We start from the raw sequence: 57,671 nt of genomic DNA on the forward strand, positions 1-57,671 counted from the left end.
CATCCTGCGGGGTCCCCGTGACTCGTGCTGTTCTGAGCAGGAGTCAAAGCATTTTGGCTCCGCTGCTATACAGCTTTTGATTAGTGACCCGGAACATTCGTGTTATCTGCCGCATCATGTGCTTTTGTCCCAAACTCTCTTCACTGGATATAATCATACTTCTGTCTTCTGGAAAAATTGCGGAAGCCATGATTTATGAGCTTCCATCATATCATCCACGATCTGTTTGGCCATCGAATCAGACGGCGTCAGTGGGTTGATGGCAAGAGCGAGAACCGCCTTTTCATAATCGCCGGTCACTGCAGCTTCCGCAGCGACCCGTTCAAACGATTTGATCTGCTGCACAAGGCCATGGACCTGTACCGGGAGCCCGCCGATGTGGAGCGGCTTCGGTCCCTGCTTTGTAATCACGCAGCTCACTTCCACGGCCGATTCTTCCGGGATACCGGCAATGGCACCGTTGTTCACGACGTTGACAGGCTGGATGTCACCACGGTCGGTATGGATCGATGTGATCAGACGCACAGCGGCGTCGGAGTAATAAGCGCCGCCCCGATCCTCAAGCTGCGGTGGTTTCACTGACAGATCCGGATCTTTGTACAGCTCGAACAATTCCGACTCCAGTTTCTGCACAACTTCAGCCCGTGTTCCCTCTTCTTCCGCTTTTTTAATATCCTTGGCAATCATTTCATCCGTTTTATAGTAGTAGTTATGGTACGGGCATGTGAGGACATTCAGAGAACGCAGGAATTCAGGTTCCCAGTTCATGCCGTCGATATTTTTCACGAAACTGCTTTGCCCCGGCTGGCTCAGCAGCTCAATGACACGGTCTTTCACATTTTCTCCGTCCAGAAACACGTCCAGTCCGTATACCATATGGTTAAGTCCGGCAAAGTCGATCCGCACTCTGGAATGATCCACATCGAGCAGCTTCGCGATTCCCATTTCCATCCCGATCGGCACGTTGCAGAGCCCGACCACTTTGGTAATGGAGGAATAACGGAGCACCGCCTCAGTCACCATTCCTGCCGGGTTGGTGAAATTAATGAGCCACGCGTCCGGACACAGTTCTTCCATGTCCCGGCATATGTCGAGAATAACCGGAATGGTCCGGAGTCCTTTAAACAAACCGCCCGCTCCATTTGTTTCCTGACCGAGCACCCCGTATTTCATGGGAATTCTTTCATCTTTGGCCCGTGCATCAAGCATACCGACACGGAGCTGCGTCGTGACAAAGTCCGCACCGCGCAGGGCTTCCGTGCGGTCGAGTGTCAAATGGACGTCAATCGGCAGTCCGGCTTTTTCTATCATACGCTTGGCGAGATTCCCGACAATCTCCAGTTTTTCCTGTCCTTCTTCTACATCAACAAGCCACAATTCCCTTACCGGCAGCTCGTCGTAATGCCTGATAAAACCTTCAACCAGCTCCGGGGTATAACTCGAACCTCCACCGATTGTTGCAATTTTGATTCCTTCGCTCATCGCGCAACACCTCCACCTTTATTAAATCATGGAGGAAAAACGCGGCATAGGTCATTTCTGCATTCTGTGCCGTTTCACACAGGTTGTGATTTGTTTTCCATAAGTAACAATGTGTTTTTTATATTCACTGCGGACTTGGGCAGTTTTCGACAGCGCAGGGGATGGATCGGCAGTGGAATAAAACACTTCATCTCTTACTTTCGTTCCGGAAGCACCATCCCCTGATACATTTTTACCGTCAGCCAGTAGTAAAGGAAATACAACACGACAAATACGAGCAGAGATACCCAGATCCGGTAATACGGCTCCAGTAGAATGAAAGAGAACATGTTCATGCCGATCAAAACGTGGGCCAGTCCGAGAAGAGCCGGAATCAAGAAGATGATAAACAATTCGCCTGCCACAGAACGCTTCAGAAGATCGCGGGAAACCCCGATATTCTGCAGCATCCGGTACCTCGGTACATCACCGGCCGCACCGGACAGTACTTTGAACATCAGACAGCTCGCCATCATCGCCAGAAACGCCACTCCGAGGAAAAATCCCATAAAGACCGTACCGGTGGCCAGAGTCTGATAACTTTCATACATCCCGTATTTACTTTGCGAGTAGTAGTTCTCTCCGTCTGCTGCTTCCATCTTTTGTTCTTTGATCTGGTCAAGCGCTGCAAATTGGTCGTGGTAAGCCATGAAGTCGTCTGATTTTCCGGCAAAAACGACTCCTTCTTCTGCATTGATGTTTTCATACAACGCACGGGAAACGATAAACGGCTGCTTCGTGAAATCGTACGCGATGCTGCTTTGAAGAAACTGTTTCCACTCCGAGCCGGAACCGCCGGCTGCTTTCACCTCGGCCAATGAATCTCTGTCTTCAGGCAGGTTTTTTTCCAGGGTTTTCACCTCATCTGAAGATATCCGCACCTGCGGGAGCTGATTTTTCAAATCTTCTTTCAAGTAAAAACTCTCATTCTCTGTCTGTTTATACCTGTACTGCAGGGTATCGGTGAACGTAATATCATCCAGAATCTCTTTTTCTTCCGGACCTGCATTGTGCACGACGGCATCATAGAAACCGGCCCGTTCCGCAAACACCGGAGCGTTATTTTTAAAAGCCATTCCTCCTGAAATCGCGCCGGCACCAAGGGCGATAAGCATCGCAGCTGTCGCGAGAAATTTCTTCAGGTTCTGCACCCGGAATGTGAGCTGGGACAGGGTGAACGCCCGAATCCCTTTCTCCTTCCACGTCCCTTTTTCCTTCACGGCTTTCAAAAGGACCGGCAGCAGCGAAGAAAACAACAGGTAAGTACCTAATGTGGTAAGAATGGCAGCCAAAAAGATGCCTGTCTCCCTCAGCTGCTCCATAAAAATCAAGGACAGCCACCCGCCGGTCAAACTAATAATACCAGCGCCCATCATCAGGATACGTTGCTTGGGGCGCGCCGGCATCCGGTCGGAGGTTGTGTGTGCGTGAACAAGCTCGAGCACTTGAACCCTCGACAGCTTGATATGATTCCACACCGCTGTCACCACAAACAGCAGCAGGAAAAACAGCAGCGTGACAACAAGAGACGGAAGATAAAACGAATGATACCCTTCGAGGCTTACATCCAGCTGCCCCATGACCGCCCTTGCTGTCACTCCGGAGAGCACGGTTCCGGCGGCTGTACCAATTACGAGCGCCACCACACCAATCAGGAGATTCTCCAGAAACATCAGCCGCTTCAAGTGGGATTTTTTCGCGCCCAGAAGCAGGAACATGCCGTATTCACGCTGCCGGAGCGAAAGCAGAAATGTGTTCGTATATAAGAGGTAGAAGAACGTGATCACAGCCAGCAGAAAAGAACCGACATGAAAAACAAGCTGCATCGAGCGGATCATAGCATTTTCACTGGTGAAATCCTGATTTAGAGCAAGCGTCTGAAACATATAGAATATCGCAATCGACATCACAAGCCCTGTAAGAAGAATAATATAGTCTTTACGTTTAGTCTTGATGCCGTTCCAGGCTAATTTGACAAGCATTGAGCCCTCCCCTTTCTTCTAAAGTTTTTTCTTCCCGGCTTCTGCCTGCTCATCGAGGATTTGTTTAAAAAATTCTTCCCGTGTCCCGGTTCTCTGCATTTCTTTGTACAATCGTCCATCTTCAAGGAATAAAATCCGTTCACAATAGCTCGCACTGAACGCGTCATGAGTAACCATCATCGTTGTGACATCGTAGGTTTCGTTTAAGTGCTGCAATGTCTCGAGAAGCCCTTTGGCATTGCCGGAATCAAGCGCACCGGTCGGCTCGTCGGCGAGGATCATACTGGGATGATGAACAAGGGCTCTTGCCGCTGCGGCGCGCTGTTTCTGTCCTCCTGAAATCGTAGCCGGGTACTTCGACAACGTATCTTCCATTCCCAGCATCCCGGCGGCACGGTGAACACTTTCCTTCACGCTTTCTCCTTTTTGATTTTGAAGAAACAGCGGCAGTGCGATATTTTCATAGACTGTCATATTTTCGAGCAGATTAAAATCCTGAAAAATAAACCCAAGTCTGCGGGCCCGGAAATCAGTAAGCTCTTTTTCTTTCATGTCTGTTATGTTGGTACCGGCAATCGTAATCTGTCCGCTCGATACCCGGTCCAGTGCAGCAATAGCTTGAAGAAGAGTCGTCTTACCAGATCCGGAAGCTCCCATCACACCGACAAACTCTCCTTCCTGTATGGAAAACGAGACATCATCGAGTGCCTGATACGCCGCTTCCGCGCGGCCGCCGTATACTTTGTTCACGTTGTTTACTTCTACAACAGGTAAAGTCATGTTCATCTCTCCTCATTTGTTCTACCTGTATTATTTTATGTGATACAAATGGTGTAGTAAAGCCTTCCTCTGTTTTATTTACGTAACAACATGTTTTTTCACCTGTATTATGATATGATATACGTATAGAAGAGGGAGGATGGCGCATGTTTACGAATGAAGAAATTGCCTCATTCAACGAGCTGGAAACCTCGTTGTATCAATACATTACAAAAAACATGGAAAAAGCAGCCTACATGCGTATCCGGGAATTGGCGGAGGTCACCCATGTTTCCACAACAACCATCCTGCGGTTCTGCCGTAAAAATGGATGTGAAGGCTTCTCGGAATTCAAAGTAAAGCTTAAAATGCATCTTGAGAACTCGGAAACCACTATCATCAAAGATTCCCGGCACGCGGTCAGTGAATTTTTCGAACGAACCCTGTCCGGAAACCTGGATGAACGCATTCAAAAAGCAGTAGACATTATCCATCCCGCCGACCATGTATTATTTATAGGTATTGGCAGTTCCGGTATCCTCGCGGAATACGGGGCGCGTTATTTTTCCAGCCTCGGGACGTTTTCGGTCTACATTAAAGACCCCTACTATCCGATACACACCCGCATGCTGGAACACAGTGTCACCATTGCCTTGTCTGTTTCCGGAGAAAATCGTTATACTACTGCCCACATTCATCAATTAAAAGAAAAAGGCAGCACGGTTATCGCTATTACCAATTCGAAGCATTCCACCATCGCCTCTATGGCGGACCTTACAATCCCATATTATGTCACCGAAGAGATGTACGAGGGAGCCAACATCACGACCCAGATTCCGGTTCTCTATCTACTGGAAACCACGGCCCGGGAAGTATATAAAAAAAAGCAGGCACATGACGTTTGAATGACAACAGCAGGGTAACAATGTGTCAAAATAAACACCCACTTTTGCACCTTGTGCCGGAGTGGGTTATTTTTTTCTGCATGAAGAATAAGATGAAAAGAGGAAAAAGTGTCCGTGAAAGGAGGCACATGTCATGCAGATACACGTTGTCCGCCCCGGAGAATCGTTATGGGGCATCGGCAGAATGTATAATGTGCCGTTTGAAACTATACGGGACGCCAATCAGATTCCGGAAGCATCGCGCCTTGTTGTCGGTCAGACGCTGGTTATTCCTTTTGAAGGGAGGCTGCACTGGGTGATGCCGGGCGAAAGTGTTTGGGAAATCAGCCAGCGGTACGGGGTTCCCTTCGATTACATTCTTCGTCTGAACAATTTGCCGCTGTCTGCCGTACTGCCTGCCGGTTTTCCCCTGTACATCGACCGGCCTGTGCCGATGAAACCCGTTGTGGATGTCGGGGCTTATTTAAACCCGGACATTACAGGGGATAATTCAACAGCTATGGTCAATGAAATCGGAGAATATCTTACCTACCTGCAGTTATTCAGTTATCACATGAACCGGGACGGCACACTGACTTCCATGGAGGACCAGGCCATCATTAATACTGCATATGAAAACAGGATTGTGCCCTTAATGGTAATCACAAATATTGAAGACGGAGCGTTCAGCACAGAACTTGCTTCGGAGGTGCTGCAAGATGAAGAGCGCCGGAACCGGCTGCTCGATGAAGCACTTGCCATTATGCAGGAAAAAGGGTTCCTTGGGATTGACTTTGACCTCGAGTATGTTGGCGCAAAGAATCGGGAAGCGTATAACGAGTTAATGCGCGAAGCCCGCGTCCGCCTGGACGAATACGGCTACCTGCTTTCGAGTGCACTTGCTCCGAAAGTGGAACCCGGGATGACCGGTGATTTGTATGAAGGGCATGATTACGCAGTACACGGAGAACTTGCTGATTTTGTTTTTCTCATGACGTACGAATGGGGATACTCCGGCGGGCCGCCACGCGCTGTCGCCCCGGTGGATCAGGTGCAGCGCGTAATTGAGTATGCCCTCACCCTTATCCCGTCGGATAAAATCATGCTCGGCATGCCGCTTTACGGCTACGACTGGACGCTTCCGTTTGTGCAGGGGGAAACGCAGGCCGAAGCAATCGACCATCAGCAGGCACTGCAGCTCGCGCTTCGGTATAATGCAGCAATCTCCTTTGACGAGACCGCGCAGTCCCCGTATTTCACCTATTATGACGAAACAGGCGCGCAGCATGAAGTCTGGTTTGAAGATGCGCGCACCGTGCAGGCAAAATTCAATATGATCAAAGAATACGGGCTGCGCGGCATGTTTTACTGGGTGCTCAGCTGGGAGTTCCCACAGAACTGGCTGTTGATCGAAGAAAATTTCACGGTGAATAAACGGTTATAGATACACGGCCGAGGAGGCAGTGGGATTATCGACAGTTCCGGACGGAAAGTGTCCGGTATATCCGTTTTGTAGACATTTTTCCTTCCTAATTGTCCGGTAAAATAAAGTTATAGACACTTTCCCCGCTCCGTGCACTGATTTTATCCCAAATCCCGCAGGTTACGGACAGTTTCATTCTGAAATTGTCCATAAAAAGAGCCCCGGTCTGCTGTCATCCAGACAGGCCGGGGCAATACTTACGATTTCTTATTCCGCTTCGGCAAAAACCTGTTCCACTTTCGGAGTCAGGTCATCCCAGTCGGCATCCATCGTCTTATTCACCGTTACAAAATCGTTGACGCCGAAAATATTGTCCACACCGTCAAGCTCCAGTAACGCCTGAGCGAGTTCGTGTTCGGTGTCGTCACCTTTTTTCAGCGACGTGCTTTTTTCAAACAAGTTCCGGTCTGCGGTAAACTTCATCGCATTCGGATTCGGCGTTGGTTCCGCCTGTACGTTAATAGCCATTATAGTCTCCTTTCGATCACACGCTTAACATCATGCTAATCTTTTTCTTATCATAACACTTTTTATAATGAATATTAAATAAGAATTGTCGTTTTCCCCAATATCTATGCTTGAAGCGTGTGCCACAGGCTATTGTCTCGTCCCATCCACAAATTGTACCGATTCCACCAAACTGGTCCCTTCTTCATCCAGTACATCAAATTCAAACTTACTGTCCGGTAGTTTATGCGGTTGATCCATGCCGATTTGCAGTGTGTATGCGCCGGAAGAAGAACCTTCACGGGAAATTTCTGCGCTTGCTGTACCTTTGAGCAAGCTGCCGTTTGCCGCCAAAAGAGAAATGGAAGAGAACAATACAGCAGGTTGAAACTTCCCTTCCGATTCCTTCACTTTCCCCATTCTGAAAGCATGCTCCCGTACTTCGGAGACCATAAGATGCTCTCCTCCCGGTGTTTGCATCCAGGCAGTGCTTTTTCTGATATCATCCTCTTCTACATGGGCTTCTACCGCCTGTTCGGCCGAGTCATAAACCGGGGCACCAGCTTCGAGCTTGGTGCCTTCCGTGAAAAAACCAGCCATAAGAAGAACAATGAATGCATAGGCAGTGATTCCTGCTGCGGCGGCGGTCCATTTTATGATACCTTTGTTTCTTTGTGTCATCTCTCTGTCCCCTCCTCCTTATTGCTCAACCGCAGCAAAAACGGATACACCGCACTGCAAAGAAGAAATGCACCAAGGAGTGCGCTGAACGTAACCGGCAGGGACAAGTCCAGAAAGGCAGGAAGCAGTACAGGAAGCGTGATGAGAAGGAGGAGCATCATCTGCATGTTTCGGCTCTGCCGGTCGGCATACTGCTTCGTTCCGCAATACGGACAGGGCTTCCCGTGCTCATAGAAATAAGACTCCTTCCAGTTCCATGTTTCACCGCAGGTTTGGCATTTCGGCACTTCCACCACCTCTTCCTCACAACTTTTACAATAATGATAAGATCAGCATCACCATTCTTAGAATTCTATGCCGTTATTTCTGTAACCTGCCTGCTCAATGAATATCTTCCTTTGTTTGTCTTTCTACCTTTCCATTGCCATGTCCTTATGAGTTGAAACCACCGTTTGACTACAGTACCGACCCTGCACATATGATAGAATAGGGGCACTTTCATATAAATCAGGTGGTCTTATCATGACTAACACCATAAAAAGACCCTGGCTCCTTGTCGTCACAATCGGCCTGGGCACTCTCTTAAATCCATTAAACTCCTCCATGATTTCGGTTGCGTTAACCCGGCTCCAGGACGAGTTTTCGCTTACTTTTGCGGCGGCTTCCTGGCTCGTCTCCATTTTTTACCTAACAAGCGCCGCCGCCCAGCCGGTCATGGGAAAGCTCGGGGATATGTTCGGAGCAAAGCGGTTATTTTTAAGCGGTCTGGCCGTTTCTGCATTGGCTTCCCTGCTTGCTGTTTTTTCGCCGAATCTGATGTTTCTGCTCATATGGCGGGCTCTTCAGGCTCTGGGTAGTTCCACGCTTTACCCCAGCGCCATGTTGATGATACGGGGGCATGTGACACAAGGCCAGGGGAAAGCACTGGCGGGGTTGTCACTGTTTGCAACGACATCTGCTGCATTCGGTCCTTCCATCGGAGGCTTTCTCATCTCCTGGTGGGACTGGCATGCCATATTTTTGATTAACTTCCCTTTTATCATCGTCTCTTTCAGCTTGTCCCTGTTTATTCTGCCGAACACCGGAAGCGGACGCATCGACCTCCGCCGAATTGATTTTTCAGGGATAGGGCTGTTCGCCGCAGCCATGGTCACCTTGATTCTCGGCCTGCTTTCGCTTGAAAAGGACCCCGACTGGTTTATGTTTGGGATCAGTGCTGTGACGGCGGTTGTGTTTTATTTGTATGAAAAAAGAAAACAGGAGCCTTTTATCGATGTTCTTACCTTAAAGAAAAACTACAACACTACGCTGGTTTATGCTCAGTTTATCTGCATCAGCCTTGTCTATTACACGTACTTCTTCGGGCTTCCTGCCTACCTGCAGCAGGTCCGCGGATTGGACGAACAAAAGACAGGACTTGTTATGCTTTCCCTCGCCGGCATGGGAATCATTATTGCACCGCTCACCGGAAAACTCGTCGACCGCTTTGGTGCCAAGGTTCCGCTCCTTCTGGGCGCGGGCACACTGACCGCAGGTACGGTCTTGATCCTCACGTTCCACAATCACTCTCCGCTTGGATGGCTGATTGCGATCATGATCATACTTGGTATGAGCAGCGGTTTTAACAATATCTCCATGCAGCGGGCACTGTTTGAACAGGTTCGTGCCGAAGACACAGGCTCCGCCTCCGGTCTTTTCCAGACGAGCCGTTACCTCGGTGCTATTCTGTCTTCCAGCGTTCTCGGCATCTTTTTCACCGGAGCTATGACGATCGATCAGCTCCATAAGGTCGCGGTGGTTTCTCTTATCTTTTGCGCTGTTGTCACAGGACTTTCGATAAGAATTCCGGGGAGAAACCAAAGGCCGGCCGTTTCCTCGTAATGTGTTTACAGCGATGCGTATCTTACGTTTTCAAGGACACTGCTTCGGGTATGTCAGCACTATTGTTAAACATACGAAGATCTTACTCTTTCACAAAAGGAGCCCTGCAATGATTTTACGATTTGGTTATGTATCCCATGCGTTATCACTCTGGAACGCCTCTCCTGCCGGAACGATGACATACAAAAACTGGTCTTCCATGAAGGAGCCGGACCGGACGGAGAAACTCCACCGCATCACCCGCAGCAATCTCGAGAATACGATCCGGGCCCTTCATTTCAATATCGCCCATCGTATTCCGCTGTACCGTTTCTCGTCATCTCTTGTGCCGCTGGCGACCCATCCGGAAGTGGAATGGGATTATATCACGCCGTTCCGGGATCTTTATGAAGAAATCGGAAGACTGGTCAAAACCCATCAGCTGCGCACCAGCTTTCATCCCAACCAGTTCACTCTGTTCACAAGCGATAAAGGTCAGGTGACCGACAACGCTGTGACTGACATGAATTATCATTACCGTGTGCTGGAAGCGATGGGCCTTTCGGATGAAGCTTATATCAATCTTCATGTCGGCGGGGCGTACGGACATAAAAAGACCGCAGTCGATCGCTTCCACGAAAACATCAAGAAGGTGCCTGCCGCCGTAAAAGAACAGATGACTCTCGAAAACGATGATAAAACGTATACAGCCTCTGAAGTGCTGAATATATGCGAAACCCAGAACCTCCCCATGATGTTTGATTATCATCACTATGAGGCTAATAAAACGATGGAAGAATCACTCTACGACATTCTCCCCCGTTTTTTCGCCACGTGGGAAAATCGGAATGTACCACCGAAAATCCATCTTTCCTCCCCCAGGTCGGACGAGGAATTCCGAAGCCACGCGGACTTCGTCGATCCCTCATTTGTCCAGCCGTTTCTGCAGGCGCTGAAACGGTGCGGGCGGGACGTGGATGTCATGATTGAAGCCAAGGAGAAAGACCGGGCCATGCTGCAGCTCGTGGAAGACTTAACATTCATACGGGGCGTCAAGCGGATGGATGAGGGAATATTGGAATGGTAATTCCCTCATCCCCCTCTTTTCCATTCTTCCTGCAGCATGCTGTAGACGATAACGTCAAGATGCGTCCCGTTCACCCGCTCCGCTCCCCGGAGCTGTCCTTCCTCCTGAAACCCAAGGAGGGCGGGAACAGCGCGGCTTTTCTCATTGGCTTTTGCGGCTTTGATTTCAACCCGGTGCAGATCCAGCTCATCGAACGCATGCGCCAGTAACGCCCGGCACGATGTCGTGACCAGGCCGCGTTTTTCAAAGGGCGGGGCTATCCAGTAACCAATGCTCGCTGCCCGGTTGACCTCATCGATATAATGAAAACCAATAACCCCGGCCAGGTCACCATGATGTCGGATTCCCGCCTGCCAGCCGTTGCCGTCCGCGAACTGCTGCATCGCCGAACGGATAAAAGCTTTCGTGTCGGCAGACGTTGTCGTATGCTCCACCCAGGGCAGCCATGTCTTCAACTCTTCAGCATATTTCCGGGTTAGAGAAAACAATGCCTCGGTATCGCTCCTATCGAGCATTTTCAACGTAGTGCCTTCATCCACCTGATATAAAAACATCCACCAGTCCCTCCTGCCTTCTTTATTTTCACGATCATACCACAGCGGACTGGTTTCTTACACTTCCTCCGGTACATATGTTACATTTAATAAACACAAGACGTGGAAGGTTGTGACGAACTAGTGAATGATATGGCAAGAGAAACGATTATACGCGAAGTCGTTGGTGAAATATACGATGCGTTTCCGAATCTTTTGGAGGACCTTGAAGAACAGGAAAGTGAACAGGAGCTGGAGAGACTGCAGCAGGAAAATGCGTACCATCTCGATAACCTCGAAGCGACATACGAGATGGACAATATTGAATTCTTCCTGAACTATACCGAATGGCTTGATAATGTCCTCACCAGCCGCAACGTGGACCGCTACATGATTATCGATAATTTTGAACGGCTGCAACGCCTTATTCCAGGCCATGTGGAAGAAGAAGAAGAAGGAGCTTACGTGATGTATCTGGAGTCTGCGATTGATTTACTGAAAGAACGCCAGGATGACGGAGATGACGAGGCTGACGGAGAAGAAGCGTGGTAGAATAAAATACATCGTTAAAAAACGGAGCGGGATGAATGTCCGCTCCGTCTTTTATTTGTTTTATGCCCACTTCTTTTATTGATTTTCCATCCAGTCCAGCGTGTTGGAAATAAAGACAGAGAACTGGGCGCGGGTTGTATCATTTCCCGGGCGGAAGGTATCATCCTGGTAGCCGCTTGCAAGTCCCGCGGAAACAACAGCATGGATACCGTCATGCGCCCAGTAATCGGACGAAATATCCGTGAAAGATGCATCCGACCCTTGAGCTTCAAAACCGAACGCCCGCTCGAGAACAACAGCCATCTGAGCCCGGGTCAGCGTATCATTCGGGTTAAACTCATCACCGTGGCCCATCATGATTCCTTCATCTGCTACAGTGTCGATGTAGGCTTTGCCGTAATACTCCGAGCTGATGTCATCAAAACCGGCATCCGGACGGTTGTCCGTTGAAAGGTCCATCGCTCCTGTGATGATTTTCGCCGCCTGCACCCGTTTGATCGGATCATTCGGGCGGAACGTTCCGTCCATGTAGCCTTTGATAATATTTTCATTTGTCAGATGACTGATTTCATTCACCGCCCAGAAGTCCGCGTTTATATCGGAATACATATCTACGGCACTTGGGTTCATCGGATCCTGAGGTTCTTCCGGTTCTTCTGATCCATCATTTTCTTCTTCCTGAGCAAACATTTCCGGCATCTGCGTCACAATCGCACCGGATAGGGCTGTGCCAATGGTGGACATGCGCTCGCCGCCTTCATCAAAAGAGTTGTACGCCATCTCATAGTCTTCCATCACATACGACTCCACAACATCGATCACGTCCTGCTCATGGGCATTCAGCACCGATTCCGCCGTGTCGGCCGGGAGGTTGCCTTCTGTTGCTGTTTCCAGAAACATCCCCAGTTCCTCCGGAAAGTCCATCAGAAGACTGTCTGTTACTTCTTCCTTCTGCATGTCATCATTATTTTCGATGGCATTGCCAAGACCTGATGTATCTTCGTACTGGCTGGAGAAGATCTCTTCAAACTGAGCCGCTCCTTCTTCCCCGTAAATGGATTCAACAGCTGTCACCATTTCGCCGGCATTGGCTTCAAGCTGTTCACTTGCAGCTTCGGCACCATCGGCATTCTGAGACTCCTGCACGGCCGTCAGCACCTGATAGTCAAAATGAAGGCCGAGCAGCTGGTTGAAGGAAGCTCTGAGGTCAGCGGCCGGTGTCATCGCTTCGGTATGATTAAACATCTCCGGCATCTGCGTTACAATACCGCTGGATAGGGCGCCGCCGATCGTGTACATCTGTTTGTAGCCTTCATCGTAAGCAGCGTAGGCTTCTTCATAATCTCCGTTCACGAAATGCTTTGCTGTATTGATAACGTCCTGCTCATGAGCACGTAGCGCTTGTTCGGCTGTATCGGCTGGAAGATTGCCTTCAGTCGCCGTGCCGAGAAATCCGCCAAGTTCGGACGGGAAGTCATTCAGCAGCTGGTCCTTCACTTCTTCTCTCTCATCCATGTTTCCATTGCGGAGCGCCATGCCGAGTTCCGAACTGTCTTCGTACTGGGAAGCAAAGATATCTGCAAACTGGGAAGCTCCCTCTTCTCCGTAAATGGATTCTATCGCTGTTGTGATTTGCTGCGCGTTATCTTCCAACTTCTCTCTCACCAGCTCTGCGTCGTCCGCCTGCTTGTACACTTTTACCGCAGTCAGCACCTGATATTCAAAGTGCGAAGCCAGCAGCTGACTTAGATTTGCTCTCAAGTCCACGGCCGAGGTGGATACCGTCGGCTCCATCATGTCTTTTGATTCACTGTTGTCCGCTGCCATCGCCGCAGACGGCACCAGCATGGACGCAGCCAGCGATACTGTAAGTATTCGTTTCCCTTTCATCATCAAACACTCCTTTTTGATTTGTTATACAGGGAAACGAAACAGATCAGCATTTGGATCACTATGTGACGAAATTTTTTATAAACATTTTATTATTGTACGACTGATGGTGGTAAGCACCTTCTCTTCTACGAATATTCCGTTCGATACACAATGCTCTTTCTTTTAAATAATCAGTATCTAAAAGGTTAAAAGCAGCAAAAATGTGGAATTCTTTTTAAAGAATATTTAAAAAAGAAGGTGTTGGAATGACGCATAGACAGATACCGGGAGAAAAGGGGCTGGATCACACCCTTGATTTATTAGCGGAAGGATTTCATTTTGTCCCGAACCGGCGTGACCATTTACAGTCTAATATCTTTCAGACCCGGGTGATGGGAAAAAAGGCAATCTGTCTGAGCGGGCAGGAAGCAGCACGCGTTTTTTATGACAATCGTTTTTTTAAACGGAAAGGGGCGGCTCCCAAACGTATTCTGAAGACGTTGTTCGGACAAAACGGCGTGCAGGGCATGGACGGTGAGGACCATAAACACCGGAAACGGATGTTTTTGTCGCTGATGACCCCCGACCGTCTCCAGGAGCTTCAGACCATCACCCAAAGGCTTTGGAGACAGAAAGCTGAAGAATGGGAGAGGGCTGAACGAGTTATCCTTTTCGAAGAAGCAGAGGAGATTATGTGCCGTGCGGCCTGTGAATGGGCTGGCGTGCCGCTTCCCGAAGATGAAGTAAAACAGCGCACGACTGAGTTCAGCCGCATGATTGATGCCTTCGGAGGTACAGGTGCCCGTCACAAAGAAGGAAAAAGAGCCCGGGAACGTTCCGAGAAATGGATCCAGCAGGTCATCAAGCAGGTACGCTCCCGTGAACTGCAGCCGCCACCTTATACAGCGGCTTATCTCATCGCGATGCACACAGAGAGAAACGGACGGAAAATGGATACCGCCACTGCCGCGGTGGAACTGATCAATGTACTGCGGCCGATTGTTGCGATTGGGCGCTTTATTATGTTTGGTGCCCTGGCTCTTCATGAACATCCGGACGTCGAAGAAAAACTGCGCAGGACGCACGGGGAGTACGCCCGCATGTTTGTCCAGGAAGTCCGCCGTTACTACCCATTCGCTCCGTTTACGGGTGCTGTTGTCCGCAAAGACTTTCTCTGGAATGGATATCAATTGAAAAAAGGCACGCTTGTTATCATGGATATTTACGGCACGAACCACCATCCAGATCTCTGGGAAGACCCTGAGATGTTTCGTCCGGAACGGTTCCGGGACTGGAAAGGTCATCCGTTCTCCTTTATCCCGCAAGGTGGCAGCGATCATTATACCGGCCATCGCTGCGCGGGAGAATGGATTACCGTCATGCTCATGAAAACAAGCATGGAGTTTTTAACCGGACAAATAACATATCAGGTGCCGGCGCAGGACTTGCGTTATGATATGGCACGGATGCCGACGCTTCTGAACAGCGGCTTTGTTATCGAAAATGTCAAAGTTATTTAGGGAGTATCTTCTGTGACGACCATAACCGCCATGCCGTCATGCCCTTTTTCGCCGACAGTCTGGAAAGCGGTCGCGCTTACACGAGGATCTTCTGCTGCCAGCTCAAAAAAGCGCCGTATGCCGGTATTGCCGGCACTTTCCCGCTTCGCATCCGCCACTGCGCCGCGGCGGACGACATTATCACAGACAATCACCGTGCCTTTTTGGGATAAGCGGAGCGCCCACTCGAAATACGACGGCGTGTTCTCCTTATCTGCATCGATGAAAATAAAATCAAACGTATCGTTTTCAAGGTCCGGCAGCGTATCCAGTGCCGGCCCCTCCCTCAGTTCAATCAGGTGGTCCAACCCGGCTCGTTGAAAATGGGAACGGGCGGTGGCGGCATGATGAGCATCCGCCTCCAAAGTAACCAGTCTTCCGTCCGCGGGGAGCGCACCAGCCATCCATAATGTGCTGTAGCCGCCCAGCGTGCCGATTTCAAGAATGTTTTCCGCCCCGCACATCTGGGCATAGAGTTGCAGCAGTTTTCCCTGGTTCGGGGCGACTTCAATGGAAGGCAGTCCCTCCTCTGCACTCCGCCGTCGGACGGCTTCCATTTCTACATCTCCAATGTCGAGTGCTTCTGTCAGATAGCGGTCAATGACTTTCCACTCTTCCCGTGATGACATGGTACACATCCACCTTCCTGTTGATAACATAAAAACATCCTATTAACATAAATCGGAAATAATCGGAACAGATCATTCTCATTTGTCTCTAAAAAAGAAGAGAAACAAGTCTTAAGGCATACGCTGCGCTAACCGGCGGTCAAAGACCTTTGTCGTTTCCTGCAGTGCCTGTTCGAGTTCGCTCGGGACATGCTCGAGCGGATGGGCGGCGTTGAATGTATGCGTTCCTCCTTCGATGATGGCAAGGGAATGCTGAGCAGCTGTTTTCTCCATCTTTTCAGCCCCTTCCTGGAGCCACTCCCCATCTGCACCCCCCTGCACGATATGAACCGGCGTTTCCATCCCTTTCAGTGCAGTAGTTATATCCAGTCTTTCTTTGTTTGCCTCTATATCATCCAGCAGGTTTTCCTTCAGCGGCATATCCTGGTTGGTCCGTTTGTTGGCAATATAACCAACGCTCTCCGACCGGATTGTCTGCTTCAGATCTCCGCTGAGAAAATCGACATCTGCGACGCCGTTCCAGGTGACCACCGCTTTGACTTCGGGGTGTTCGGAAGCAAAAATAATGCTCGTTGCACCGCCGCGGCTGTGCCCGACGATACCGACACGCTCCATATCAAACGCATCCGAGTACGGAAGGCGTTGATCAGCTGCTTCCTGCAGCAGTGCCTCCAGATCCTGCAGTTCCCGGGTATACGTGTTCACTGCAAATTTCTCCAGCTCATCAAAGTCTTCCTCATCCACTCCGTTGCAGGAAAAGTTGAAACGAACCGCGTAATAACCGCTTGCTGCCAGTTCATGCGCAGTATGCGGGAAGAAGTTCCAGTCTTTGTGTCCTTTAAATCCGTGGCAGATAATAACGACGGGCCGTTTTGTTTGTTCTGCTGGAGCATGGACGTCTCCGCGGACAAACAGATTATTTCCAAGGTCGATCGTAAACGACTGCTGCTCGGTGGGTGTCATCGTTCATCTCCTCCTTTTCTGTATCGTATCATATATTTTTTTCATCCTCTGCCAGTGCTCAAGGAAAAAAGGAAGATACGACATGAAACTACCAAGAAGAACCCCCGTTTCTGCAAATCCATTCTACAACTTGAGAGCGGAACAATGATAACAGCTGAAACGTTTCTATTTTCTTCTCCCAGTTACGTTCAGCCAGTCCGCATGTACGATAAACGTCGTTATGAAGTGTTCTAAGTTGCGTTTGACTGACGATGCAACAGGGCAAACTGTCTTATGAACCATTCATGCTTGCGTTTACGGTATTTTTGCTCCCCCATTTGGCCGTGGGGGACAAAACCCTTATTATATAAAAAATGCCGAACGATTTTAAGAAATCGTTCGGCATTTTTCGTTCTTAAACGAAACCGCTGCGCCGAAAATCTTCGCTTTCACTCCAGAGCACAAGGGCGACATCGATTCGCTGGGGCTCATAGTATCTTCTTTGCCGCGGGCAGCGCCTGAAGCTTGTTTCCTGAAGGAAGATCGGTTAAGTTCGGCACATCCTGCCGGGCACCGATCTAACTCCCGACACGAGCGCCTCCGTTTGATGGGATCTTCGGCTGCTACTTCGACGAACAGGCTGTTCTAGCATCGGTGTCCGCCACAGGGCGTGACCGCTTTTAGCCGATGTACCTTCAAATGTCGCCGCCTTCCGCTTCTGCCCGGGGTGAGTTTTCTATATTACTGAAAAGGAATTGCATGTTTTGATACAGCCCCGTTCTACCTAAAGGATCTGTTGCTTTGTAAGGCGAAATCCAAAAAAGACGCCTGCATTAGTAATGAAGTAGACGTCTTTTTACACTTTCGTTGTGCTTGTGTTTCATCTTCACTCGAACAGTTCACTACCCCTACGAAACAGAGTGCACTGTGAACCTATGCCTGCTGGTATGCCCCTGTTCGTTTTAAAACTTTTTCAATAGTTTGATTCAAAGCCTCTTTGCTGGGCTTTAAAATTTCCATAGGATTATATAATTCTCTCTCTTCCATGAGTTTATGACGCAATGCGTTGGACCATGCAATATTCAACTCGGTATTATAATTGATTTTGGCGTGGCCGTAAGATATCGTATGTTCCAGTTCATCATTTGAAATACCAGATGCACCGTGAAGCACAAAAGGAATATTAATCGTTTTTCTCAATTCTTTCATTTGGGAAAATCCCAAATTCGGTTCACCCTGGTATTTACCATGTACAGATCCAAGGGCTGGAGCCAGGCTGTCGATATCTGTTTCATCAGCAAGCCGAATACATTCATTCTGATCTGCATAAAGTAGTTCACTCGATATTCCATCTTCACTACCGCCGACACTTCCTACTTCTGCCTCGACGGTTACATCATTTGCATGAGCGTATTCTACTACTTTCTGTGTATACGCTATGTTGTCTTCGATTGGCATCTTTGAACCATCAAACATGACAGAGTCATAACCTGCATCGATTGCCGCATAACACCGCTCTACTGCCTGACCATGGTCCAGATGCAAAACAGCGGGTACTGTTATTCCGAGCTCCTCTTTCATAACATGAAAACTGTGAGCAATCAGACGAAAGCCTCCCAGCTGGTCGACAATTTTATCGGTGGTGCCTACAATAACCGGGGCACGGCATTTTTCTGCAGTTTTCAGTATTGCTTCCATCCATATTAAACCATTCATATTGAATTGTGGGACGGCGTATTTTTTTTCAAACGCTTCATCAAGTATATTATACATTTTATCACCCAATTTCCCGATTAACTTTTACCGGTCTTTGTGTATCCAAAGATTCCTGGCAGGCTTGCGCGATGCGCTGCGCCATGATGCCATCCTTAAATGAAACACTTGCTTCTCTGCCTTCCAGAATACAATTAATGAACTGATTGGTTTCAACAATAAAAGAGTCATTGTATCGTTCCAGAAAAAAATGCAGAGGTAGATCCGCTTCTACGGTTTGATTATGGTAGTATTTCAAGTTTGTCGAAGTTTCATTATCAGCTACCAGAGCTCCGCTGTTACCGAATACCTCTATACGCTGGTCATAACCGTACACAGCTTCTCTGCTGTTATCGATGACTCCCAATGCTCCATTTTCAAAGGTCAGTGTTATTACTGCTGTATCGATGTCACCCTTCTCTCCAATAGCTGGATCCACCAAATTCGCACCGCGGGCAGATACTTCCACTATTTCAGAACCGGATAGATACCTGGCCATATCAAAATCGTGTATGGACATATCCATAAATAATCCGCCGGAAGACTGTATATAGTCTGGATGAGGGGGATTGGGATCTCTTGAAGTAATTTTTAGAATATGCATATCCCCTATTTTCTGGTCCGACACTCTACTTCTCATTTCAGAAAAGTTTTTATCAAAACGCCGGTTGAAGCCTATTTGAAAAATAACTCCCCCTTGTTTCACTCTTTCATAGGCCTCAAGTGTTTCATCCTCACTGAAACTAATTGGCTTTTCACAAAAAATATGCTTTTTCTTATCGGCGGCTTTTTTTATCAAATCTGCATGTGTGCTCGTTGGCGAGCATATAAATATCGTATTGATCTCCTCATCTTCCAAAATGTCTTCATAATTGGTTGTAATTTCTTCCACTCCGCTCGTTTGAAACCATTCGTGAAGATAATCAGCGTACAGATCCGAAACCATTTTCAATCTCACATCAGGATTCCTTTTCAGATTGTTCATATGGAGTTCACCAATGCGGCCGGCCCCAATAACTCCTACTACTGCTTTATCCATCATTCATTTCTCCTTTACTTTGCTAATACAAGTGGTGAGAATACCGTATACATAACAACAACAGTTAGTAAAATCAAAGCACCAATCCATTTAGAATGCTTCCATGGCGTTAAATCGGTTTTGCTGGTATACTTATCAAATTCGAAATCCAGCTTTTCAGGCCTGGCCACACTAAAGATGTAGATAATAGCCAAGTCAACGAAGAACAGCACACTCCAAACGTACAGATAATATATTTCCGGGATGAGTACTTTCGATAACGAATACGTGATAACATGAAACACAAACGCTGCTTTTGCTCCAAAAGCTGAGGTTTTCTTAGAGTAAAACCCTATCAGAATAATCGCAAGAAGCGGCATGCTGTACAAGCCGTTGAATTCCTGAATAACAGCAAACAGTCCTTGCGGGAACAATGAAATAAAAGGAGCGATCGCAGTTACCATAACACCGATTACTATAGTTAAAGTACGTCCCATCCTCGCTGTCTGCCGGTTATCAGCCTGTTTATTTATGATAGGTTTATAGAAATCAAGACTGAACAATGTAACGGTAGCGTTCAGCGATCCTATAAAAGAGCCCATAATCGCTCCAAATACAACAGCTCCAAAAATACCGTAGGTCCAGGAAGGAAGCAATTCATTCACCAACGCCGGATAGGCCAGGTCCATTTCCATACCGCCGCCAAACAAGTTGTATGCAATAATCCCGGGCAGCACTAAAAAAGGCTCCACACACTTTAAAAAATCCAACCAACATTGTGCCTTTCTGTGCTTCCTTTAAATCCTTCGCCGCCAGGGCTTTTTGCACAATCATCTGGTTTGTGCACGAGAAGTATAAGTTATTGAAAAGCATCCCAAAGAAAAGCGTCGGCCATGGAACAATATCTGAATTTATATCTCCCCATGCATTTAATTTATTAGAGGATTGTGTAACAAAGCGGTCAACACCATTGAGAAAGTTATTGTCTCTTATGGTAATAAACCCTAACACCGTAATAGCCAGTCCTCCTACGATAAGCCCTACTCCATAAATAGCATCGCTGTGAGCAATCAATGATAGACCGCCGGCAAACAGGTATATAACACCAATCAAACCGATGCAGGAAGAAATTATAACAGCGGAAGTCATAGAACTTACACCAAGATATTCTTCAATATTAAAAATATTATTAAAGATCAGTGATCCTGAATAAAGTACTACTGGCATGAAACTTACCACGTAAGTAAACATAAACAGTATGGACACAATGCGTTTTGTCGTTGTATCGTGACGAGCTTCAATAAAGTCAAATATGGTGTTCACACCATATTTTAAATATTTAGTGAGGAAAACCCAGGCACATAAGACAATAGCTATCGCTGCCGTCACTTCCCACGCCATAACCTCCATGCCAGCGACATAACTCTGTCCATTCTGCCCAACAAGTTATTCCGTTGACAGATTGGTCATGATAATGGACATACCAACTGTCGTGTCTACGGGAGATCTTCCACCGAGAAAATATCCTTCTGTATCTTTTTTTGTCCACGTTTTTACTTTTAGTGGAAGCATAAAAGTAAAGAGCCAGTAAAATGAGGACAAAGCTTAAGATCGAAAACCAATTCAATTATGCTCCTCCCTTCACTTCCAAACTATCAATATACTTCTTAGCCTTTAATGCATATTCATACGCATTATACTTCGCTGGGTCCTGCTCAGCTTCTACTATCACCCATCCGTAATAATCATGTTCACGCAAGTAATCCATAATCGGGTGAAAATCGATATATCCGTCACCAGGAACCGTGAATACTCCTTTTTTAACAGCTGAGAGAAAGCAGTCTTTCTTCTGGATGATTTCATCTGCTATATCACGTCTGACATCTTTGAAATGAACATGCTTAATCCGTTTAAAATATCGTTTCAATATATACAGCGGGTCTTCTCCAGAAAGCGCCAGATGCCCAGTATCATAAAGTAGACTTACTTTAGATGGATCTGTTTCCTCCATAAGTTGAATGATTTCCTCTGTCGTTTGGATACCAGTCCCCATATGGTGATGATAAACAATGGACATGTTTTTTTCTCCAGCTAACTCCCCTAAACGTTGCAGTCCATCTATTAAGCGCTTCCATTTTTCTATAGAAAAAACTGGCTTCTCTTCAAACAACGGAAGGTCTTCTTTTTGGATACTCTTTCCCTGCTCAGAAACAACAATTACTTTGGCTCCCAGTGCATGGAGGAAATCCCTGTGTTTAATAAATTCTGTTTCGACTTCCTCAAACTGCTTTGTAGTTAGAAACGAGCTGAACCATGCACTTGCCGTCCGAAGATTTCTTAAATCCAGATACTCCTTCAACATATCTGCATTTTCAGGATATTTATTTCCTATTTCTGTCCCTTCATATCCCGCCAGTGCCATTTCACTGATGCATTGTTCAAACGTGTTTTCTTTTCCCAGTTCAGGTATATCATCATTGGTCCATGCTATTGGTGCACATCCCAGCTGAATGGATCCCATCTCAACATCACCTTTCATATTGGATTTCAACGAGTCTCTCTTCTTCCAATGACGTCTGGCAGGCTGCTGCAACCTCTGTACTCCGCAGTCCGTTCCAGGCGTTGACTTCCGGTTTTTTATTTTCCCGGATACATCGAACAAATTCTTCTATCTCTTTCACATACGATTCTCTAAATCGTTCGGCAAAGTTTTGTAAAGTCGGGCGGATCACACCATTATTATCAAAAACTGTCACTTTATTTTTATCCGGCGTAGCAGCAATACGCAGCATCCCCTTTGTCCCTATCACTTCCGTTTCGACATGATATCCATGATTAGCTGTACGACCCGCGGCTACAAAAGCAATAGCTCCATTTTCAAGCTTCATTGTGGCGGTTCCAATATCTACTTCGTTAAGTTCAGATAATGAGGGTGCTGCCTTATTGTTCCCCATCGCCCACACTTGTTTTATTTCAGAACCAGTGTACCAGCGGATAATATCTATATCATGAATGCTCATGTCTGAAAAAATACCCCCGCTGATATTTTTTGCAGCGTACTTCACAAAGGAATCCAGTCCTTCTATGGGATCAAGTCCATATGATCGGATAATAGATATTTCGCCGATTTCTCCTCTATCAATCATATCCTTGGCATACATATAATCAGCATCATATATTCTCATAAACCCCAAGTGAAAAACCTTATTACTTTGCTCTATAACCGGCATCATATTTCTTATTTCATTGATATCCAACCCAATAGGTTTTTCACAGAAAACATGAAGGTTTTCTTTAATCCTTTATAGATATGATCAGGATGAAAACCCGAAGGAGTGACGATGCATACCGCATCCAGTTCTTCGTTTTGAATCATGTCCTCATACGCTGTATAAGTATAAGGAATACTATATTTTTCCTTAGTCTGTTGATTTACGGTCTTATCCAAATTTGAAACAGCCGTTAATTCTACACCCTTCAAACCGGCAATATTGTGAGCATGGATCAGACCGAGCCGGCCTAACCCTGCTACACCTATTTTGATTGTATCCACATGTGACCCCTCTTTAAGTTCTTAATATTGTCTGGCACGACTTCTCATCTCTTTTACCTCTTCGAGTTTTTGCATTACATTTGGATTGTTTGAATGTTCTGCAATACCTACATTCCAAAAATCTTCATACCCGTCGGTCATTGTTTTAGGAAGTACCTTGATTTGGATGAGCGTGGATTTTTCACTGTTTTCCGCCTGTTTCAACGCCTGCTCAAGCTCCGCATTATTTTTGGCTGTGAATGTATTCATTCCATATCCCGCTGCGACTGCAGCATAGTCAATATTCAATACTGCTCCGTCTTCCCCGGTAAATTCCGTGCAGAAACTGTCACTGCCATGTCCCATTTGAAGGTTATTGATGCAACCATACCCTGCATTATCAAATAAGATAATATTTAATTTCATGTTATATTGAAGAGCTGTCACAAGTTCAGAGTGAAGCATTAAAAAGCTTCCATCCCCGACCATGCTGTATACTTCTGTATCAGGGTGTGCTAATTTCACTCCCAGGCCTCCGGCAATTTCATATCCCATAGCAGAGTATCCATACTCGACGTGATACGTGTTCTCAACAGTTGGGTTCCAAATGCGGTGCATATCACCCGGAAGTGAACCAGCAGATGTTACGACGTAGCTTGACGGATCGACAGTTTCGTTTACTTTGATTAACGCGGTTGACTGAGCGTAAGAGGTCTCCAACGTTTCTGCATACTTTTTTAACTGCTCACGACTCAATGAATCAGAGACTTCAGGTTGATAATAATCATCATCCAGATTCACTTGAATGCCAGCTAACCGCTTTCTTTCCGTATCCCATTCGTTTTTGTATTCCATCAATTCACCACTAAAAGCACTCTCATAGTCATCCAGCATATTGTGCAGCTTTTGAATCGATACTTTCGCATCACCAACAAGTTGTGCGGCTTCCATCTTATATGTCTGCATCCGGCTCACATTAATATTAATAAACGACGCTTCCTCAAAGTTAAATGCCGTCTTGGAGGATGTAACAAAGTCGGTATAGCGCGTCCCAACTCCTATAATGACATCTGCCTGCTGTGCCGCTTTATTCGCTGCCAGGGTTCCGGTTACTCCAACCCCGCCCAGATTATATGGATGACTGCTGGACACCGTGGATTTTCCAGCCTGTGTTTCAACAATTCCTATACCACGCTCACGTGAAAAGGCAGCAATCTCCTCGCCTGCCAGTGAATATTTTGCCCCTCCACCAACAACTATTAAAGGTTTGTCAGCCTTTTTCAGAGTCGACGCAGCGCGAAGTACCGCATCGTCAGAGGGGAGAACGCGATCTATATAGTGCACACGTTTGTTGAAAAACGCAGCATCAAACTCAAATGCTTCTCCCTCCACATCCTGCGCGATAGACAATGTCACAGGTCCTGCCGTTTCAGGGTTTGTCAGTACTTCAAATGCTCTAAGAAGAGCGCTCATTAACTGTTCAGGACGCTCAACTCTATCCCAGTAACGGGATACAGGTTTTAAGGCATCGTTCGTTGTGATTTTTTGACTGTGGTGCTGTTCAATCTGCTGAAGCACGGGGTCAGGCTGACGGTTGGCAAATGTATCTGCAGGCAGAAACAGTACAGGTAAATTGTTCGCTAATGCCGTTGCACCTGCTGTTACCAAGTTCGCAGATCCCGGGCCTATGGATGTAGTAACCGCAAAAATCTTTCTACGAAAATTTTCTTTTGCAAATGCTGCCGCTGCCTGCGCCATTCCCTGTTCATTTTTTCCCTGAATGACTTTGAGATCTCCGGCTTCTTCCTGCATGGCCTGACCTATCCCGAGTACATTTCCGTGTCCAAAAATATTGAATATTCCTTCAACAAATGGCGTTTCTTCACCGTCAAAATGAATATATTGGTTCCTTAAAAATTTAACAAGTGCCTGGGAAGTAGTTAACTTTATGGTCTTTGACATACCGCCTCACCCCTCATGCTTTTGAATCAATATTTCAATATCTTCAACCGTTGGCATTGCATCAGACGAACTATGTCTGGATACTACAATGGAGGCAGCAGCGCTTCCATATTTAAGCGCTTCCTGAATACTTTTATTTTTCTTCAAGGCGTAAATGAAGCCTGATGCAAAGGAATCTCCTGCACCAAAAGTTTTTAACACCTTTGTTTTATAAACATCGCCTTCTATGACTTCTCCTTCTTTTGTGAACGCCTTGGACCCTTTCACTCCGTGTTTTACAACAATCAGCTTGGGATCATATTGGAACAAATTTTTAACCGATTCTTCATCAGACTGATTTTCTCTATTCTCCAAAACATCAAATTCATCTCTCGTGCCAATCACTACATCTGCCCGTCTGGCTGCCGTGGTCATATAAATAGACGTTTCTACATCGCTTTTCCATGTATAGGGACGGTAATCCAGTTCAACTATTACTTCTACATTATTCTGTTTGGCGGTTTCTATAGCGTGTAAAGCTGCTTCCCGGGAAGGGGACTGGCTTAACGATGTACCGGAAACAAGCAGAGTTTCCGCTGATTGAATATATTCATCATCAAAATCAGTCACATCCAAGTAAAGATCTGCCACATTGTCACGGTACATCAGGATGCTGCTTTCCTGTGGACTTTTAATTTCTGTGAATGTTAAGCCGATTTTACGGCCTTCTGTATCCCTTGTGATACATCGTGTGTCCACACCGGATTTTTCCATATAATCCAATACAAAGTTTCCATGTTGATCATCCGAAACTTTTGCAATCATACCTACATTTAAACCTAACTTGGCGGTACCAATAGCGACATTGGCCGGGGAACCACCTACATACTTTGAAAATGTCATGGTTTCTTCCATCGTTTGATTATATTCCGTTGCATTAAGGTCTACAGCTGCTCTTCCAAATGTAATCAGATTTTTTTTCATTATTTCTAGTCCCTTTCCAAGATCCATTCATGATCTTTATCATTATGAAACTTCCACTTTCTCTTCGGGCCTGCCATGACATTAAGATAGTAAAGATCATATCCATCCGGTACTCCCACTGGATGGTACCCTTTTGGAACTGCTACGCTGTTTTGGTGCTCGACTGCCATCGTTTCATCCAATGATCGGTCATCCGTATATACACGTTGGAAAACAAAGCCCTGCTGTGGGTTAATCTCATGATAATACGTTTCTTCCAACATCGACTCTTCAGGCAGGTTATCCCGGTCGTGCTTATGAGGTGGATAACTCGAAAAATTACCACTATCTGTGTATACTTCCACTACCAGCAGCTTCTCTGGTATGTTCATATTATCCGGAAGTATATTGTGTACATGACGCTTATTTGAATACTTTCCTCTACGCTCTTTTTCAATCGTATCCGCACTGATCACGGCAGGTTCACCTCCAGCGTTGGAAACAGCATAGCACAGTGCTACTCTAACGTTTTTACCAGCCCGGATTTGATATTCTTTAGAAGATGGTATATAAATACTGTCAGTTGGTTTTTTCTCAAATACAGATTCTCTTGTTCCGAGACTGCTGTAGGTTTCTCCGTCTATAACCACGTCCACATTTCCTGTAAGAATAACTGCGCATAATTCCGTATTACTTAAACTCTCCTGAAAGCTCGAACCTTCTTCCATTTCAATAAGCTTAAATTGTACATACTCCAAGTCAGAGTTAGATGAATTGAGATCCTGAACCAACGTTACACCATCAGTGATGATGCTATTTTGCTTTTTATACAATAACTCTGCCATGTTTATTCCTCCTCGGAAAAAGTAGGTTCAAGGTGTCTGGCTGTAACAACTTTTTTGCGGGTGTAAAATTCCACACCATCTTTTCCATTCGTATGCAGCGACCCAAAGAAAGAAGATTTCCAACCAGAAAATGGGAAAATTGCCATTGGAGCTGGTACACCCAAGTTAATACCCAGCATGCCGGCATCAATATTTTCACGGAAATAACGAATACTAGATGCACTATCCGTAAACAAGCATGCACCATTTGCAAATTCCGACTCATTTGTTGTCTTTATTCCTTCTTTTAAGTCTTTTACTCTTACAATAGATAAAAGAGGTGCAAAGATTTCATCCTTCCAAATCGTCATATTTGTTTTCACATCTTCAAAAATAGTAGGACCGATGAAGTAACCGTCGTCTGACAGATTTTCTCTGCCATCCAACAACAATGTGGCTCCTTCTTCTTCACCTTTTTCAATATAATGAATCGTTTTCTCTTTGTTCTGCTCCCTGATCACCGGACCAAGAAAAACACCTTCATCCAGTCCGTGTCCCATTTTGATATTTTCAGATTCCGTTTTAAGTTTTTGTACAAACTCATCATAAATTCCGTCTTCTACTGCTACAACCGCCGCTGCCATACATCTTTCCCCGGCAGATCCAAACGCAGCCCCTATTACTTCTTTGACAGCTTGATTTACATCCGCATCATTTAGAATAATAGTATGGTTTTTCGCACCGGTCAGCGCCTGCACTCTCTTTAGGTTATCTGTGCCTTTCTTATAAACATGCTCACCAACCGGTTTCGACCCCACAAATGAAACAGCCTTGATATTTTCATTCTCCAGAATACCGTCCACCACATCATGTGCTCCATTCACAACGTTAAACACTCCGTTTGGAAGGCCGGAAGCCTCAAGCAGTTCTACCAACTTTTCCATTAATAAGGGTGTTTTTTCAGAAGGCTTCATCACAAACGTATTTCCTGTCGCCAGTGCCATCGGAAACATCCAGCACGGAACCATCATCGGGAAGTTGAAAGGTGTGATTCCACCAACCACTCCTACCGGGTAACGGTAATTGGTTCCCTCAATGTTTGAAGCAATGGATGAAAGAGAGTCTCCCATCATTAACGACGGCGCGCCGGCAGCGAATTCAACATTTTCTATCCCCCGCTGCACTTCACCCAGTGATTCATTTACACTCTTCCCATTCTCTTTTGTAATAATTTCTGCTAACTCCTGCTTATGTTCCATCAGAAGTTGTTGAAATTTAAACAAAATTCGTGCACGCTTAGGTACAGCTGTATTTTTCCAATCTTCAAAGGCATTCTGTGCTGCCTCAGCTGCTTGATTTAATTCATCTTTCAAAGAAAGTGGACCCTCAGCCATTACTTCTTTTGTGGCTGGGTCATAAACATTTACTGTTTCCTTACTGCTACTTTCCACCCACTCTCCGTTCACATAATTTTTCAACACTTTTATTTTTTCCATTAAACATCCTCCTCTTTAGCAACCGCTTACAATATTATGATTAATTTATGAGTATATACTATAAAAGAAATGATTGAAAGTCAAATAATTATTATATTTTGAGTAACTATTGATTAACTTTTTAAATTAATTATGTATAAGATATCATTCTATGATAAAATACTATATATGAACATTAAGAACGCGTTAGATGAAGGGGATGTTTGTATTAAAGTAAGACGTCTAAATCAAATTGAAGATTATTTGGAAGAAAATCATCAGGCCTCTTTAGAAGAACTAAAAAATCATTTTAATGTTTCGATTAATACGATAAGACGCGACATTAATGAATTGGCAAAATTGGATATTGTAAAAAAAGTTTACGGTGGAGTAGTTTATAGTAATAACGCCTCTGTCACAACTTCATATGAAAAAAGAAATATCAGCCATTACGCGGAGAAAAAGAAAATCGGCCAATATTGTACAGACTTTATCGAAGAATATGATATTATCTACATCGACTCAGGCACCACAACCCATTCCATTCTGGACTCTCTGCCGCAGGAGATTGAATTTACGTTAATCACTAACAGCCTGGAGGTTATTAATAAAGCCATTGCATACCCTAATATCCACTTGATGGTCATAGGAGAAACGTACAAAAGATCGACAAAGTCTTTTACAGGCATAACTGATGATGAAACCATTACGAAATTCAATATCAATAAAGCATTTATGTCCGCCACAGCCTTTTCTGCCCACAATGGTGCCTCCAACTCAGACTTTATGGAAAACCGCATCAAAAAAATCGTTTGTGAACGGGCAAATGAAGTGTATTTATTGATCGATTCGTCTAAATTCGGAAAAAACTCTTTGTTCACTTATTGTTATTTGGAAGATATTTCAGCCATTATTACAGATGCCGGTATTGAACAGGGATTTGCCGATTATTTTGTAAATGCTGACAAAACACTAATCACAGTCTAAAGCATGGTTACATTGATTTTGTAAGGAGCGAGGTGCAAATAAAATGCCATTGTTAAAATTTCACTTGTATGAAGGAAGATCTCCTGAAGATATAAGAAATATTTTAGACGTGACCCACGGTATCATGGTTGATGTCTTCCAGGTACCCGAACGGGACCGCTACCAAATTGTACATGAACACAAAACAAGTCATATGATTATGCAGGATACAGGTTTGGACCTGGATAGAACGGAAGACTTCGTACTGATACACGTTTTCACCAGAAAACGCACTGAACATGAAATCACTTCCTTTTACCGCCATTTGGTTTCAGCTCTTGAAAACCACTGTGCTATTCTGCCAAACGATGTGATGGTCTCTATCACAACCAATGAAGATGAACATTGGAGTTTTGGAGAAGGAAAAGCCCAATTTTTAACGGGGGATTTACATTAGACATTCAGAAAAAATAACTCCATGCCTCTGCGCCCAGAGGCATGGAGTTGTTTTTTCAAATGAATATCTGCCAGTTCCTGAATCAAATCATAGATCATTTGTGCATTAGATACATGATCCATAGCGTGAACAAGATACACATCAACTTCTGTTGCTGTTTCGCGCGCATTTAAACTCAAAATATCTGTCTGATTCTTATGTGCATTAATCAGATGCTGCTGAGCATTTTTCAAATGTTCATGGTATCCGGATTCATCGTCATTTTTGGCACATGTCATCGCTTGGAATGTACAGCTTTTGGATTGGGCAGATTCTGTTATTAAGGGCATAAATAAAGATGTATCCATGATAATTACGATAAAGCTTTCGTCAATTGATTGGAGATACTGTAAACATCCATGTTATTATAGTCCTGGACTGATATTGTGAGAACTTGAGCATTCGTCGCATTTCTGTATTCATCTATTTTGTGATGAACCTACGGACCGAGCAGTACAGCATCTACCTGTTCACTTTTAACATAATTCTGACCTTCTTCTGTGCTTTTTGAGCGGATGCTGATATCTTTTTGATTTTCTTCCACCAGCTCATTAAATTTTTTAGCCATTAAACTTGTTGTGATGCCTACCTCACATACAACAATAATATCCTTCAATCTAACTCTTCCTTGAGTTAGTTTATCACCTTCAAATGTATAGTTTGTTTTGTATCATGTCAATTAAAGCGGCAAAACCAATCAGAAATGCAGTTATTCGCTATTTTTTGCCGGAACACAGACGAAATCTAAAATGGAACGGCTGTGTGTATAACTGATATTTTTCAAGTACATCTGGTCCACAACTTGCGGATCCTAATCCATGCTTTCTATGGTCTATATCAACGATAAAATGGTCCTGTTTTATCAACTCGTACTGATGCCTGGCCTGCTCTATATTTTTCTGGGTATACTCCTGCACAGTAAAGTCAAAGTTTTCCTCTAGCGCCTGAACAGTTAAAAAGCTCATATCAAATTGCATTACCATTTGTCTTACTTGATGACGGTTTCCGTTCTCCTGTGGATACACGTAAGGTGTTGACAGGTCAGAAGGAATCGCAGTCCACGCACCTCTTCGAACAGACTCACGGCTGTCTGGGTAAGCCTCCCCTGGTCCCAGACCAAGCCAGGTTACCTGCTGGAGTGCTTTAGGTAAAATGAATTCAACACCGACTCTCGGAATTGTTTTAGGATAATTCCCCCGTGGTTCAATCGTAATATCTACATCAATAATTCCTATCGCATTGATGTAATATTTCCATATTACATCCAAGGCCCAATCCAATCCCGGGGCAGCGACAGTTTCTTGTACTGTCATTTGTACTGCTGCATCAATCTTGGTAAGCTCTACGCTTTTACAGCGGGTATGCAAATAATTTAACCCTTGTGTTTCCCAATTATTCTGAGCCAAGTAATCATTATCTGTCAGCGCCCTCCATAAGTTTAGTTTAGGACCCCGCTCCATTAACATCTCATCATTTTGTTTCCAGTGAATCATCATTCCTGTCTGTTTACAAAACTTAAAATGCACATCGTGATTACTTATCTCCCATTCTGAGGATGTTTCATTCACTTCAAGCTTCTCATTCCCTGCAGGTGTTACCCCTGTTTCTTCAGGTATAGATGCTTCCTGCAGCACATGCTCGCTCCACGCAACAATATGACCTTCTTCAGCCCATGATGTATCTTCTTTCAGCATGCATTCCACTAACATTACTACCTCTTGTGCTACAGCTGCTTCTTTCGTTTTGAAAGGTACGCTGATCAACTGCGATGAATGGGGAGGAACGTTCACATTTTTTATGTCACCGGATTCGACAATCGTTCCATCAATGTGAACCTGCCATCGAAAAATCAAATGACCCGTACCAAGAAAATCATACTCGTTCACAAACCAAAACTGTTCATTTTTATCCTTCTTAACCCGTACCGGCTCGATATTTTTTTTATATTCCCGAAGGGCTGGTGAAGGCGTACGATCCGGGAGTACCAGGCCATCAATAATAAAGTTTCCGTCATGTGGATACTCCCCGAAATCACCACCATAGGCAAAGTAATCACTACCGTCACCGGCAGCGCTTAAAATACCTTGATCTATCCATTCCCACACAAATCCACCCTGGAGTCTTTCATATTTTTGAATCGTATCCCAATATTCTTTAAGTCCACCTGGTCCATTGCCCATTGCATGAGCATATTCACATAAAATATGAGGTTTGTTGTAATCCTTTTGTGAACCGATTAATTCCAAATCGTCAACATCTGTATACATAGTGGTGAACACATCAGAAACAGTTGGTTCAATGGTTGCTTTTTCCGCAGCGGATGCTTCATCCATCAATTTCCTGATTTCACCTTCGTAATGAAGGAGACGGTCTGGATCACGTCCTTTGGCCCATTCTGCCATGGCCTTATGATTCGAACCAAAACCGGACTCATTTCCAAGCGACCACATGATAATAGATGGGTGGTTCTTGTCCCGTTCAATCATGCGCTCCATCCTGTCAATAAAAGCAGACTTCCATTGGTCATCCTGACTCAACTGACTCCAATTACCAATTATATTAAATCCGTGGCATTCTAAATCCGCTTCGTCTATCACGTAAAGCCCGTAACGGTTACACAAATCATAAAATGCCGGAGAGTTTGGATAATGCGCAGTACGCACGGCATTAATATTATACTGTTTCATCAAACGTACATCTTCTTCCATGCGCCCTTCACTTACTACGCGTCCAGTTTCAGGGTCGTGATCATGACGATTCACCCCTTTCAAAGTGATTGCAGTACCATTAACGAGAAAAAGTCCATTTTTTAATTCTACAGAACGGAAACCAACATCCTGCACAACCCTGTCCATTTCTGTATTATTTCTATTCTTTATGACGATAATCAATTGATACAGATAAGGGATTTCAGCTGACCATTTCCGGGGATTTTTCACTTTAATGTCTGCATCTTCTCCTGTTTGACTGACTCGAAGTTTAGTAAAACCTATTTCGTTATGACCATCATATAAATAGAGTTCTATGTCATGCCCTTGATCTTCGTCATTGGTTTGTACATTTATTTTACAAACAGCATCTTTATATTCTTCATCAAGAATAGTGCGAACAAAGAAATCTTTTATATAAATGGGAGGTTTCACTTGGATATAAACATCACGAAAAATACCACTGAGCCACCACATATCCTGGTCTTCAATATAACTTCCATCTGACCACTGATAAACCTGTACCGCTAAACAATTTTCACTTTCCTTCACGAAAGAAGTAATATCAAATTCACTTGGCATTCTACTGCCCTGGCTGTACCCGACTTCTTCTCCATTCATCCAAATGTGAAAAGCGCTGTCCACGCCTTCAAACGTTAAAAATACATGGTGATCTTCAGGTATACGTTCCACAGTAAACATTCGTCGATAACTCCCAGTTGGGTTATCGGATGGGATATACGGCGGATCAATGGGGAAGGGATACACAATATTTGTGTAATGTGGTGCACCATAACCATGAAGCTGCCAATGTGACGGTACAATAAGTGTATCCCAGTCTATATCGGTGAAATCAGATTGAAAAAACAGTTCCGGTGCCTGCTCGGGAGATGACGCATAATGGAATTTCCACTCTCCATTCAACGACTTGATATTCTTTTTATCACCGGCAATATCTTTGGATACAAACGAAGCACACGACGGTCGACGGTTTCGCTGCAACGTTGTCATGCTTTCCCAATCTCTCAGCATACTCAATCTCCTTCCCTTAACAATATGTTATGCTGCTTGGTTGAGACTAATCTTTTAAACCTGAGGTCGCTTGACTATCCATAATGTAACGTTGAAATACAAAGAATAGAACAACCATTGGCAGGATAGAAATAACAGATGCAGATAATAGCAGCGGCCAGTCAATACTGTTGGCACCGACTATATTTCTCAATGCTATCTGCAGTGTATAATTCTCAGGGCTGCTTATCACTATAAGGGGCCATATATAGTCATTCCAACGCCACTGAAAGGAGAAAATTGCCAATGTAATAATTATCGGTTTTGAAATGGGCAGCATCAACCGGAAAAATGTTTTCCCTTCACTTGCTCCATCTATCCTGGCAGATTCCAGTAAGTCATCCGGTACAGTCAAGAAGAATTGGCGGAACATAAATATTCCCGTGGCTGTACTAATTGACGGAACGATTAATCCTGCTAAGCTGTCATATAAACCTAACGTTTGAATGACAGTAAAAGTGGGATTCATGATCACTTCTGTTGGAAGCATGGTTGTAGCTAATATACATATAAAAAACACACTCAACCATTTGTACTTATATTTTGCCAGCGCAAATCCACAGGAAGCACTTGCTAAAATGGTTAGCACGGTTGTCACTACGGTTACAATGCTGGTATTAACAAAGTAACGAAGAAAATTCATTGTAGTCCAAGCATATTCATAGTTTTCTATAGTAGGCTCTTCCGGCAGAAAACTTAAAGGATAATCAAATAATTCCCCGCCTGGTTTAAAGGAACTTAACAAAAGCCATAGTATTGGAAATATAAACAGAAAGACCATAAAATACATCAAAATGGTAAGAAATATGGAAGATTGGTTTTCTTTAAATTTCAACATTAGTTTTGCCACCTTTTTTCACTTCGAAGTTGCAGTAGAGAAAACACCAATAATAGTACAAATAGAATCATAGAAGCTGCACTGGCGTATCCTACATCCAATTTGTTGAAACCTGTATCATAAATATATTGAACCAACAGTGTTGTATCAGAGCCAGGGCCGCCATTAGTGAGGGATTGAACCAGAGGAAACTCTTTCATTAAATTAAAGACCGAGAGCAAAACCACCATAAATGAAGTGGGTCTTAACGCCGGCAGAGTAATATGCCAAAACTTCTGTATAGTATTTGCACCATCAATTTTTGCAGCATCATAATATGTGCCAGGAATATTAACTAACGCACTCATAAACAAAAGCATATTAAAAGCTGTACCAATCCAAACCGATGCAAAAAACAAAACGGCAAAAGCCATAATTCCATTCGAAAACCATGATACTGAGCTCAAACCCAAATTTTCTAAAATGAAATTCACAAAGCCGAAGCTTTCACCAAATAACCAACGCCATATTACACCTGCAATAATAGGAGAAATTAACCACGGAAAGAAAAAAGCAATTTTAGCCAGCCCTTTTCCTTTTGTTTGATAACTTGTAAGTAACAAGGAAACTCCTAATGATACACAGTAAATCAATGGAACGCCTATACCGGCATAAACTATAGTTCTGAACAATGCACCATAGAAACTTCCATCCTGGAATAATTGAATGTAATTATTCAGTCCTATAAATGATGCACTGATACCTGAATAATCAGTGAAAGAATAATATAACCCTAAAAGGGCAGGACCTAAAAAGAAAATGATAAATAAAATTAAGTTAGTGCCTATAAAGGCTAAGGCCCAAAGGGCTTTTTGATTTTTAATCAACTTTCTCATCCCCTTCACCATCCACGTTTAACTTTTGGTATTCAACATCTTGACTTGAAGAATACTTTTTTAATAGTCCATTTATATAAAGTTCATCTTCTTCACTTAACTTCAAATCACCATGCTGGAAGTCTTTTACAAAAAATTCGCTTGAACTGTGTTTGATTCTACCTCTTTTAAGTTTCTCCATAAAATCTTTGAAAGCCCCTGCTTCTTTATATGACGAGCATTTAATTACATAATACTGCTCTGAACCGTAAGATCGTACTTCACGATAAACAGTAGCTTTTTCCTTTACAGGTACAAATCCAGTCTCTGAATAAATACCAACATAAGCATTTCCTTTACGCACAAATAACCAATTGTCAAATATATTCACTTCATCCATGTCCCATACAGGTAAATAAACGTGTGTAATTTTATAATCATCATATTGAAATTTATATTTCATCAGCATTATATTTTTATGTTGTCTAATGACTGGACAACGGCCGTTACCAGCCCAGAAACTTGGGCGATTCTTCCCACTGAATGCTGTTTCCCCAGGATTATTAATCCACATCGTAGTGTTTTCATTTCCAAGGGAGACGTTCATTACATGCTGCTGATGACCTTTCTCATACGGAGAAATATTCATGGCGCCAGCTAATGAATATTCTTTGGTTTTGTATACATATGAATATATCTGCTTTATACCCTGTGTATATTCAGCAAGCATTGCTTGATTGTCTTCCATTCGGACAATCTCCTGATATTCTGGAGGGGTATACTGTGACAAGCAGAACCAAACCGGTGCACGCAAAGAATGATTGAAATAGCCTTCTCCCCAAAGAATATAGGAAATGTTGGAGATTTCACTGTTTTCCATTGCTTTTAAGTCATGTTCATAGACTCTCCCATAAGTAGACGCCATCGTTTTTCCGTGCATATTAATAGCTATCACTTTAAACGTTTTATCTAAAGCTTTTTTTGCTAATTCCTGAATATCTTTATCAGGGGCAGATTCGTACAAGCTGTAAAAACCAATTAAATCAATTGGAAGATACGTAGTTGAATTCCACTCTGCAAAACCGTATTCAAAAAAGTTATCGAACCAATGCAGCAAGCGTGTTCTTCCAAGCACGTACTGTTCCCATCCCATTCTCTTACTTACTTGAAACACTTCTTCAGCAAATAAGTGTCCAGCTAAGTATTGAGATACGTGAAATAAAAATGCGTGATTTTCGCTGAAATACCACATGACATCATCACCGGGTTCATCTATCCAATATCTGAAATTCAAAGATAAACGCTTGATATCGTCTTGCAGCTGCTTAGGAAAAAAAGAGTTTTTCATTTGAAAAACAGCTAGTAACGGAGCCAATCTGAAATCTGCACAATCTTCTTTCTGCTCAATTTCTTGAAAACAACTGCGTAAAGCTTGTTCTGTACGATTATCCAAATAGTTGGAATACATCAATTTTGCTATTCCAACATTCAAATCATTTTGTTCTAAATTTGCAAAGTATTTAAGAGATTCTCTCTTTCTTGTTTCCAACTTCCAATATGGTTCCATAACCATATCTCTGTCCATAAATAACGATACAGTAAGAGTCCTATACACATATAGATTATCTGAAACTCGAATTCCAAAAGTGAATTCATTCAAACCAGATAAATTATAATCTTGACTTTTCCCCATAGTTATTACTTTGTTATCGTTTAACTTTATGTCAAATTCAGGAGAAGATTGGTTTGTTGTGAACACTGGATTAACCAGTTTGTTTTTATTTATTTCCACTACCATGTTGGGATCCAGAGATCCATCCAAAGAAGAAGGAGATATTAATGTTAATTCTTCGTTTTTATATATGTCCTTTTCAAAATGCAACTGATCCAAATACTCTTCTGCCATTTTTATTTTAATTGGATCTTCATTCACCAATAAGTAATTTTCTAATTCTCTATGATCCTGATATATTAACTCAAAGTAATAATTAATATCGCGCTCTGCTAAATCTTCCAGTAATACAACGATTTCGTTTTCTCCTGCTTGTAGGGATAAGTTTATATTTTCCGTTGAAGGAATGTTTCTAGTAAAAGGAGAGAATGTCACTTGACGCTGCTTATTCACCCATATATCTACACTTCCGCAGGTAATTACTCTAAATGACAGAGTTTGCTCATCATTCGTTTTAATAAATGTTTTAGCGTAAGTTTTTAAAACATGGGGAGTAGTGATAAAAGAGGAAAAATCAAATCTCGAACTTTCAAATGGAAAATAAATGTTTTCAAACACCTCCATTTCAGGGTATTCATTTTCCATTCTCTGTTGAAGATACTGACTTCGCAAAGGATATTCAACTTGTCTATATTCTTCTGTTAGATTTACTGGTTCATAAAAAACGGCAGGGTCAGAATCAAAAGGGATAATGTATGGACCCGAGTACATCCACCTGTTTAATCTATCTCCGTTATTGATATTAAAATTGTAATAATTCAGCATAATAATTCCTCCAAAATAAGTCCACGAACCAACTTCAAACATTTATTATTTTGTTACAGTCGGTTCGTGGAGACTTAGGTCAGTTCAATCTAAATTAATTGTCACCATATGCTTCTGTATAGGCATCGGTCGTATTATTAAGAGCTTCTTCTATTGATTTATCGTTATTTAAGACACCAATTACTTCTTCACGTAACACGTTGTCAACACTTTCTTCAGCTGTTAATTGCTTTGCAACAAATTCTGTCTGCATATACGAGGATACTTCTGCCGATGCATCAATTTCATTTTGATATACTTCAAAGCTCTCCTGCGCAAACTGATAATCCACTTCAGCGTTCTCAACTACAGGTAAATACCCACCAACCTGCGACATTTGTTCATGATTTTCTTTCTTATAAAGCCAGCTGATGAAGTCATTAGTTGCTTCTTCATTTCCTGTACCATCAAAAGCTGCAATATAGTTTCCACCTAAATTAGTCGCTCTGTTATCTTCTTTCGGCATATAGACGGAAGCCCATTCAAAGTTGGTCACATTTTCAGAAAAGTCTTGAAGTTGCCAATTGCCAGACATATACGCTGCTACTCTGCCGCTTTTGAACAATGAAGCTGCATTAGCGCCTGAAGTCCATACGTTTTTAGGCATTACTCCTTCGTTATTAAGCTGTGTGAAATATTCTATTCCTTCTTTAGTTTCCTGATTCACTTGATATTCACCATTATCATTAGGTCTTATGCCCTCACTTCCGAATTGGTACAGCATGGTTAATAAACGATGCTGTGATTGATCCATTACAAATCCGTATTCCGCGTTGGTGTTTTCTGTTACTTTATTAACGGAAGAAGTGAATTCTTCCCAGGTCCAGATATCATCTTCACTTGTTGGATATTCAACTCCAGCTTCTTCAAACAAGTCTTTATTCACAAACATACCGACGGCTGTAAGATCTAATGGTAATGCTTTCACTTTACCTTCTACTTCTATGAAAAGACTTTCATCTACGTTTCTCTCTTTTCCTATGTCAGCTAAATTAAGCAATTGATCCTTCCATAGCGGTGAAAATTTTGTAGTTCTTATTAATTCCGGAGGGTTTCCGTCTCTAACCATATTTGTAACCCTGGTTGCCATATCTTCATATGGCACATCAACTACTTTGACATTAGCATCATTTTCTTCGTTGTATTTCTCCGCCATTGTTGATATAGCATTTCCTTCAACGCTGTCTCCAGAAACTAAAAATTCAATGGAATTATCTGAGCTGCTCCCAGAATTGCCACATGCCGTAAGAAAAACAATCAATAGTAATGCCAAAAACCCAATACCTTTCTTCATTAAACGCTCCTCCTTTTTAGTAAAAGCTTACTGTCATTTTATAATAAACCGCTTTCAAACAATTGTCAACTCATGATAATATGATTAACTTAAAAACCATCAAAAATCAAAAGTTACCCAATTTATGGGCGAATAATACCATTGTTAATGATTTTTAGCTTGTATAATCTTTTAAAAAAAATAATCTACCCTATATTAACAATATGCTATGATTGGTTCTAATGGTTTCAAATTTTATGAAACACTCTACACTTAATAAAGTTTTTTTCTTACTTCGTGCTTCACTAGTTTGCTGTAAAGATAGATGGCCTGTCTTTAATTATTCGACACTATTTCCCGGGAAATAGTTTTTTGATGCCGGCTGCTGAAAGAACTCGAATGACGCACCATTCCCTCTACCCAACCGTATAACCTTAAAAAGAGTCTGGGACAAAAGAAAAATAGGCAGAAGAAGACACGAACGTCTTCTGGCGCTGTTTAGAAGTCGCATAGCAGCGGAGCCAAAATACTTCGACTCCTGCGGGAACAGCACGAGTCTCAAGACCCCGCAGGAAGTGGGTTTCTTCCGAGGAGGCTTGAGCTGCCCGCGGAAAGCGAAGCATTTTGGCGCAGCGATTTATCTTAGGAACGAAAAATACCGAACGATTTTTTCAAATCGTTCGGTATTTTTCTATTGTATATAGGTTTTGTCCCAACCTCTTTTTGTTTATTTAATAAATATTGTATATTCGTCTGCGGTTGTGCTTTGCTTCTTACCGTTCAACACTAAATCTCCGCTTATATGACCCGGGAAATACAGTGTGACGTCGTGGTATGGCAGAATGTAAGAGCCGTTTGTGTTCAGCTGTACTTCGACGTCTCTGCCGCTGGTCCGCATATCCACCTCATTGATCGTATATACATTTTCTTTGTAGTCATTGGACGCGCCGTCGTCTTCATAATGCCGGAACTGAACGGCGCCATCTTCCTGAAGCGGAAAGCAGAGGTAGCCGCGCTGCTCACCCTTCTGCATCTTGTCCTCTTTCGAATCAATCGGGATAACGGAGCCGGCCCGGGCGAACAGCGGCACACGATCCATCGGAGCGGCTGCGGCAATCGTCTGTCCGCCATTGTAATACGCTCCTGTATGCCAGTCGTACCAGCCCTTCTCGTTGACGGGCAGATACACATCAATCGTCTCCACTCCTTTTTCAACAACCGGAGCGACCAGCACATCTTCTCCCAGCATGAACTGATACGATTCTTCAAATGTTTTTTCATCATGACTGAATGAATAAAACATCGGACGGATCATCGGTTTATAGTGGTCGTGCGCCTCTTTCATAAGCTGATACAAGTAAGGAATAATTGTTTCACGAAAGTCCATCAAACGTTTGATTGGTTCCATGTATTCCGGGTACATCCACGGAACGTTTACCGAACCGTCGTCATTCCAGGAGTGAATTGTAAACCTTGGATGGACGATTCCGTTCTGAATCCAGCGGATAAACAGTTCCGGTTCCGGTGCCCCTCCTGCAAATCCTCCGACGTCATGGCCGAAGTTATACACCCCGGACAGACTCAGGCCGACACCGGTTAATACGTTGTATTTCAGGGAAGCCCAGCTCGTGTAATTGTCACCCGACCAGGTTTGGGCGTAGCGCTGCAGACCTGGACCGCCGGATCTTGTGATAGCATACGGACGCGCGGAAGGGTCGAATTCTTTCTGCGCGTCGAGAGACGTTTTTGTCATAAGAAGCGACAGGACCGGACGGGCATCTGTCATCTTCATGCCGTTTCCAAAGCCGTGGAGACGCGCCTCACCGTCCCATATCTCAAATTCATTATTATCATTCCACGTGGAAGCAATCCCGTAGGAGAGCAGCTGTTCTTTCACTTTTTCTTTCCACCACTCCACCGCCTCCGGATTCGTGAAATCGATGTAAGCACCAAGATCATCCCAAAACTGAACCAGTTCTTCCTCATTACCGTCCCGGTTTTTCACAAAGAATTCTTTTTCCTTCAACTCTTCATACAACGGGTGGTCCTGCAGCAGGGCTGGTTTAATATTCGCGCACAGGTTCACGCCGTGTTCTTTATAGTGAGTGGTGAATGCAGCAGGGTCTGGAAACTTAGACGTATTCCAGTTAAACACGTAACGTTTCCCGTCGATTGATGTATAACCTGAGGAAAGCTGGAAGGACTGGCATGGAATCTCGTATGCTTCCGCGTCCCGGATAAACTGATTCATCTGCACCTGTGCATCAGGGGCATCCGTGTAGGTCATGGTTGATCCGGAATAGCCGAGGCTCCATTTCGGGAAAAAAGCGGTCTTACCCGTGAGCCAGGAGTACGTTTCCACTACCTCAGCGGCATCCGTTCCACTGATCATATAATAATCGAGTGGTCCGGATTCGGCATGATAATAACGGTAGAATCCGTGATAGTTGTCCAGTTCTTTTCCCATGTCAAACACACTGTTGGATAAATTATCATAAAACATACCGTACCAGCGGCTGTCTTTTGTTCTTGTCATAAAAAAAGGAATATGTTTATACAACGGATCGGTTAAATAAGGATCATACCCCATCGGGTCCATATTCTGCATGCGGTACCGGTGGCCGTGCCGGTTTAACGGCCCAGCCTTTTCCCCCAGTCCGAAAAACATGTCTTCCGGCGTTCGTTTCATGTAATGGAACTGTCCGCTGCCGAGCGTTCCGTCCAGATTATAGCTCTGTGTATCCCGGTCGCGCGCGATTTCAACCCATTCTTCATTCTGCTTTTCATGCCAGATGAACTGCAGAGGATGCAGCAGAATGTGCAGCTTCAACCTGGACGTAAACACTTCATATTCATCCTCATGCACCTGATTAATGGAATATAACGGCTTTGTAAACGGAGAAACGTCCAGACGTCCGCGTCCTTCATAAGGAACATCTTCCATGCCCGGAGCCACGGTCCACGTCGGCAATGGTTCTTCGTTTAATCCTTTCATGTATACTCGAAAGACATTTTCCTCCAGAATCCAGATCCGGATTTCCGTATCTTCTGCTGCATTAACCAGGCTGAGGGAGGAAGCCTCCTCCCCCATCTGCCAGCGGAAACAATAAGCATTCTTGTCCATGTTTTCTACTCCTTTATAATAAGTTGAACAACTCTGGCAGGAACAGACTAATCTGCGGAATATAGACTACCAGCAGCAGGGCGATAATGAGGGCAATAAAGAACTTCACGAGCGTCGGTATGACTTCCTCTATCGAAACTTTTCCAACACTGCTTCCTATAAACAAGGCACTTCCAACCGGAGGAGTCATAATGCCAATCGCCAGGTTGAAGATGAGAATAATACCAAAATGAACAGGGTCAACCCCCAACTGTGTTGCAATAGGCATGAAAATCGGTGTGAAGATCAGCACCGCCGGCGTGATATCCATAAACGTTCCGATAATTAACAGGATAACCATCATCATAAACAATACTATAATCTTATTCTCTGAAATACTCAGCATGGCATTACTGATTTCCGCCGGTATGCCTGTGATCGTCATTGCCCACGACATCACCGAAGACGCTCCGACAAGAAACAGAACAATACCTGTCATTGAGACTGTTTCCGTCAAAATTTTAGGAATGTCCCTCCAGCTCAGAGAGCGGTACGCAAGGGCCAGAAGAGCAGCGTAGATAACAGCAATCGCGGCCCCTTCTGTAGCAGTAAAAATGCCGCCTACGATTCCTCCGATCACCACTACAATCATGAACAGACTGGGGATAGCGTCCAGAATGACTTTAAATTTTTCCTTTAGAGGAATCGGATCTGCTACCGGGTACTGTTCTTTTTTCGCAATAATATAGGCCACAATCATGATGGACAGTCCCATCAAAATGCCGGGAAGATAGCCGGCAATAAAGAGAGCTGAAATCGATGTCCCTCCGCTCACAAGAGAGAAGATAATCAATGCGCTGCTTGGAGGGATCAAAAAGCCGGTAGGTGAAGAAGCAATATTGACCGCTGCTGAATAACTTCGTTTATACCCTTCCCGGGCCTGAAGCGGAGACATAACACTGCCAATGGCAGCTGCTGCTGCCACCGCCGAACCTGATATGGAACCAAACAGCATATTTCCGACGACGTTCGTGTGGGCCAGAGAACCCGGCAGCCGTCCGGCAATCAGCTTGGCCAAGTTGATCAGACGGATGGCAATGCCCCCGTTGTTCATAATACTCCCGGCTAAAATAAAGAATAAAATGGCCAGAAGGGCAAAACTATTAATGCCGCCGATCAGATTCTGAGCCGCTGTGAACAATAGAATATCAACCGGTACAGCGATTAATGCCGCTGCCAGAGAGGCGATACCGATACTGACCGAGATCGGCACACCGATTCCAAGTAATACAAAAAACGTTGCAAATAGTGCTATCGCAGCTTGAAACGCCATCCTTCTTTCACCTACTCTCTAATGACTTCTCCATCTGATTCACTGCTTTCCTGCTGCTTTTCCATTTCTTTTTTCCGTTCGCTGATGTTAATAAGCTGAAAGAAGATAATAAGAGTTCCGGACAGAGGCAGAATCATATATACCCACCCCATGGGAATATTAAGAATCGGCGTCCGCTGTCCCATGGTGGAAGTGGCTAAATCCCAGCCGCCGATGATAAGAACAGCGGTAGTGAATGCAATAACCAATCCGTCTATCAGCCATTGCAGGCCGAGAGCTTTATTATCTTTCAATTTATTTTTCAAAAACACAATAGCCAGATGCTCATTTTTGCTGAACGCATACGCTGCACCAAGCAGTGCCACCCACATCAACAGAAATTTCAACAGTTCCGTCGTATAGGTGCTTGGATCCCCCAGCACATAGCGGGTGAATACCTGCCAAAATGCGCCGGCTACCATAATCACGGTTAACGCCGCAGCAACAGCCATGACGATACGGGCTACAGCTATCTTTATGTTGGTCAGCATAAACAACCTCCTCCATTCTTCCTGTTCCAGCGCTGTTTTTTTACAGTGAGGCACTTTTCGGTCTTCTTTCCAGTATCCCTTTTTCCTCTTCCCAAACACGTTTCATACTTTCTTTTGTCATGATGTCGGCCCGATTCCTCCAACGTTTTTGATGACAGGGTTTTCGAAATGCGCCCTGACATTGACGAAGAACAGGACAGGAGGGTATTTATGCAGAACTCTTCAAAAATTGCAGGAAGACCGATTTTATCTTGGCTTCAGCCGGGATTGGTTTACGTATCACTTCATTTTTTCTGTAAATGCATGGTGAATTCACTGCCTCCAGGTACAGAGGCAGTGAATTCAACCAACTCCCTATTCACGCAGGGCTTCAAACTCTTCCAGAAGGCTTGCAACGCCTTCATCCTGACTGTATTCTTCAATCATCGGCTGAACCGCTTCACGGAATGGCTCTTTGTCCACTTCATTGAACTCTACGCCCATTTCTTTTGCCTGCGTCTTAGCCTCTTCTACGGTTTCGTTCCAGATTTCCTTCTGGGTTTCCGTCGATTCTTCCGCTGCTGTTTTTACGATATCCTGCTGTTCGGAAGAGAGACCGTTCCACGTGTCTGCACTCATCACTACAATGTCCGGAATCCGTGTGTGTTGATCATAAGAGAATGTTTTCGCCACTTCTCCATGGTTTCCGTTGGTCAAAGCGGTCGGGTTACTTTCCGCTCCATCAATAACTCCCTGCTGCAGGCCGGTATAAATATCTCCGTAAGGCATCGGAGTCGGAGAACCTCCCATTGCTTCCACCATGTCAATCTGGGTTTGACTGTCCATGACACGGATCTTGAGTCCCTGCAGGTCATCCGGATGTTCAATTGGTGTATCTTTTGTATAGAAGCTGCGGGCGCCGGAATCATAATACGTCAGGCCGACAAATCCTTGATCTTCTGTACTCTGATACAATTCCTGAACCGGATCCGATTCCATACTGTTATAGAAGTGCTCCTGGTCTTCGAAAATATACGGAAGACTGAACACCGCGTATTCAGAAGCAAAGTTTTCAAGCGCTCCGGCGGACACTTTCGTCATATCAATACCGCCGTTCTGCACCTGCTCCAGCACTTCGTTTTCAGAACCCAGCGTACCGTTTGGAAAGATTTCAACGCTCATATTATCCGCATTTTCTTCCACGCGTTCTTTAAAATCCACGAGTCCCTGGTGTACCGGATGATCCTCTCCGAGATTGTGGGCCAGACGCAGATTCTGCTCTTCGCCTGAAGATCCGCTTCCTTCTTCAGAACTACCCGAAGTCTCTTCTCCACCGCCGTTTCCACAAGCTGCACCAAACAAAAGCATACTACCCATACTGATTGCTGTAATATATTTCTTCATAATTTACTCTCCCCTTTTTTGAAATCCTTTTCATAACACTGATTTGCTTCGCTTATACTCCCGAATACGCTGAAAATCCACCGTCTACCGGAACGACAATACCATTTACAAAACCGGATGCCCGGTCGTCCACAAGCCACAGCAGTGTGCCGATGAGATCTTCCGGTGTCCCGAACCGTTCCATCGGCGTTTGGGACAGGATTTTACCGGCACGCGCACTTGGACTGCCATCCTGATCAAATAATAAGTCCCGGTTCTGTTCTGTCTTGAAGAACCCCGGCGCCACCGCATTCACCCGTACACCGGCTTGGGAAAAATGAACCGCCAGCCATTGGGTGAAATTGCTGATCGCCGATTTCGCGCCGCTGTAGGCTGGTATTTTTGTCAGCGGCTGAACAGCGTTCATGGATGAAATATTGATAATGGTAGATCCTTTCTCCTGAGCGGGCATGTCGAGTGCAAAGACCTGTGTCGGGATTAATGTGCCAAGATAATTCAGTTGAAACAGTTCATTTACTGCTTGCGGGTCCAGATCGAAAAAGGTCTGGTTGTTTTCATCCTGCAGATCTTCCAGTGCAAACCGTTCACTTGTTGTTGTTGCTTTCGGATGATTACCGCCTGCTCCATTAATTAAGATACTGCACGGGCCGAACGTTTCTTTAACCTCTTCATACACTTTTTCCAGAGCCTGCTTATCCAGTACGTCTACACTGTATCCGAGACACTCACCTCCTTGGTTCCTGATACGGGACGTCACATTGTCCACTTTTTCCTGGTTTCTCGCGAGAACTACTACGTTTGCTCCAGCGGCAGCGAGCGCTTCACTAAATACAGAGCCAAGAACGCCGCTCCCTCCTGTCACTACTGCTGTTTTGTCTGTTAAATCTACGTGAAAAGGTAATTCCATGTGTCATTCTCCTGTCTGTTATTGCAGAGTATCGATGATGCCGTTTAAATACGCGGCTCCGAGTGCCCTGTCGTATAAGCCGTATCCAGGCCTTCCGGTTTCTCCCCATATCATTCTCCCGTGATCCGGGCGGATCGGACCGGAAAATCCGGCTTCATGCAGCTTCTGCAGCAACGCCGTCATGTCAAGGGAACCTTCCTTGATGGAATGGGACGTCTCCTGAAATGACCGGGATCCTGTCCATTTCACATTCCGGGCGTGAACGAAATGAATCCGTCCTTTTGCTGCTTCAATGATGCCGCTTAAGTCATTTTCCGGATCGGCGCCGTAGGAACCGGTGCAGAATGTAATTCCATTGTTCGGGCTGTCAACCCGGCGCAGCATGTACTCCACGTTCTCTTTGTTTGTTACGACCCGGGGAAGACCGAATATGGACCAAGGCGGATCGTCCGGATGAATCGCCAGTAGTACTCCCTCTTCTTCTGCTGTCGGAACAACCTGTTCCAGAAAATAAATCAGGTTTTCCATGAGCTGTTCTTCAGAGATGGACTGGTAGGCATCCATGATTTTTCTCAAATCGTCTGTCTGATAGGATAAGTCCCACCCCGGCAGAGTCAATTCCCCGCTGAGCGGATCCAGATGCTGCACTGTCTCTTCATCGTATTTCAGTGAATTCGACCCGTCCGGGAGCGGTGCACCAAGTTCAGATCGTGTCCAGTCAAATACCGGCATGAAATTGTAGCAGACGGTCCGGATGCCCGCACGGGAGAGGTTGCGAAGTGTTTCCTTGTAGTTCTCAATCCACCCGTCCCGGGAGGGTGCTCCCATTTTTATATCTTCATGAACAGGCACACTTTCTATAACGTTAAGTTTCAAATCATGTGCTTCCACGGTCTGTTTCAGTTTTTCGATTTTTTCCAGAGGCCAGACTTCACCTGCCGGGATGTCATATACTGCGGAAACAATGCCGCGCATATCCGGAATCTGCCGGATTTGTTCAAGGGTGACCGGATCGTCTTCTCCGTACCACCGGAAACTCATCTCCATAGGTTTCTCCCTCCTTCCCGTTTACAGGTTGAAATACCGTTTGGCATTGTAATAGCAGATGTCCTGCACGTACGTTTTCAACAGTTCCATATCTTTCGGGGCCCGGCCCCGGTCCACCCAGCTTCCGATTAGATTACACAGAATCCGGCGGAAATACTCGTGGCGCGAGAAAGACAAGAAGCTTCTTGAGTCTGTCAGCATTCCGATAAAATGGCTGATCAGTCCCGTGTTGGCGAGAATCTTCATTTGGTGTTCCATGCCGTCGATATGGTCATTAAACCACCAGGCAGTGCCGAACTGAACTTTACCGGGGATTTCATCATTTTGATAGTTGCCCGCAGCGGTTGCCAGAATGTAATTGTCCCGGGCATCCAAACTGTACAGTACTGTTTTCGGCAGCGCATCTTTTGCTTCCAATGCATCCAGAAAGAGAGAAAGCGGTCTGGCAAGCAGATCATCGCCGATGGAATCAAAACCGCTGTCGCCTCCAAGTTTTTCAAACATTTTCGAGTTGTTGTTACGCTGGGCACCGATGTGAAGCTGCATCACCCATCCCTTTGCCGCGTACATTTCAGCCAGACTCAGCAGGGTGTATGTCTTATACTGCTCGATTTCTTTCGCATCAATCGCTCTGCCTTCCCGTTTTTTCTGAAACACTGCTTCTGCATCCGTTTTCACCGCAGGTTCAAAAAACATGGCAGTGATGCCGTGGTCTGCGCTGCGGCAGCCGAGAGAATCAAAGTAATCAACCCGGTCTGAGAAGGCCTGAAGCAGATCATCCAATGTCTGAATGGAGAAACCGGCCGCAGCTTCCATCGATGCCAGCCAGTCTTCAAACTCCTCTTTCTCAATTTGAAGTCCTTTATCCGGACGGAATGATGGCGAGACGGTGACGTCAACATTTTCATCATGGAGCTTTTTGTGCGATGCCAGATCATCTGCCGGATCGTCTGTTGTGCCGACGAAAACAACATTATCGCGCTTCAGCAGAGACCGGGTGGAAAATTCGGGCTGCTGCAGCTTTTCGTTGGCTTCATTCCAGATATCCGGAGCTGTCGTTTCATCCAGAAGCTGGTCTATACCGAAATAACGCTTCAACTCCAGATGAGTCCAGTGATAAAGTGGATTCCCGAGAAGTTTCGGTACCGTTGCCGCCCACGCCTGAAACTTTTCATAGTTGCTTTTATCTCCTGTGATATACGCTTCATCGATGCCGTTTGCTCTCATTGCCCGCCATTTGTAATGATCCCCGGCGAGCCAGATTTCAGCAATATCATGGTAATGTTTATCTTCCAGAATATCTTCTGGTACTAAGTGGTTATGATAGTCAATAATCGGCATCTGTTTAGCGTAGTTGTGATACAATTCCTTTGCTGTTTCACCTTCCAGCAGAAAGTCGTCGGAAATAAACGTTTTCATAAATACAGATACCCTCCGTTCGTGAGGCACAAAATTATTTGTTTACTAAACAAATTATTAATTTTATACTATATGTAAGCGTTACATTTTTCAAGTCTTTTTTTAAGATTTTTTTCAAAAGTCTTTTATCCATTTTTTGTTACAATAAAAATGGCAGTGATAGGATGAGGGGGAACCAGTTTGGATACAGGCGATGCAACGTACATCAAACAGCTGAACAGAAGAATTTTAATCGAAGAAATCATTAAAAATATCTCATTGTCGAGAAGTGACTTATCACGGAAGACCGGGCTTAATAAAGCAACGATTTCGGCACAGGTCAGTGAGCTGATCCGTGAACAGATTGTCGTGGAAAAAACGGAAGGCGAGTCGGTGACGCGCGGCCGCAAACCAATTATTCTGGAAATTAACGGAAGTGCCGGCTACAGTGTGGGAGTGGATATTGATGAGCAGAACATCCAACTTGTTTTCTGTAATTTGAAAGGCGAATTGTTTCATAAAGAAAGCATTCATTTGAAAACGATTGAATTTGAAGGAGTCATGCAGCAGCTGCTGGAAGACCTCTCTCCTGCTGTGTCCCGTTTCAATGCAGAGTATGAACCCATCGGCCTGGTAGGCATAGGTGTAGGCATTCACGGCATCGTGAGCAACGATAATGAGATCATCTATACTCCAAAACAGCAGTGGTCTCATCACCATGTCGTAAACTTATTGAAAGAACGTTTTGAGACACCGGTCTATGTGGACAATAACGCGAATTTAAGCGTGTTTGCCGAGCAGGTGTACTATGAGCACATCCCCGACCTTTTCAGCATTACGTTCTATTCAGGAATCGGCCTCGGCATCATGCACAACCATCAAATCTACCGAGGCTATCAGGGCTTTGCCGGAGAAATCGGTCATATGATTGTCAAACCGGGCGGCCTTCCCTGTCCATGCGGGAACCAGGGATGCTGGGAACGATATGCCTCGGAAAAAGCATTAAAAAATCATCTGCAGGAAATATATCCGGACGATCCGCCGCTTGAAACGGTGCAGCATCTTCTTAAAACCAACCCGGATCATGCTATCATCGAGCAGTACCTGGATTATTTTTCGATTGGTCTCAACAATATCATCAACATTTTCAACCCGGAGAAAATCGTATTAAATGGCACCATCATTAATGGGAATACGGCTTTTATTGAAACCCTGGAGCAGAAACTCGTGTCCAAGTTCAATAACTATCTCGAAATCCGTGCCTCCTATCTCGGAGAAGATGCCTGCGCTCTCGGCGGTGCTTCCCTGGCGCTCAAGAACTTTTTCGGGGTAAATATGCTGAATCACGTAAACTATCATTATTTCAAATCCGATATGCTGGAGATTTAGAAACAGGAAAGGCAGATAGTTCAGCGATCAGCCCTCCTGCCCGCCTCCACTAACAGTCGGATGCAAAAGCTTACTGTCCACAGAATGGCCTCTTATGGACACTGCAGCGCTGAACCGGGACCGTAGTGGTCACGGGCTGAGGTTCGAAGCCACCAATCAACTGCTTGAAGATCTTAGTGTCTCCCGCCACAACTCCCGTGGACACTAAAGGCGCGACTCTGCCATGTAGTGTCCTCGCGTCCATCCATTCAAATGAACATGCTTGCGAGGTGTCCGCCTCCCCTTACCACAAAAAAACCGGACGGCATCGACTTCCTTACGTGTAACAGAAGCCTGCCGTCCGGCTTTTATTTAACCTGTATATTTGTTTCTATTCGCTCCATTGCCACTGCTCTTTCAATACTTCTGCACGTCCACCGATTCCTTCTTCCATCTCCACCGGGTATTCACGGTGCCATTCCATAAACGTTCCGTCGTGTTCCAAAATAGTGATCCAGTACGTTCCGCCTTCCTCATTTTCAAACCGAATCCCGTATTCTCCAAAGTCCGGATGATCGTTTTCATTTACGGCCTGCAGGTTCACGTCATCCTGCCGGGCGTAATCGTAGACGTTTTGAATCATGCTTTCCAACGTTCCTTCTTCTCCTTTTCCATAAGAAGGATAAATAAAGCGCCAAACCGGTTCATCAGTTGGTTCTGCCTCTTCGGTGAAAGCAGCTGAGACAAGTACACCATCGGCCGCTCCGGATGATACATTTTCCACATCGAAATATTGTGGTATATAAGTTGTGAACGGCATGCCGGCTTCATCCATCAACTTGAACGTATCTTCTTGCTTCATTCCTTCTATTTCAACAGAGAAATCCCGGACTGCCGGACGGGGTTCGTCCTGTTCTGTCTGAAAAGCATCCCACGGTACGGTATATGAAGGAATACCGGCAGCATAAGGGCCTATCTCATAAGGCTGAAAATAAACAGCAGGGCCCTCTTCCGTGACGTAAAACTGCCTGGTGGACGGATCGACACCTTCAAAATCAACGATAAGTTCAAACGGTTCTCCCGAATCCGGGGCTCCCGACCTTATCTTTTCATTAAAAATGGAGGCGTAGTCGGTGTGTTCGTCAAACAGATGGGGAAACTCCACCTGCTCCCCGGTATCCGGGTCAAACGTATAAGCCGTATCATGGCTTAATCCATGTGCGCCGCCGGTGAATTCATACGACCTGAATACAACGCTGAGGTAGTTCCCGCTGCTGCTTTCCACCCGGTAATTCTGCTGATAGTCGTACGCTTGTGCCAACTCCCCGTCCGGCTCCTGTTCCGAAAGTTCCATCACTTCCTGCCGGCGTTCTGCGGCTGCTTTTGCCTGTTGTTCAAACGTTTGATTAACAGCCTCTTCCGCCTCTTTACTCAGTCCGTGCACCTCCGGGTAATATATACCCCGGGCTTCTTTCTGCGGCAGTACGGCATAAGGCGCGCGGAATGACTCTTTTTCCGCTCTCGCAAGAAATACACCAAACTGGGCGCGTGTCACGGTCTCGGACGGCCGGAACGCGAGGTCCTCATAGCCTGTAGTAAGGCGGTGCACGGCTAGAGCACTAATCTGCTGGTGCGCCCAGTAATCGCGTGGAACATCTTTATAATTCACCTCGTGTGCTTGCTGCAGGTCATAAGATCTCGTCAGAATTGCAGCCATCTGGGCACGCGTGAGCGGTTCATTCGGATGAAACGCTTCTGCCTCTGCAAAAAAACCGGCTTCCACAGCTGCGGCAATGGCCGGATACGCCTTGTCTGATTCATCCACGTCGGTAAACGAAACAGGTTCCGCACCGGCGGGGGCCAGCCCATGAACACGTACCAGTGTCCGGGCGGCCTGGGAACGGGTCATATCATCATTCACTCCGAACGCCCCGTTTTGGTATCCATTCATCACATTTTCGTCTGCCAGCCAGCCTATTTCCTCTTCTGCCCAGAACCCTTCAGATACATCCGAAAAAGAAGCAGCTTCCACGGCTGCAGGAATCGAAAAAACAGCGGCTGTTATAACGGCTGCTCCGAGTATCCTTCTCCTTTTCATGTACGTCCCTTCTTTCTTTTATCTTCCATCATTATTTCAGCAATCAGCCGGAAAGACTGTTTCCGCTCCTCCGGGGATGGGATGGAGGAAAACAGCATAATTTCGTCGGCTCCGAATTGCTGCTGACAGTCTTCCAGCTGGATTTTGACTTCACGCGGGCTTCCTATAATCATTTTGGCCTTCATGGCTTCAAACTGTCTCTCTTCTTCTTTCGTCAGCGGAGCCGTAGAATCCTTCTTCACATTCCACCGGCACGTCTTATCAGCGATACGTTCTGCCTCTTTTGATTCCGGCGCACATACAACCGATACAGCCGTAATCACATTCGGCTTCTCCACCAACTTCCCGGAGGTGAAATGATCCCGGTACTGTTGAATAATTTCTGCCGGTTTCTTATCACTCATAAACGCGGCAAAGGCATACGCTGTGCCCTGTTCCGCTGCAAGCAGCGCACTCTTTGCGCTCGTGCCCAGCATCCACGGAACCGGAGCTTTATCCGGCACCGGAGAAGCAGAAAGCGGGGCGTGGGGGTTCGGCGAAGGATAGTTGTCTTCAAGAAACTGAAGCAGTTCCCGGGTGAGTTCACGCATCTTTCCCGCATTTTGTAAAAAGTTATCGGATAAAGCATTGGCCGCTTCCGCCGAGCCCCCGGGAGCCCGTCCGATGCCGATGTCCACGCGTTCTGGAAACAGCGTCGCCAGCATATTATGTATTTCGGCCGCTTTAAACGGTTTATAGTGCGGCAGCAGGACAGCCCCCGTACCAATACGGATCGTGTTCGTCCGGGATCCAATGAGAGGAAGCAGTACTTCCGGAACGGAACCTGCAATTCCATCGAGATCATGATGCTCTGTTATCCAAAAGCGGGTGCATCCCAGTTCATCGGCCATCCGGGCCAGTTCTATCGTGTCATCAAGCGCCTGTTTTGAAGTTTGTCCGGGAGGAACCGGGGACTGATCAAGAATACTTATCTGCATGATCGGCCTTCTTTCACTGACATGTTTTTTTAATTATACACTAGTAGTTTCCGGGGCGCATCACCAGAGGTATCCGTCTCGAAACAAAGGGCAACAAATGGTATGATACATTTATATAACAAAGAAGAAGGGAGGCATGAGGATTGAAACAACGAAAACCGGAAAAAATTCTTACAATCTGCGGCACCGTGTTATTTGTGATAGGCTCTGGTCTGGTCTTTTTGTTCGGAACAGTCATTACAAACACGGACTTCGAGACGTTTCTCAACCAGTCCATGCAGCAAAGCCCGGCCCAGAACATACCGGAGCAGGAATTTCAAATGTTCTTTGAACAGGCCCAGTCCATTAACTACGGCATGCACACCGGTCTCATGCTGCTTATTGCTGCTGTCGGGGTGATTGCTCTGCTCCGGCGGACAGGTGACATCATGTCCGGCATTTTTCTTCTCGCAGGGACAGGGCTGACCGTGCTTATTTTCTGGTGGCTGCTGCTGCCGTTTCTGCCCGCCCTGCTCTATTTCATCGCAGGCCTGATGTTTCTGCTCCGCAAGCCAAAGACTGTTTAGGCTGCGTTAGCTCGTGTTCAACATAAAACCGCCCAAAAAAAGCATGGTCTTTCATTGACGCAGCGGCGATCCGGCGGACCTGCTGCTGCGTAGTGAAAAGCATATTGACAATAGGTTAACAAGCAGGTATAATTCAATATTGTTCCTCATACTACACTACTAAAACGTAGATTCCCTCATCTACACACCCTCTCCTCATTCATTTCAACATGCTGATAACCCAACGATGAATGAAACGAAAGCAGAAAATATCGTAGTAGAACAATTCACACTGGAGCGGTTTAAGGACCGCAAGGACGAAAGAGCAGGAAGGGCTTTTGTCGTTTTATGCATCACTATCATATTGGACGTTATGCCGGCATATGTGGCGTATGCCGGTTTTTTTGTATGGTAAAAAAAGAGCCGCACCCATAGGGGTACAGCTCCCTGCCGCTTATAGATTTTCAAAAAACAGCCTCAGTACGTCAGCGCCGCCTATCATCGTTCCAATTGTACTTCCGACATTCGCCAGTACGACAATGAGGAGAATCCGGGTTACCTTATTGCTCCAGAACCCTTTCGCGCTGTGCACGTCTTCAGAAAGACGTTCGAAATCCTCCACGTTCGGCCGGCGGATGTACGCCTGCATCAGTCCGGCAAACCATCCGGCGGCGATAAGAGGATTCAGCGACGTGAGCGGTGCTGCAATAAAGGCGGTTACAATCGTAAGAGGATGCCCTAAAGCCGCTGCCGCACCGATAGCGGAAAAAGACCCATTCCAAAGCAGCCAGCTGATCGTCTGCTGCAGACCCGCCGATGGATTGGCATAGAACGTATAGGCGATAACAGCGATAACAAGGAGCGGAATGGCCCAGGCTATGATTTTCGGCGCCTTGCTGACGGGACGGTGCTCCAGCTCCTCAAGATTCTGTTCCTTATAAATTTCTTCTTTTATGCCCGGAACATGGGCAGCCCCCAGTACCGCCACCACCTTTTTCCCCGGGGCTTCCTTGATTTTGTGGGACAAATACTGATCCCTTTCATCAATTAACGGCTTTTTCAGCCTCGGAAAACTGCGCGTAAGTTCATTCAGCATGGATTGCAGCATATCCTGTTGTTTCATTTTCTCCATTTCTTCTTCCGTGATGCTTTCGTTATTGAATATACTGAAGATAATCATCATTAAAAGTTTCGCTTTGCCGAAGAAACCAACTTTCTGCCAGATTCTTGAGAACGTAATCTGGATGTCACGGTCGGCCAGCACCAGTTCCGCCCCTGTATCACGGGCGGATTCGATCCCCTGCTTCATTTCCTGACCAGGCTGGATGCCAAACTGCTTGGCAGCCCGCTTTTGAAAAGAAGAAATAGCCAGATTCATTAGAAGAAGCGACGACCTTTTTTCCTTAATAACTTTAAAGATGTCCATGTTCTTCCATTCATCGCGGTTTGTCATAGACTCATGCCGCTTCTCATCGAGTTCGATACAGACAGAATCGGGCTCTTCCTCTTCTATCACTTCTTTTACCTGCTCGGCGCTCTGTCTCGAGACGTGGGCTGTTCCAATCAATACAATCTCTTTATTATTTATGTGAAGTCTGGTCACATTTTCTCTATCTGCTGTCATAACGTACCTGCCTTCTGCAAAATGGATACTTAAAGTTTATCATATTTTAGAGCCGCTGAGCCTGCCCTATTTTTTTTAGACACCGTTTCCATTAAAATGAAGAAAGTGATGAAATACAAAACGATGGAGGCAGGCGGCCTATGTATCAGAATATGAAAGAATGTGTGGAAGATCTCGAAGCAAACGGACATTTAGTGCGGATTACTGAAGAAGTCGATCCCTACCTTGAGATGGCAGCTGTTCATCTGCGCGTATACGAAGCGGGCGGTCCGGCGGTTCTTTTTGAAAATGTGAAAGGGTCGAATTATCAGGCACTCTCCAACCTGTTCGGCACAGTGGAGCGGAGTCGGTTCATCTTCCGCCGGACCTGGGACCGGACGCAGAATGTCGTCGCCCTCCGCAATGATCCGATGAAGGCACTCAAGCACCCTTTCCGGAATATCCAGAGCGGTCTGGCGGCAGTCAATGCCCTCCCTTCCAAAAAGAAACAGAATCCCGGGTTTCAGGAAATCCAGCTGACGGACCTGCCATTTATCCAGCACTGGCCGGGGGACGGCGGCGCGTTCATTACACTGCCCCAGGTTTACACCGAAGACCCGGACAACCCGGGAATCATGAACTCCAACCTCGGCATGTACCGTATTCAACTCAACGGCAACGATTACCGCCTCAATGAAGAAGCCGGGCTTCATTACCAGATCCACCGGGGTATAGGTATTCACCAGGAAAAAGCAGTCCGGCGCGGCGAACCGCTTAAAGTCAGCATATTCATCGGCGGGCCGCCTGCCCACACCTTGTCCGCGGTGATGCCGCTTCCGGAAGGGCTTCCGGAAATGACATTCGCAGGACTGCTCTCCGGGCGGCGTTTTCGTTACAGCTACATTGACGGCTACTGCATCAGTCATGACGCCGATTTTGTCATTACCGGGGAAGTGTATCCAGGAGAGACGAAGCCGGAAGGACCATTTGGCGACCACCTCGGGTATTACAGCCTCACGCATGAATTTCCGGTTCTCCATATTCACAAAGTGTATGCGAAGCAGGATGCCATCCTGCCGTTCACGGTCGTCGGCCGTCCACCGCAGGAAGATACGACGTTCGGGGAAATCATCCATGAAATTACAGGGGACGCGGTAAAGCAGGAGATTCCCGGTGTCAAGGAAGTGCATGCAGTGGATGCCGCAGGGGTGCATCCTCTTCTGTTTGCGATCGGCAGTGAACGCTACCTTCCATTTGAAAACGTGCAGCAGCCGACGGAACTGCTGACCATAGCAAACCGAATCTTGGGAACCGGCCAGTTAAGCCTTGCCAAATACCTGTTTATTACAGCAGAACTGGAACGGGATCTGGACACCCATGATGAAGTCGATTTCCTCACATATATACTGGAGCGGATCGATCTGCACCGGGACCTTCATTTTCAAACGAAAACCACCATCGACACGCTCGACTACTCCGGAGAAGCGCTGAACCGCGGAAGTAAAGTCATCATCGCAGCCTACGGAGATAAAAAACGCGAACTCTGCACCCAGGTTCCAGCCGTCGCTGCGGAAGCAGAAGGCTTCTCAAGTCCTTCTCTCATCATGCCGGGAGCTGTCGCAGTGGAAGGTCCGGCTTACTCCGACGAAGAAACCGCCGCAGCTGAGTGCCGGAGACTGGCGGAAGCAGTGGAAGCAGAAGGCGGACTTCCATCGTCTCCGTTGATTGTCATCTGTGACGATAGTACGTTTTTGACGGCGTCGCTGCGGAATTTTCTCTGGGCTGCCTTCACCCGCAGCAATCCATCCCACGATATCCACGGGGTGAACAGTTTTTATGAAAATAAACACTGGGGCTGTGATACGATGATTATCGATGCCCGCATCAAACCGCACCACGCCCCGCCGCTCATCCCGGACCCCGATGTGGAGCACCGAATTGAACGGTTCTTCAATGAAGATGGGCAGCTGAAAAAATAAAACTACGGCGCGGAGTGTCCTCTGAAAACGAACTCAGGGGAGCTGCACTTCCGCTTCTTCAGCGAGCAGCAGACACCCTGTAATGGCGGCGTCATCGCCAAGAGCAGGGGCTGTGATCATAGTCTCGGGGGCCGGTGTTTCCACGTAGTTGTTCAAGAGACGCTGATACTCTGTCCGGATGAGCGGGAATAACTGATTCTGTTTCATGACCCCGCCGCCGAGAATAAAGACTTCCGGGCGGAGGATGAGCGTGTATTGTACGAGCGCCTGCGCAATATAGTAAGCTTCCATCCCCCAAACCTTCTCATCACCGGCCAGTGTGCCCGCTTTATACCCATGCCTTTTTTCAATGGCCGGACCGG

The 57,671-nt window shown here is 45.5% G+C and carries 48 protein-coding genes and 1 pseudogene (1 of these 49 only partly in view); 11 read left to right on the top strand and 38 right to left on the bottom strand.

Going from position 1 to position 57,671, the window contains the following annotated elements; genetic code table 11:
* Positions 1–153: 153 nt before the first annotated feature.
* The 3 genes from ACFSUB_RS11940 to ACFSUB_RS11950 all read right to left on the bottom strand — a co-directional run bounded on the left by ACFSUB_RS11940 (position 154) and on the right by ACFSUB_RS11950 (position 4,283).
* Positions 154–1,482, bottom strand: coding sequence for a 6-phospho-beta-glucosidase (locus ACFSUB_RS11940; protein WP_380713483.1), 1,329 nt, complete (start codon positions 1,480–1,482; stop codon positions 154–156).
* 194 nt (positions 1,483–1,676) lie between these two features.
* On the bottom strand, positions 1,677–3,503 hold the full coding sequence (locus ACFSUB_RS11945; protein WP_380713484.1) for an FtsX-like permease family protein: 1,827 nt from the start codon (positions 3,501–3,503) through the stop codon (positions 1,677–1,679).
* Positions 3,504–3,521: 18 nt separating this feature from the next.
* Entirely contained in the window at positions 3,522–4,283 is a 762-nt protein-coding gene (locus ACFSUB_RS11950) for an ABC transporter ATP-binding protein (protein WP_380713485.1), read from the bottom strand.
* A 146-nt stretch (positions 4,284–4,429) separates the two neighbouring features.
* On the opposite strand from ACFSUB_RS11950, the gene ACFSUB_RS11955 reads away from it, so the two are divergent.
* Both ACFSUB_RS11955 and ACFSUB_RS11960 read left to right on the top strand, forming a co-directional pair.
* The gene (locus ACFSUB_RS11955) at positions 4,430–5,167 is read left to right on the top strand and encodes a MurR/RpiR family transcriptional regulator (RefSeq protein WP_380713486.1); all 738 of its coding nucleotides are present in this window, start codon (positions 4,430–4,432) and stop codon (positions 5,165–5,167) included.
* A 133-nt stretch (positions 5,168–5,300) separates the two neighbouring features.
* Positions 5,301–6,590 carry a glycosyl hydrolase family 18 protein gene (locus ACFSUB_RS11960; RefSeq protein ID WP_380713487.1) on the top strand — a complete coding sequence of 430 codons (1,290 nt, stop codon included), beginning with the start codon at positions 5,301–5,303 and terminating at the stop codon, positions 6,588–6,590.
* Positions 6,591–6,836: 246 nt separating this feature from the next.
* On the opposite strand, the gene ACFSUB_RS11965 is transcribed toward ACFSUB_RS11960, so the two are convergent.
* From ACFSUB_RS11965 to ACFSUB_RS11975, 3 genes are all read right to left on the bottom strand, one after another.
* The gene (locus tag ACFSUB_RS11965) at positions 6,837–7,097 is read right to left on the bottom strand and encodes a NifU N-terminal domain-containing protein (protein ID WP_090924997.1); all 261 of its coding nucleotides are present in this window, start codon (positions 7,095–7,097) and stop codon (positions 6,837–6,839) included.
* Positions 7,098–7,226: 129 nt separating this feature from the next.
* On the bottom strand, positions 7,227–7,757 hold the full coding sequence (locus ACFSUB_RS11970) for a hypothetical protein (protein WP_380713488.1): 531 nt from the start codon (positions 7,755–7,757) through the stop codon (positions 7,227–7,229).
* A complete protein-coding gene (locus ACFSUB_RS11975; protein ID WP_380713489.1) occupies positions 7,754–8,044 on the bottom strand; it encodes a TIGR04104 family putative zinc finger protein in 291 nt (96 codons plus the stop codon). The genes ACFSUB_RS11970 and ACFSUB_RS11975 overlap by 4 nt, the downstream gene beginning before the upstream one ends.
* 235 nt (positions 8,045–8,279) lie before the next feature.
* On the opposite strand from ACFSUB_RS11975, the gene ACFSUB_RS11980 reads away from it, so the two are divergent.
* A complete protein-coding gene (locus tag ACFSUB_RS11980; protein ID WP_380713490.1) occupies positions 8,280–9,638 on the top strand; it encodes an MFS transporter in 1,359 nt (452 codons plus the stop codon).
* Between the two features lie 109 nt (positions 9,639–9,747).
* Positions 9,748–10,704, top strand: coding sequence for a UV DNA damage repair endonuclease UvsE (uvsE, locus tag ACFSUB_RS11985; RefSeq protein WP_380713491.1), 957 nt, complete (start codon positions 9,748–9,750; stop codon positions 10,702–10,704).
* Positions 10,705–10,709: 5 nt separating this feature from the next.
* Here uvsE and ACFSUB_RS11990 read toward each other — a convergent pair whose 3' ends face one another.
* Positions 10,710–11,258: a GNAT family N-acetyltransferase gene (locus ACFSUB_RS11990; protein WP_380713492.1), complete on the bottom strand. Its 549-nt coding sequence runs from the start codon at positions 11,256–11,258 to the stop codon at positions 10,710–10,712.
* Between the two features lie 132 nt (positions 11,259–11,390).
* On the opposite strand from ACFSUB_RS11990, the gene ACFSUB_RS11995 reads away from it, so the two are divergent.
* The gene (locus ACFSUB_RS11995) at positions 11,391–11,789 is read left to right on the top strand and encodes a hypothetical protein (RefSeq protein WP_380713652.1); all 399 of its coding nucleotides are present in this window, start codon (positions 11,391–11,393) and stop codon (positions 11,787–11,789) included.
* A 75-nt stretch (positions 11,790–11,864) separates the two neighbouring features.
* On the opposite strand, the gene ACFSUB_RS12000 is transcribed toward ACFSUB_RS11995, so the two are convergent.
* Positions 11,865–13,682 (bottom strand): S-layer homology domain-containing protein, encoded by a 1,818-nt coding sequence (locus ACFSUB_RS12000; RefSeq protein ID WP_380713493.1) that lies wholly within the window; start codon positions 13,680–13,682, stop codon positions 11,865–11,867.
* A 245-nt stretch (positions 13,683–13,927) separates the two neighbouring features.
* On the opposite strand from ACFSUB_RS12000, the gene ACFSUB_RS12005 reads away from it, so the two are divergent.
* Positions 13,928–15,181, top strand: coding sequence for a cytochrome P450 (locus ACFSUB_RS12005; protein WP_380713494.1), 1,254 nt, complete (start codon positions 13,928–13,930; stop codon positions 15,179–15,181).
* Here ACFSUB_RS12005 and ACFSUB_RS12010 read toward each other — a convergent pair.
* From ACFSUB_RS12010 to ACFSUB_RS12065, 12 genes and pseudogenes are all read right to left on the bottom strand, one after another.
* Positions 15,178–15,849, bottom strand: a complete 672-nt coding sequence (locus ACFSUB_RS12010) for an O-methyltransferase (RefSeq protein ID WP_380713495.1) — start codon at positions 15,847–15,849, stop codon at positions 15,178–15,180. The genes ACFSUB_RS12005 and ACFSUB_RS12010 overlap by 4 nt on opposite strands.
* Positions 15,850–15,960: 111 nt before the next feature.
* The gene (locus ACFSUB_RS12015; RefSeq protein ID WP_380713496.1) at positions 15,961–16,812 is read right to left on the bottom strand and encodes an alpha/beta hydrolase family protein; all 852 of its coding nucleotides are present in this window, start codon (positions 16,810–16,812) and stop codon (positions 15,961–15,963) included.
* Between the two features lie 912 nt (positions 16,813–17,724).
* Positions 17,725–18,564, bottom strand: a complete 840-nt coding sequence (locus ACFSUB_RS12020; RefSeq protein ID WP_380713497.1) for a class II fructose-bisphosphate aldolase — start codon at positions 18,562–18,564, stop codon at positions 17,725–17,727.
* 4 nt (positions 18,565–18,568) lie between these two features.
* Positions 18,569–19,582: an inositol 2-dehydrogenase gene (gene iolG / locus ACFSUB_RS12025; RefSeq protein WP_380713653.1), complete on the bottom strand. Its 1,014-nt coding sequence runs from the start codon at positions 19,580–19,582 to the stop codon at positions 18,569–18,571.
* A gap of 14 nt (positions 19,583–19,596) precedes the next feature.
* Positions 19,597–21,188: pseudogene (locus tag ACFSUB_RS12030) on the bottom strand (solute:sodium symporter family transporter).
* A complete protein-coding gene (gene iolE, locus ACFSUB_RS12035) occupies positions 21,189–22,082 on the bottom strand; it encodes a myo-inosose-2 dehydratase (protein WP_380713654.1) in 894 nt (297 codons plus the stop codon).
* A 7-nt stretch (positions 22,083–22,089) separates the two neighbouring features.
* Entirely contained in the window at positions 22,090–22,818 is a 729-nt protein-coding gene (locus ACFSUB_RS12040; RefSeq protein WP_380713498.1) for a Gfo/Idh/MocA family protein, read from the bottom strand.
* Entirely contained in the window at positions 22,800–23,114 is a 315-nt protein-coding gene (locus ACFSUB_RS12045; protein ID WP_380713499.1) for a Gfo/Idh/MocA family protein, read from the bottom strand. Before ACFSUB_RS12045 ends, ACFSUB_RS12040 begins: the two co-directional genes overlap by 19 nt.
* 21 nt (positions 23,115–23,135) lie before the next feature.
* Positions 23,136–25,055, bottom strand: coding sequence for a 3D-(3,5/4)-trihydroxycyclohexane-1,2-dione acylhydrolase (decyclizing) (gene iolD / locus ACFSUB_RS12050; protein WP_380713501.1), 1,920 nt, complete (start codon positions 25,053–25,055; stop codon positions 23,136–23,138).
* Between the two features lie 6 nt (positions 25,056–25,061).
* Positions 25,062–26,045 (bottom strand): 5-dehydro-2-deoxygluconokinase, encoded by a 984-nt coding sequence (gene iolC, locus ACFSUB_RS12055; RefSeq protein ID WP_380713502.1) that lies wholly within the window; start codon positions 26,043–26,045, stop codon positions 25,062–25,064.
* Complete coding sequence (gene iolB, locus ACFSUB_RS12060; RefSeq protein ID WP_380713503.1) at positions 26,024–26,842, bottom strand: 5-deoxy-glucuronate isomerase; 819 nt, start codon at positions 26,840–26,842, stop codon at positions 26,024–26,026. Before iolB ends, iolC begins: the two co-directional genes overlap by 22 nt.
* Before the next feature lie 2 nt (positions 26,843–26,844).
* Positions 26,845–28,317 (bottom strand): CoA-acylating methylmalonate-semialdehyde dehydrogenase, encoded by a 1,473-nt coding sequence (locus tag ACFSUB_RS12065; RefSeq protein WP_380713504.1) that lies wholly within the window; start codon positions 28,315–28,317, stop codon positions 26,845–26,847.
* Between the two features lie 168 nt (positions 28,318–28,485).
* Between ACFSUB_RS12065 and ACFSUB_RS12070 the strand changes: the two genes are divergently transcribed.
* Positions 28,486–29,283 carry a DeoR/GlpR family DNA-binding transcription regulator gene (locus ACFSUB_RS12070; RefSeq protein WP_380713505.1) on the top strand — a complete coding sequence of 266 codons (798 nt, stop codon included), beginning with the start codon at positions 28,486–28,488 and terminating at the stop codon, positions 29,281–29,283.
* A 43-nt stretch (positions 29,284–29,326) separates the two neighbouring features.
* Positions 29,327–29,719 carry a tautomerase family protein gene (locus ACFSUB_RS12075; RefSeq protein WP_380713506.1) on the top strand — a complete coding sequence of 131 codons (393 nt, stop codon included), beginning with the start codon at positions 29,327–29,329 and terminating at the stop codon, positions 29,717–29,719.
* On the opposite strand, the gene ACFSUB_RS12080 is transcribed toward ACFSUB_RS12075, so the two are convergent.
* The 14 genes from ACFSUB_RS12080 to uxaC all read right to left on the bottom strand — a co-directional run bounded on the left by ACFSUB_RS12080 (position 29,716) and on the right by uxaC (position 48,760).
* A complete protein-coding gene (locus tag ACFSUB_RS12080) occupies positions 29,716–30,066 on the bottom strand; it encodes a PTS lactose/cellobiose transporter subunit IIA (protein ID WP_380713507.1) in 351 nt (116 codons plus the stop codon). The genes ACFSUB_RS12075 and ACFSUB_RS12080 overlap by 4 nt on opposite strands.
* A gap of 131 nt (positions 30,067–30,197) precedes the next feature.
* A complete protein-coding gene (locus ACFSUB_RS12085) occupies positions 30,198–30,374 on the bottom strand; it encodes a hypothetical protein (protein ID WP_380713508.1) in 177 nt (58 codons plus the stop codon).
* 100 nt (positions 30,375–30,474) lie between these two features.
* Positions 30,475–33,498, bottom strand: coding sequence for a glycoside hydrolase family 2 TIM barrel-domain containing protein (locus ACFSUB_RS12090; RefSeq protein WP_380713509.1), 3,024 nt, complete (start codon positions 33,496–33,498; stop codon positions 30,475–30,477).
* Between the two features lie 46 nt (positions 33,499–33,544).
* Positions 33,545–34,375 carry a carbohydrate ABC transporter permease gene (locus ACFSUB_RS12095; protein ID WP_380713510.1) on the bottom strand — a complete coding sequence of 277 codons (831 nt, stop codon included), beginning with the start codon at positions 34,373–34,375 and terminating at the stop codon, positions 33,545–33,547.
* Positions 34,375–35,241, bottom strand: coding sequence for a carbohydrate ABC transporter permease (locus tag ACFSUB_RS12100; RefSeq protein WP_380713511.1), 867 nt, complete (start codon positions 35,239–35,241; stop codon positions 34,375–34,377). The genes ACFSUB_RS12095 and ACFSUB_RS12100 overlap by 1 nt, the downstream gene beginning before the upstream one ends.
* Positions 35,234–37,726, bottom strand: coding sequence for a hypothetical protein (locus tag ACFSUB_RS12105; protein ID WP_380713512.1), 2,493 nt, complete (start codon positions 37,724–37,726; stop codon positions 35,234–35,236). The genes ACFSUB_RS12100 and ACFSUB_RS12105 overlap by 8 nt, the downstream gene beginning before the upstream one ends.
* A 94-nt stretch (positions 37,727–37,820) precedes the next feature.
* Positions 37,821–39,059: an ABC transporter substrate-binding protein gene (locus ACFSUB_RS12110; RefSeq protein WP_380713513.1), complete on the bottom strand. Its 1,239-nt coding sequence runs from the start codon at positions 39,057–39,059 to the stop codon at positions 37,821–37,823.
* A 706-nt stretch (positions 39,060–39,765) separates the two neighbouring features.
* On the bottom strand, positions 39,766–42,162 hold the full coding sequence (locus tag ACFSUB_RS12115) for a glycoside hydrolase family 31 protein (RefSeq protein ID WP_380713514.1): 2,397 nt from the start codon (positions 42,160–42,162) through the stop codon (positions 39,766–39,768).
* A gap of 13 nt (positions 42,163–42,175) precedes the next feature.
* Positions 42,176–43,474: a TRAP transporter large permease gene (locus ACFSUB_RS12120; RefSeq protein ID WP_380713516.1), complete on the bottom strand. Its 1,299-nt coding sequence runs from the start codon at positions 43,472–43,474 to the stop codon at positions 42,176–42,178.
* An 11-nt stretch (positions 43,475–43,485) separates the two neighbouring features.
* On the bottom strand, positions 43,486–44,004 hold the full coding sequence (locus tag ACFSUB_RS12125) for a TRAP transporter small permease (protein ID WP_380713517.1): 519 nt from the start codon (positions 44,002–44,004) through the stop codon (positions 43,486–43,488).
* Positions 44,005–44,358: 354 nt separating this feature from the next.
* The gene (locus tag ACFSUB_RS12130) at positions 44,359–45,387 is read right to left on the bottom strand and encodes a TRAP transporter substrate-binding protein (protein ID WP_380713518.1); all 1,029 of its coding nucleotides are present in this window, start codon (positions 45,385–45,387) and stop codon (positions 44,359–44,361) included.
* 52 nt (positions 45,388–45,439) lie between these two features.
* On the bottom strand, positions 45,440–46,294 hold the full coding sequence (locus ACFSUB_RS12135; RefSeq protein ID WP_380713519.1) for an SDR family oxidoreductase: 855 nt from the start codon (positions 46,292–46,294) through the stop codon (positions 45,440–45,442).
* Between the two features lie 18 nt (positions 46,295–46,312).
* Positions 46,313–47,341 carry a mannonate dehydratase gene (gene uxuA, locus ACFSUB_RS12140; RefSeq protein ID WP_380713520.1) on the bottom strand — a complete coding sequence of 343 codons (1,029 nt, stop codon included), beginning with the start codon at positions 47,339–47,341 and terminating at the stop codon, positions 46,313–46,315.
* 21 nt (positions 47,342–47,362) lie between these two features.
* Positions 47,363–48,760, bottom strand: a complete 1,398-nt coding sequence (gene uxaC, locus ACFSUB_RS12145; protein ID WP_380713521.1) for a glucuronate isomerase — start codon at positions 48,758–48,760, stop codon at positions 47,363–47,365.
* Between the two features lie 180 nt (positions 48,761–48,940).
* Here uxaC and ACFSUB_RS12150 point away from each other — a divergent pair, with 180 nt between their 5' ends.
* A complete protein-coding gene (locus ACFSUB_RS12150) occupies positions 48,941–50,128 on the top strand; it encodes an ROK family protein (RefSeq protein ID WP_380713522.1) in 1,188 nt (395 codons plus the stop codon).
* 370 nt (positions 50,129–50,498) lie between these two features.
* Here the strand turns inward: ACFSUB_RS12150 and ACFSUB_RS12155 are convergent, their stop codons facing one another.
* Together ACFSUB_RS12155 and ACFSUB_RS12160 are read right to left on the bottom strand one after the other, a co-directional pair.
* Complete coding sequence (locus ACFSUB_RS12155; RefSeq protein WP_380713523.1) at positions 50,499–52,205, bottom strand: S-layer homology domain-containing protein; 1,707 nt, start codon at positions 52,203–52,205, stop codon at positions 50,499–50,501.
* Complete coding sequence (locus ACFSUB_RS12160; RefSeq protein WP_380713524.1) at positions 52,202–53,182, bottom strand: MsnO8 family LLM class oxidoreductase; 981 nt, start codon at positions 53,180–53,182, stop codon at positions 52,202–52,204. The genes ACFSUB_RS12155 and ACFSUB_RS12160 overlap by 4 nt, the downstream gene beginning before the upstream one ends.
* A 143-nt stretch (positions 53,183–53,325) precedes the next feature.
* On the opposite strand from ACFSUB_RS12160, the gene ACFSUB_RS12165 reads away from it, so the two are divergent.
* The gene (locus ACFSUB_RS12165; protein WP_380713525.1) at positions 53,326–53,748 is read left to right on the top strand and encodes a DUF4064 domain-containing protein; all 423 of its coding nucleotides are present in this window, start codon (positions 53,326–53,328) and stop codon (positions 53,746–53,748) included.
* A 433-nt stretch (positions 53,749–54,181) separates the two neighbouring features.
* Here ACFSUB_RS12165 and ACFSUB_RS12170 read toward each other — a convergent pair whose 3' ends face one another.
* On the bottom strand, positions 54,182–55,351 hold the full coding sequence (locus tag ACFSUB_RS12170; RefSeq protein WP_380713526.1) for a TraB/GumN family protein: 1,170 nt from the start codon (positions 55,349–55,351) through the stop codon (positions 54,182–54,184).
* A 140-nt stretch (positions 55,352–55,491) separates the two neighbouring features.
* Between ACFSUB_RS12170 and ACFSUB_RS12175 the strand changes: the two genes are divergently transcribed.
* Complete coding sequence (locus ACFSUB_RS12175) at positions 55,492–57,309, top strand: UbiD family decarboxylase (protein WP_380713527.1); 1,818 nt, start codon at positions 55,492–55,494, stop codon at positions 57,307–57,309.
* A gap of 33 nt (positions 57,310–57,342) precedes the next feature.
* On the opposite strand, the gene ACFSUB_RS12180 is transcribed toward ACFSUB_RS12175, so the two are convergent.
* On the bottom strand, positions 57,343–57,671 hold the 3' portion of the coding sequence (locus ACFSUB_RS12180) for an ROK family protein (protein WP_380713528.1). Its footprint extends 541 nt past the window's final position; the window shows 329 of its 870 coding nt (coding positions 542–870); the start codon falls outside the window, past its right edge — the gene reads right to left on this strand; the stop codon is at positions 57,343–57,345.

This window comes from Salibacterium lacus (genome assembly GCF_042684865.1).
Taxonomy (GTDB): Bacteria; Bacillota; Bacilli; order Bacillales; family Marinococcaceae; genus Salibacterium; species Salibacterium lacus.

Excerpts from the sequence above, each read along its gene's own strand:
- ACFSUB_RS12115 (WP_380713514.1), bottom strand. The coding sequence starts at position 42,162 with ATGGACAAGAATGCTTATTGTTTCCGCTGGCAGATGGGGGAGGAGGCT.
- ACFSUB_RS12080 (WP_380713507.1), bottom strand. The coding sequence starts at position 30,066 with ATGGATACATCTTTATTTATGCCCTTAATAACAGAATCTGCCCAATCC.
- ACFSUB_RS11955 (WP_380713486.1), top strand. The coding sequence starts at position 4,430 with ATGTTTACGAATGAAGAAATTGCCTCATTCAACGAGCTGGAAACCTCG.
- iolG (WP_380713653.1), bottom strand. The coding sequence starts at position 19,582 with ATGGATAAAGCAGTAGTAGGAGTTATTGGGGCCGGCCGCATTGGTGAA.
- iolC (WP_380713502.1), bottom strand. The coding sequence starts at position 26,045 with ATGGATCTTGGAAAGGGACTAGAAATAATGAAAAAAAATCTGATTACA.
- ACFSUB_RS12105 (WP_380713512.1), bottom strand. The coding sequence starts at position 37,726 with ATGCTGAATTATTACAATTTTAATATCAATAACGGAGATAGATTAAAC.
- ACFSUB_RS11990 (WP_380713492.1), bottom strand. The coding sequence starts at position 11,258 with ATGTTTTTATATCAGGTGGATGAAGGCACTACGTTGAAAATGCTCGAT.
- ACFSUB_RS12075 (WP_380713506.1), top strand. The coding sequence starts at position 29,327 with ATGCCATTGTTAAAATTTCACTTGTATGAAGGAAGATCTCCTGAAGAT.
- ACFSUB_RS12015 (WP_380713496.1), bottom strand. The coding sequence starts at position 16,812 with ATGACACCCACCGAGCAGCAGTCGTTTACGATCGACCTTGGAAATAAT.
- ACFSUB_RS12090 (WP_380713509.1), bottom strand. The coding sequence starts at position 33,498 with ATGCTGAGAGATTGGGAAAGCATGACAACGTTGCAGCGAAACCGTCGA.
- ACFSUB_RS11965 (WP_090924997.1), bottom strand. The coding sequence starts at position 7,097 with ATGGCTATTAACGTACAGGCGGAACCAACGCCGAATCCGAATGCGATG.
- ACFSUB_RS12095 (WP_380713510.1), bottom strand. The coding sequence starts at position 34,375 with ATGTTGAAATTTAAAGAAAACCAATCTTCCATATTTCTTACCATTTTG.
- ACFSUB_RS12155 (WP_380713523.1), bottom strand. The coding sequence starts at position 52,205 with ATGAAAAGGAGAAGGATACTCGGAGCAGCCGTTATAACAGCCGCTGTT.
- iolD (WP_380713501.1), bottom strand. The coding sequence starts at position 25,055 with ATGTCAAAGACCATAAAGTTAACTACTTCCCAGGCACTTGTTAAATTT.
- ACFSUB_RS12125 (WP_380713517.1), bottom strand. The coding sequence starts at position 44,004 with ATGCTGACCAACATAAAGATAGCTGTAGCCCGTATCGTCATGGCTGTT.
- uxaC (WP_380713521.1), bottom strand. The coding sequence starts at position 48,760 with ATGAAAACGTTTATTTCCGACGACTTTCTGCTGGAAGGTGAAACAGCA.
- ACFSUB_RS12135 (WP_380713519.1), bottom strand. The coding sequence starts at position 46,294 with ATGGAATTACCTTTTCACGTAGATTTAACAGACAAAACAGCAGTAGTG.
- ACFSUB_RS12070 (WP_380713505.1), top strand. The coding sequence starts at position 28,486 with ATGAACATTAAGAACGCGTTAGATGAAGGGGATGTTTGTATTAAAGTA.
- ACFSUB_RS12170 (WP_380713526.1), bottom strand. The coding sequence starts at position 55,351 with ATGACAGCAGATAGAGAAAATGTGACCAGACTTCACATAAATAATAAA.
- ACFSUB_RS12110 (WP_380713513.1), bottom strand. The coding sequence starts at position 39,059 with ATGAAGAAAGGTATTGGGTTTTTGGCATTACTATTGATTGTTTTTCTT.
- ACFSUB_RS11995 (WP_380713652.1), top strand. The coding sequence starts at position 11,391 with ATGGCAAGAGAAACGATTATACGCGAAGTCGTTGGTGAAATATACGAT.
- ACFSUB_RS12130 (WP_380713518.1), bottom strand. The coding sequence starts at position 45,387 with ATGAAGAAATATATTACAGCAATCAGTATGGGTAGTATGCTTTTGTTT.
- ACFSUB_RS12010 (WP_380713495.1), bottom strand. The coding sequence starts at position 15,849 with ATGTCATCACGGGAAGAGTGGAAAGTCATTGACCGCTATCTGACAGAA.
- ACFSUB_RS12000 (WP_380713493.1), bottom strand. The coding sequence starts at position 13,682 with ATGATGAAAGGGAAACGAATACTTACAGTATCGCTGGCTGCGTCCATG.
- ACFSUB_RS12120 (WP_380713516.1), bottom strand. The coding sequence starts at position 43,474 with ATGGCGTTTCAAGCTGCGATAGCACTATTTGCAACGTTTTTTGTATTA.
- ACFSUB_RS12160 (WP_380713524.1), bottom strand. The coding sequence starts at position 53,182 with ATGCAGATAAGTATTCTTGATCAGTCCCCGGTTCCTCCCGGACAAACT.
- uvsE (WP_380713491.1), top strand. The coding sequence starts at position 9,748 with ATGATTTTACGATTTGGTTATGTATCCCATGCGTTATCACTCTGGAAC.
- ACFSUB_RS11970 (WP_380713488.1), bottom strand. The coding sequence starts at position 7,757 with ATGACACAAAGAAACAAAGGTATCATAAAATGGACCGCCGCCGCAGCA.
- ACFSUB_RS12065 (WP_380713504.1), bottom strand. The coding sequence starts at position 28,317 with ATGGAAAAAATAAAAGTGTTGAAAAATTATGTGAACGGAGAGTGGGTG.
- ACFSUB_RS11960 (WP_380713487.1), top strand. The coding sequence starts at position 5,301 with ATGCAGATACACGTTGTCCGCCCCGGAGAATCGTTATGGGGCATCGGC.
- uxuA (WP_380713520.1), bottom strand. The coding sequence starts at position 47,341 with ATGGAGATGAGTTTCCGGTGGTACGGAGAAGACGATCCGGTCACCCTT.
- ACFSUB_RS12005 (WP_380713494.1), top strand. The coding sequence starts at position 13,928 with ATGACGCATAGACAGATACCGGGAGAAAAGGGGCTGGATCACACCCTT.
- ACFSUB_RS12020 (WP_380713497.1), bottom strand. The coding sequence starts at position 18,564 with ATGTATAATATACTTGATGAAGCGTTTGAAAAAAAATACGCCGTCCCA.
- iolE (WP_380713654.1), bottom strand. The coding sequence starts at position 22,082 with ATGGGATCCATTCAGCTGGGATGTGCACCAATAGCATGGACCAATGAT.
- iolB (WP_380713503.1), bottom strand. The coding sequence starts at position 26,842 with ATGGCAGAGTTATTGTATAAAAAGCAAAATAGCATCATCACTGATGGT.
- ACFSUB_RS11980 (WP_380713490.1), top strand. The coding sequence starts at position 8,280 with ATGACTAACACCATAAAAAGACCCTGGCTCCTTGTCGTCACAATCGGC.
- ACFSUB_RS11950 (WP_380713485.1), bottom strand. The coding sequence starts at position 4,283 with ATGACTTTACCTGTTGTAGAAGTAAACAACGTGAACAAAGTATACGGC.
- ACFSUB_RS11945 (WP_380713484.1), bottom strand. The coding sequence starts at position 3,503 with ATGCTTGTCAAATTAGCCTGGAACGGCATCAAGACTAAACGTAAAGAC.
- ACFSUB_RS12175 (WP_380713527.1), top strand. The coding sequence starts at position 55,492 with ATGTATCAGAATATGAAAGAATGTGTGGAAGATCTCGAAGCAAACGGA.
- ACFSUB_RS11940 (WP_380713483.1), bottom strand. The coding sequence starts at position 1,482 with ATGAGCGAAGGAATCAAAATTGCAACAATCGGTGGAGGTTCGAGTTAT.